This is a genomic window from Erythrobacter sp. (genome assembly GCF_024305245.1).
Lineage (GTDB): Bacteria > Pseudomonadota > Alphaproteobacteria > Sphingomonadales > Sphingomonadaceae > Erythrobacter.
Window position 1 is genome coordinate 55,409 of the sequence record NZ_JAMWYX010000007.1, and the last position, 56,470, is coordinate 111,878.

A 56,470-nucleotide genomic window follows, 5' to 3' on the forward strand; every position below is an offset into this window, starting at 1 on the left:
GCGCATTTCTGGCACAGACGCCCGACACCGTCGGCGAAGTGCCCGGCGTGCTCGATTTCGCCGCATCGCTGGTTTCCCCGAACATCATCGCCGCCGCTGCCGAAACCGCGATGCTGCCGCTGACGCTGTTCTTCGTGATGTTCGCGGTGGCGATCACGCGCCTGCCCGCCGATCAGGGCGACCGGCTGCTGGGGTTCTTCCACGCGCTCGGCAATGTCATGCTGCTGATCATCGGCTGGGTGCTGGCGATTGCGCCAGTCGGCGTGTTTGCGCTGGCATTCGGTGTCGGAGTGCAGAGCGGGGGCGGGGCGTTCGCGGCGCTGGGCCATTACGTGCTGACCGTGACTGCGATGGGCACGTTCGTCCTCGCGCTCGCCTATGTCATCGCTGTGCTGCTGGGCCGCACGGGCGCGCGTTTTGCCACTGCGGTGCTGCCCGCGCAGGCGGTGGCATTGTCCACCCAAAGCTCGCTCGCCAGCCTGCCCGCGATGCTCGACAGCGCCGGACGGCTGGGGCTGAAAGCCTCGACCGCGGAATTCGTGCTGCCGCTGGCGGTGGTGATTTTCCGGGCGACCAGCGCGGCGATGAACCTTGCAGTGGTGTATTACATCGCGGCGCTGGCCGGGATCGAGGTGCCATTCGCCATTGCCGTCGCCGGCGTGCTGATCGCCGCCGTCATCAGCCTCAGCGCCGTCAGCCTGCCCGGATCGATCAGCTTCGTCGTGTCGATCGGGCCGATTGCGCTGGCGATGGGCGTGCCGGTGGAGCCATTGGCGTTGCTAGTCGCAGTCGAGATGCTGCCCGATCTGATGCGCACGCTCGGCAACGTGACCATGAACGTGGCGGTGACCAGCGCGGTTGACCGTTCGTCGCGGGCCGCTAGTGCCTCGTCGTAACGCTGCAACTCTTCGCCTGCATGTGCGTTGTTGCTAAGAACGTTCCAGTTTCACCCCTATGCCTACGGAGGATACCATGGCTTTCCAACTTTCCCCGCTGCCCTATCCCGCTGACGCACTCGACCCCGCAATCTCGGCCGAGACGCTGTCGTTCCACCACGGCAAGCATCACCAGGCCTATGTCGACAAGACCAATGCCGCGATCGAAGGCACCGATCACGCCGATGCATCGCTCGAAGCGATCATCGCCGCATCGCGAGGCAGCAACCAAGGCCTGTTCAACAACTCGGCGCAGACTTGGAACCACGGTTTCTACTGGCACAGCCTCGCACCGCAGGCGACCGACCCTTCGGCCGATCTTTCCGCCAAGATCGACGAGGTCTTCGGTTCGATGGATGCGCTGAAGCAGAAGCTCAAGGATCGCGGCGCAGGCCACTTCGCCAGCGGCTGGGTGTGGCTGGCCGAAAAGGGCGGCAAGCTGTCGATCGAAGAATCGCACGATGCCGATACGCTCGCCGACAGTGGCTTCAATCCGCTGCTGACGGTCGATGTGTGGGAGCACGCCTATTATCTCGATCACCAGAACAAGCGTCCGAGCTATCTCGACGCGGTGATCGACAACAAGCTCAACTGGGCCTTCGCCAGCGAGAACCTCGCGCGCGGCACGGTGTGGACTTACGCGTAAGTCGCCGCAGCCGTCATTCGGTTATCAGAAGGCCTGCCCGCAGCGATGCAGGCGGGCCTTTTGTTTGGTCAGGCCGGAATTCCGGTCAGATCCGTGTGCTGGCGAGGTTGCCTGCGGCGACCTCGTCCAGTTCCTCCAGAATCGCGCGGTGCGCGGCGTCATCATTGGTCGAGCGGCGCGGAATATCGCCGTTGGCGAGCATTTCGGTCAGTGTGGCACGCGCCCGGCCGACGCGGCTTTTGATGGTGCCGACCGCGCAGCCGCAGATTTCGGCGGCTTCCTCGTAGGAAAATCCGCCCGCACCGACCAGCAGCAGCGCCTCGCGCCGTTCAGGCTGGAGCGTCAGCAGCGCGCGGTGCAAATCGGAAAGATGAATCGGTTCTTCCTGCCCGGCGGGCGCGGTGAGGATGCGTTCGGCCACGCCTTCGTCATATTCCCCGCGAAACCGGTTGCGGCGCATATCGGTCAGATAGGCGTTGCGCAGGATCACAAAGGTCCATGCGCGCATCGAAGTGCCGGGTTCGAACCGTTCCTGCGCGGCCCACGCCTTCAGCATGGTTTCCTGCACCAGATCGTCCGCCATGTCCGGGCGGCCGCAAAGCCCGCGGGCAAACGCGCGCAGGTGCGGGACGACTTCGGTCAGTTCACGCTTGAAATCGGCCTTGTCCGCAGCCGAACGCGGGGCCGGACTGGCAGGTTCGGCATCGCTCACGCGCGCGCGCCCCGACCACCCGGGCATTGCGACCCGCCGTCGTTCTGTCCGCCGCCGTGCCGCGGGTCGGCATCGTCAAGCCGGGCGAGCAGATCCTTGAAACTGTCGGGCAGGTCTTCCTGAACCACCGAATCATATAACTGCTTGAGACCATCGGCCCATTCCGGCGCGCGTTGGGGCGAGCCTGAACCGGCGTGGGGTGATTTGCGATCTGAAGCCATGGTGCCTGACGTTATCCCTGATCCCGGTACGCCGCGCCTGTGGTGTGCCCATAAGGTCTGCGGCGTGTCGCTGATGCCCTGAGGTTCGGCATAAGGCCACACCAAACCTACAACGCAAACGCGCTTGGACTGTTCGGGAACGATGCGCCATAAGTTTGGTTCCGTCGCCGGACATATCAAACCGCCCTTACCGCAGGACCACAAGCCATCGATAGCGTCACATCTACCCCTGTTCGCGATGCCGCTGCTGCGCCTGCAGGCGCGCGCGCGCGCCGCTGGCTGGTGCTCTATCCGCGCGCGATCCCGCTGGCGATCTTCCTTGCCATCGCCGCGATCACCGCGCTCAGCGTGTTCGCGATCGAAAGCAACGCGCGTGCGCGCGAACGCGCCATGATGCGTGAATATGCGCAAAGCGTGGCGGCATCGCTGGATCGCAGCAGCAACAGCTTTTCGTCCTATCTGCGGGCGGGCGCGGCACTGTTTGCGAGCAGCGCCGATGTCAGCCCGGAGACTTTCGACAATTTCGTGCGGGCGCTGCGGCTCGACATGGATTACCCGGGGGCAGAAGGGATCGGCTGGCTGCCGGTGATCGAAACGCCCGATGTGCCCGACTTCATGGCGCAGGTGCGGACAAGCCAGCCCGGTTTCCCCGATATCTACCCCAAGCCGGTCGCCACCACCGGGCGGATCGCGCCGGTCACGATGTTCGCGCCCGAAAGCGCGCGCAACCGGCGGGCGCTGGGATATGACATGTATTCCGACCCCGCCCGCGCCGCCGCCATGGCCGAAGCCGAACTGGCCCGCCGCCCGACCGCATCGGGGCGGATCGTGCTGGAACAGGAACAATCGGGCAATCTTCCGGCCTTTGCGATCTATATGCCGGTGTTCCGCACCTTCGGCCCGGGCGACCGGCGGCTGATCGGGTTCGTCTACACCCCGTTCCGTGCAGGCGAATTCCTCGATTCGGCCATGATCGGCAGCAGTCCGGAGGATTTCGGCGTCCGGCTATACGATGGCGAAGCGAGCACCGGGCACCTGCTGGTCGCCCATTCGATCAGTGATGCCGCGACCGAGCGGGTCGAACAGCAGGTGACGATAGGCAACCGCAATCTGCTGCTGGTGGTCGAATCCGCCAATCAGCACATGCTCGCCCCGCTATCGATGGTCACGCTGGCGTTCGGGCTGGCACTGGCGAGCCTGCTGATGCTGCTGGCGCGGCTGCTGACCCAGCAGGCCTACGAGGATCAGTCGCGGCTCGCCTTTTTCGAGGAACAGCATTCGATCCGCAATTCGCTCACCCGCGAACTCAATCACCGGGTCAAGAATACGCTCGCCAACGTGCTGTCGATCCTGTCGCTGACCCGGCGGCGGACGCGCGATCTCGATGAATTCGCCGACAGTCTCGAAGGCCGTATCCGTGCGCTGTCGGCCACGCATGATCTGCTGACCGTGACCGATTGGGGCGCAACCCCGATCCGTTCGGTGATCGAGGCGGAATTGCAGCATTTCCGGCTCGCGATCGACGATACGATCCTGCTCGACGGACCGCCGCTGGAACTGGCGCCCAATGATGCGCTGTCGTTTGGCCTTGCCGTGCACGAACTGGCAACCAATGCCGCCAAATACGGCGCGCTGAGCGTGGCGGATGGTCAGGTGACGATCCGCTGGCAGACGGCGGGCGATCACCTCGCCGAAGTCGAATGGCGCGAGACCGGCGGGCCGAAGGTGGCGACCGAGCGCCGCCGCGGCTTCGGCACCGAGTTGATCGAGAAGATCGTGGCCCACGAATTGCGCCAGCCGGTCGCGCTCGATTTCAGGCCCGAAGGCGTGGTCTGCACCATGCGCGTGCCAGTCCGGCGCCCGGCCGATTTCCGGATCAGGGAAGCGGGGTAGGGCGTAGTCCCCTAGCGTCCTAATCCAGCGGCTTGCTCGAACGGAAGAACAGCGCCTGACTGATTGCCGCGCGCACGGTGGCTTCCTGAAACGGTTTGGTGACCAGATAGGTCGGTTCGGGCCGGTCGCCGGTCAGCAGGCGTTCGGGATAGGCGGTGATGAAGATCACCGGCACGCTGCCCAGCGCAAGAATGTCCTCCACCGCATCCAGCCCCGATGAACCATCGGCCAGTTGAATATCGGCGAGCACCAGTCCGGGCATTTTCCCGGAGACGACTTCGCGCGCCTGGGTGCGGGTGGCGGCGGTGCCGCTGATGGTGTGGCCCATTGCGCCGACCAGATCTTCCAGCTGCATCGCGATCAGCGGTTCGTCCTCGATGATCAGCACGTCGGTCTTCTGTTCGCGCTCGATCCCGGCGACCGCCTCGGCCACCAGCGCCTGGATTTCGGCAAGATCGCGTTCGAGGATCGCCGCGGCTTCGGCCATGGTGAAATCCTCCAGCGTGGTCAGCAGCAGCGCCTGCCGGCCCGGCGGCGTGATCGCGCCCAAGCGGTGCTGCGCGCCCGCCTCGTGCTCGCCCGCGCCGCCAGCCGTTGCCAGGTTTTCCGGCTGCGCGCTCGTCCAGATCTTGCTGAACGCGCGGTAGAGCGGCACCCGCCCGCCTTCCATGGCGGCCATGAGTTCGGGGTCCGCCAGCACCGCTTCGAGCATGGTGCGCACGAATGCGTCGCCTGCGTTCTGCGATCCGGTGAGCGCCCGGGCATAGCGCCTCAGGTAAGGGAGGTGCGCGGCGATCTGGTTTCCGAGAGACATCAAGCGGCTCCGCTGGTTGGGTCGGCAGCAAGGCTGCAAAGTGGGTAATCGATTCGTGATCGTAGCGGTTCCGGCCCGCATCGTCGTATGTCCTGCATTTCCCCGCACAACGCAGTTTTCGCAAGCCGCAAAAGGCATGACGAAAAAAAATTCAGGCAGCCGGGAACCGCATGCAGGGCCGGTCATTTAGGCCTTGTCACCGCCGAGACCCCCCTCCCGTCCAAGCGGCTGGTGATACGATCCCGAAAGGCCTCCACTCAACTGAGTGGAGGCCTTTTTTCTTTCGCGGCCACCTTCGGTGGTCTGCATCGCATAAAGGCGCAACAGCTTCTCAACCGAGCGACCTTTCGTAGATCGCGTATTCGCGGTTCACCTCGCTCGCGATCGTGTCGGCGATGGCGACCATGCCCTGATTGTCCTCCAGCACCCAGCCCAGCTCACCGCGGGTGGACTGGAACTTGCCGGTGGCCTGCTGCCGGATTTCCTCGATCATCATGAAGGCGAGCTGGCTGGCCATGCGGCTGTTGTGCAGTTCCTTCAGCACCCCCATCAGCGGCACTCGCATTCCTGCGCCTTTCGGGTGGCGCAGCCAGCGCAGCATGGTGATCCAGCCGAACGGGAACAGCTTGCCCCTGATCTTGCCCAATGCATCATTCACGTCGGGGAAGGTCAGCATGAATGCCACCGGGCGGCCATCGACTTCGGCGATCATGTTGAGTTCTTCGTGGATGATCGGGCGCAGCTTCTTGCCCGCATAGGCGACTTCGGCGGGGCTGAAGGGCACGAAACCCCAGTTGTCCGACCATGCATCGTTGAGGATCGCCAGAATGATCGCGACCTCATCGTCCCAGCGGCTTTTGTCGACCCGGCGGACATTGATGCGCTCGTTGCGCTGACCGGACTTGATGATGCGCTGGATCAGCGGGTTGAAACCGCGCGTGATGTCGAGATCATAGGTGTAAAGCGTCTTGGCCCGGACAAACCCTGCCGCTTCGATCCAGCCGGCGTAATGCGCGGGATGGTGGCCCATCATGATCATCGGCGGATGACCCTGCCCGCTGACCAGCAGGCCCGGCTCTTCCCAGATCGATAGGGAGATCGGCCCGACCACGCGGTGCATGCCCTGCTGCACCAGCCACGCTTCGGCTGTGGCCAGCAAGGCGTGCGCCACGCCTTCGTCCTCGGCGTCGAAATAGCCGAAGAAGCCGGTGCCGGGGCCAAAGCCCTGATCCGCCGGCATCGCAAGCGCAAGTTCATCAATATGCGCAGATATCCGCCCGACCGGCTGGCTTGCCCGCGTTGCGATGAACAGTTGCACCCGCGCATGACCGAAAAAGGGGTTCTTCGCCGGATCGACCAGTTCGATCTGTTCCGAGCGGATCTGCGGGACGAAATTGTCCAGCCGATCCGAAAACGCGCGCCCGCAATCGACGAAAGCGGCCCGTCCGCGCTTGTCGACGACCGGCTCGATCCTTATCTCCGACCGGTAAGTGATTGCATCTGACATGCGAGTTGCCCCGTATTTGCTTAAGATCAAGGTGTCTGTGTCGCGCTCACGCCATAGACGCAAGACAATCGATCACACTCACCGACAGGACAGGTTTGGCTTGCCCCCCGATTTCGAGTAGGGCGGGCCTTAAGAGATTGCCAGATATGACCATGCACCAGACCATCGATCCTGCCCGCCCCGATGCGCTTGCGCCCGCGCCCGTGCGGGCGAGCCGTGTCCAGTTCATGGCCGAGGATGACAAGGCAATGCTGCGCGCCGCGCGTGACCTGACCAGAGGGCTGGGTGAGGCCAAGCCTGCGATTTACTGGACAGACATGCTGATATCGGCGGGTGTGGGCTATGCCGGGATTGCGGTCGCGATCCTGTCTGCCAGCCTTCCGCTGCAGATCGCGGCCGGTCTGATCGCTGCGCTGGCGATGTACCGCGCGCTGATGTTCATCCACGAACTCACCCACATTCACCGCGATGCACTGCCCGGTTTTCGCACCGGCTGGAACCTGCTGGTGGGCATTCCGCTGCTGACGCCCAGCTTCATGTATGAAGGCGTGCACACCATCCACCACAAGCGCACGCAATACGGCACGCCGGAAGATCCGGAATACCTGCCCCTAGCGCTGATGAAGCCGTGGAGCCTGCCGCTGTTCGTGCTTGTGGCGCTGCTGGCGCCGGTGGCGCTGCTGGTGCGGTTCGGGGTGCTTTATCCGGTCGGCCTGATTGTCCCTGCGGTGCGGCGCTTCACGTGGGAACGGTTTTCGACGCTCTCGATCAATCCCGATTTCCGCCGCAAGGCTCCCGAAGGCGACTTTGCGGGGCGCGTGCGTTGGCAGCAAGCGGGCGCGAGCCTGTGGGCGATCGCGCTGATCGCCAGCACCTTCGTGATCGGTTGGAAGCCGCTTGCCATTGCGCTGGCGGTGCTTTCGCTCACCGCGCTGCTCAACCAGCTGCGCACACTGGTCGCGCATCTGTGGGAGAACGAGGGCGAGGCGATGACCGTGACGGCGCAGTTCCTCGACAGCGTCAACGTACCCCCGCCGGGTCTGGTAGCGGAAATCTGGGCGCCGGTGGGCTTGCGCTATCACGCGTTGCACCACCTGATGCCGTCGATGCCGTATCACGACCTGCCAGAGGCGCACCGGCGGCTGGCGCGCGAGCTGGGGACGGGTTCGACCTACGAAGCCGCGAACCATCCGGGCATGCTGGTGCTGGTGGCGCGGATTGCGCGCAGCACCATGGTACGGCGGGCCTAAGCACCAACCTCAATCGAGGAAAAATATCATCGCGCAGCGCCGCTCGGCGGGCAGTCCGTCATCGGCCTCATTGGCCAGTTCGCCCGCCAGCCGCGGGTGCGCGTCGAGCGCGGTGACTTCCTCGAAACCCAGCCGCGCATAGAACGGCGCGTTCCACGTCAGATCGCGGAAGGTGGTGAGAGTCAGCGCCTTGAAGCCGGTGTTGCGCGCATCGATCTGTTCGGCGCGCACCAGCCCAGCGCCGATCCCGCGGCGTTGATAGGCGGGCAGAACGTCCATCTCCCAGATGTGCAATTCGCGGCTGAAGGGTTCGGCCACCAGAAACCCCGCCATCGCCTCACCGACATGGGCGACAAGGCAGTGGCCCTTGCGGATCAGGCGGGCAAAGTCCGGTTCCGACCGGGTGTGGGAGAAGTCGAAATCCTGTTCGGCGGCAAAGGCGCTGGCGGCGGCGAGTTCGATCCCGGGCATCATCGCGGCATCGGCGGGCCGCGCCAGCCGCAGCGACCAGTCACCCCGGCTTTTGGGAGAGTTCATTCTTCCGTCCGGATCAGCACTGTTTCGCCCAGCAGCAGGAACAGGAAGAACGGCGCCCACGCGGCGAGGATCGGCGGATAGCCGCCGAAACTGCCCATCGCGAGCGCAGCATTATCGACCACGAAATAGGCAAAGCCGAGCGCCATGCCGATGATCGCGCGCACGAACAACTGGCCCGACCGCGCCAGTCCGAAGGCGGCGATCGATCCCAGCAGCGGCATCAGCAGCGCCGAGAGCGGCCCCGAAATGCGGTGCCACCACTTGGAGCGCATCTCGTTTGTATTGCGACCCGCAGCCTCGAAAGCGTCGATGGTCCGCGACAATTCCCAGAAACTGAGCGAATCCTGATCGACCGATTGCAGACTGATCCGTGCCGGGCTGAGACCTTCGCCCACCACCATCGCGCCGGTCTTTTCAGTGGTGGCCCCTGCCACGTCGAAGCGCTCCGGATCCTCCAGCCGCCAGCCGGGCGCGGCATAGGTCGCGCGCGGGCTGCGCACCTGTTCGCGGATGATCCCTGATGGCGCGCGTTCGTACCAGGTGACGTTGGTGAGCACGATATCCTCGCCCTGACCGCTCAGGGTGGCAGCCGAAAGAATATTGCGACCATCGGTGAGATACACGTTGGAGCGCAAGCCGCCGGCCGAATTGTCGGCGACGGGGATCGGGCCGTACTCGGCCGCTTCCCATGCCTTCAGCGTAGCATTGGCGCGGGTGACGACCCGTTCGTTGAAGCCGAAGCTGAGCGCTGCCACCAATGCCGCCGTCAGCAGCAGCGGGGCCAGCACCTGATGCGCGGAGAGGCCAGCCGCCTTCATCGCCACCACCTCGCTGTTCTGGTTCAGCGTCACCAGCGTGATCAGCGTCGCCAGCAACACCGAATAGGGCAGGAACCGCGATGCCAGCTGCGGCGCGCGCAGGCCGGCATATTGCAGGATCTCCGCCTGCCCGTTGCCCGGCGCGGCCAGAATGTCGCCCGTTGCCGCCAGCAGATCGAGCGCCAGCAGCACCAGCACCAGCATCACCAGCACCGCAAGGATGCGCACCACGAACATCTTCGCAAGATACAGCGTCAGCGTGCGCGAGGGGAAAAAGTCGAATTGCATCGCCGCCTATTCCGCCGTCGAAAGATTGGGCGCAGCAAGATCAGGCGGTGCAGGATTGCCACGCGGGCGGCGGCGGCCGAACAGGCGGGCGACCTGTTTCGACAGCTTGGCGAACCCGGTTTCCAGCACGCCGATCGCCTGGCCGCCCGGAACATAGGCGACACGGTAATACATCCACAGGATCAGCACGGCAAAGATCACGAACGGCACCCACAATGCAAGGATCGGGTCGAGCCGGCCCAGCGCCGCCACATCTTCGCCGTACTGGTTGATCTTGTGATAGGCGACCACCATCACGATCGACACGAACACCCCTAGCGCACTGGTCGATCGCTTCGGCGGGATTGCCAGCGCCACCGCAAGCAGCGGCATCAGGAACATCATCACGATTTCGACCAGCCGGAAATTGAAGCTGGCGACGCTGGCATTGCGTTCGTTGGGGGCGCTGTCGCCGCTCCAGCCGATGCTGAGCAGTTCGGGCAGGATATATTCGCGGGTGGCATCGCCGCGGGCGCGGAATTGCTCGATCGCGGGCAAATCGATCGGCAGGTCGTGGCGGCTGAAACTGAGCACGCGCGGGGTCTCGCCGCCGTCCTCCTCCATTCCGGTATCCTGAATGATCGTGCCTTCGGTCAGGCGCAGGATGATGGTGTCGGGATTGTCGCGGGTGGCCAGGAACGCCCCCTCGCGCGCGCTGATCGACAGCACTTGACCTCTGGCATTGGCGACCCGCGCAAATATGCCGATGAGCCGCCGGCCATCATCTTCGCTTTCCTCGATCCTCAGCGCCATGCGATCCGCTAGCGTGGTGAATTCGCCGACCTTGATCGACGCGCCCAACGCGCCCGATCGCAGTTCGTATTCCATCTGCTCGTAATAATAGCGGCTGACGGGTTGGACATAGAACACCAGCGCAACATTCACCGCCACCAGCAGCAGCGTGATGATATAGGGCATCCGTAGCAGGCGGTTATACGACAGGCCGACCGCGCGCAGCGTGTCGAGTTCGCTGGTGGTCGCCAGCTTGCGGAACGCCAGTAGCACGCCCAGCAGCAGACCCAGCGGGATCGCCAAGCTGGCATATTCCGGGATCAGCGCGCCCAGCATCTTGAATACAACCGCCACCGGCCCGCCTTCGACCGCGACGAAATCGAACAGGCGCAGCATTTTGTCGAGCGTCAGCAGCGACGCGGCGAGCGCGAACACCCCCAGCATCGGCACCAGCGTCAGCCGTAAGATGTAGCGATCGATGCTGGGTAGAAAGTTGAGCACCTGTTATCCCGCCTGATCCGCACCGCGTTTCGCAGGTGCCCTAGCGGCCAAAGCGGACCGCGTCATGCCCCAATTGGTTACTGGCGGCCTCCGGTGATGCCAAGCCAGTAGTGAGCGGCGGATTTACCAGAACCGGCTGCCCGGCACGCCCTTGAACGGCCCGGCTTCGTAGCGGCTGATCCAGCCGCCGTAAAACCCGCCGGGCTGGGGCGTCACCTGCTCGCCATCGATCAGGCATTGATCGAACGGAGCAGCGTAAAACGCGATGTAATCGGCAATACCGGCAAATAACGGGGTGGGGGAGGGATAGCACCAGCCCGCCCCGGAGATCAGATCGTCGCCGATCCGGACATCCCAGTACCGCGCCTGCCCCTTCCATTCGCACAGGCTTCGCGCAGGGTTGGGCGACAGGTGCACCGTCGCGATGTCGGCCTGCGGGATGTAATAGGTGGGTGGGTGGCTGGTTTCGAGCGTGCGCCACGCCGCAGTGCTATCGGCCAGCACCACACCGCCATGAACGATGCGGATATGGCGCGCGGTCGGCTCGGCGATGGCGGGGCGGGGATAGTCCCACACGCTTTCCTGACCGGGCATGACGGCATCGGGTTCGGGATGATGGGGCTGGCGCATATCAGTGCGGGCCTTCTGGTCGTGAACGCTTCACGCCTTTTCGAGCGTGCATTGCAGCGGGTGCTGGTTCTGCTTGGCGAAATCCATCACCTGGTTGACCTTGGTCTCGGCGATTTCATAGGGGAAAATGCCGCACACGCCGACGCCGCGCTGATGGACGTGGAGCATCACCCGCGTCGCCTGCTCCAGATCCATGCTGAAGAAACGCTTCAACACCAGCACCACGAATTCCATCGGGGTGTAATCGTCGTTGAGCATCAGCACTTTGTACTGGCTGGGCTTCTTCGGCTTGGCGCGGGTCTTGGTGGCGATGCCGATCTGGCTGCCGCCTCCATCTCCGCCGTCTTCATCCTTTCCGCCATCGTCGCCAGCCGCACGCGAAAGGTCGGCCAGCCGCAAGAGCGGCACGGCAAGTGCGGGCAGAACAGGCTCGGGTTGGATCGGCATGAGCCTCCATTATGGGATTTGACGTCCCAATCGCAAGCGGTTGGTGCGATTCTCTTGCGCGTTGTGACACGCGGGGCTGCCGTCTGGCCTTGTCGCCGCGGGGCAGGCGTGCGCCGCGCAGAAAACAAAAGGGCCGGACAAACCCGTCGGGGTCTGTCCGGCCCGGCGCTTTTCAGCGCGCTTTCGTGAACCGGGATTCGGAGAGAGAGGAGAGGCCCGGTTCAGAAACTTGTGTGCTTACGCAGCCTTCGAGATCTTCTCGGCGGCGACGCTGACGCGGTTCGAGATCGGAGCGAAGGCTTCGTTGTAGAGCTTCACCCACGCTTCGGTGCGCTTCGAGCCGTAGGACACGAGAGCGTCGAAGTTGCGACGGGTGATTTCGCCCTGAAGCTGCATCAGTTCGGTCGGCGACTTCACGGCTGCGACCTTCTTGGCGTCTGCAGTGACGGTTTCAATCACGGTCTTGCCGGTTTCGACGTTGTCCTTGAGCAGTTCCTGCGCGCCGGTGAAGAAGATCTTGCCGCTTTCGACGACGGCTTCGACATTGGCCTTGCCGAATTCGGTGGCTTCGCTCGCCAGCACGGTGGTCTGGGCATAGGCGGTCTTGGCGCGGGTCTGGACGTCGGCAAGGGCTTCCTTGGCGGTGGCGGTGATGTCGGTGTTCTTGGCGGTGGCCATGATGGTATCCTTCAGCTTGATGATGGGATTGGTCGAGGGGGCCGCGACGACCTTGGCGGCCTTCTTCGCGGCAGCCGGCTTCTTCGGCGCGGCAGTTTTCTTGGCAGCGATTTTCTTTGCCGGAGTCTTGCGGACGGCAGACTTCTTGACCGCGACCTTCTTGGCAGCGGGCTTGGCGGCCGACGTCTTCGGCGCAGCGACCTTCTTGACGGTTGCTGCTGCAACCGCAGTCTCGGAAACCTTCGGCGCTTCGGCGGCGTTCAGCGCGGCGTCGGCATAGGCCTTTTCGGCAGCGACATCGATCTTGGCGACGGCTGGCTTCGGGGCGGCTGTAACTTCGGCAGCAGTGTTATCGACTTCGGACATGATGACCTCGCTTCATGTTGCACTGCACAAAATAGTGAGTGCAGATGCGAAGTCAAGTCATTTTGTGCAGTGCACAATAGATATTCAAACTGTTGAAGATGCGCTGTTTTGCAGGCGCGGCTGGTCCTCAGCGAGTTTTCACATAGCGGCCCGGCGCGTCCTCGATGACGGTGTCTCCCTTGCCGCCGGGCACACGTTTGCCCTTGGCGGGAACGCGGGTGTCGGACTGCTTGTGCAGCCATTCGAGCCAATGCGGCCACCAGCTGCCCGGATGCTCCTCGGCGCTCTCGACGAAGGCTTTGAGCGAGGGCGCTTTGCTGTCGCCCAGCCAGTACTGGTACTTGTTGGCGGCGGGTGGATTCACGACCCCCGCGATGTGGCCCGATCCGGCCAGCAGGAATTCCACCGGCCCGCTGAGATGCCCGGTAATGCGCCACACGCTTTCGGCAGGCGCGATATGATCCTCGCGGCCCGCCTGCACGAAGGCGGGCGTGGTGACGCGGGTCAGATCGATCGGCGTGCCGTCAGCTTCCAGCGCATCGGGGACGACCAGCTTGTTGTCGCGGTACAGGTCGCGCAGATAGGCACCGTGCCATTTGGATGGCAGGTTGGTGACGTCGCCGTTCCAGTGCAGCAGGTCGAACGCCGGGTAGTCTTCTCCCAGCAGGTAATTGTTGACGACGTAGTTCCAGATCAGGTCCTTGCCCCGCAGCGCATTGAAGGTCGCCGCGAGATAGCGCCCGTCAAGATAGCCGTCGGGACAGAGTTTTCCGATCATATCCAGCTGACCGTCGTCGATGAAATGCTTGAGCTCGCCGCCCTTTTCGAAATCGACCTGCGCGGTGAAGAACGTGGCGCTCTTGACCTTGTCGGCCTCGCCGCGCCGGGCCAGCACCGCCAGCGACGCGGCCAGCGTCGTGCCCGCGACGCAATAGCCAATGGTGTGGACATGGGGCACATCAAGCCGCGCGCGGACATGATCCACGCTTTCGATTTGGGCGCGGATGTAATCGTCCCACACCACGTCGGCCATGGTTTCATCCGCCGATTTCCAGCTGACCACGAACACGCTGATGCCCTGATCGACCGCCCATTTGATGAAGCTTTTCTTCGGCGTCAGATCGAGAATGTAGAACCGGTTGATCCACGGCGGGAAGATGATCAGCGGCACCTCCAGCACGGTTTCGGTCGAAGGGCTGTACTGGATCAGCTGATACAGCGGCGTTTCGTGCACCACCTTGCCGGGCGTTGCGGCCAGATTCTCTCCCAGCCGGAAGGCATCGGGATCGGTATGGGTCAGCTGCCCGCGCTTCATGTCGTTGATCAGGTGCTGCATCCCGCGCACCAGATTGGCCCCGCGGCTTTCCACCGTGCGTTTCATCACGACCGGATTGAGCAGCAGGAAGTTGTCGGGGCTCATCGCCTCGGCCAGCGCACCGACCGCGAATTCGAGCTGCTGGCGCTTGACCGGATCGAGCCCCTTCAAGCCGAGCACGCTGGTGCGGAAATATTCGGTCAGCATCAGGTAGGTTTGGTGCAGCAGCAGGAAAGCCGGGTGTTCGCGCCAGGCCGGGTCGGCAAAGCGGCGGTCGTTCTTCGGCAGGGCGGCAGGATCGGGCGCGGCGCTCGCAGCGCCGGTGGCTGCCCCGGCCAGAAACTGCTGCGCGACTCCTTGCCACAATTGCAGCGAATCCTGCGTCAGCTTGGCCTGCGCGGCGAGCAGTCCCTGCGGCATCTGGCCGAGCATCGACTGCGAGATCACCAGCCACTGCGCCGGATCGAGCGGATTTGTGCCTTTTGTCGCCTTTTCGGCGGCGGCCTGCGCCTGATGCGCAGCAAAATCGAGCCACAGCTGCTGCAATTGCGCGCTCGAATTGGCCCAGTCGCCCAGTTCAGCGGGGTTGATCCCCTGCGGCAGGAAGGCGCGAACCCCGTCCTCGGGCGCCGCTCCGCCCATCGCGCCCGCGAACATTTCGCGCATCGCGTCGCTCTGAAGGTCGAAAAAGCTGCGGATGCTGTCAGCTGCTGCGTCGGTCGTCTGCTTGTCGTCAGCCATGGCCGGGTCCGTCCTGTTTTCCGCTCATGCAGGGTCTCGATGGCGGCTGCCGACCCTGCGTACCAGCTGCTATCTAGCGAAAACGCCTTCCCACTGCGACCGCTATTGGCCTAGGATAGGAATTATCGCACCGGCGCCCCCCGATCGCGCGCGAAGCAGGATGAAGATAAAGCCATGAATGACCAGTTCTACCGCATGAAGCGGATGCCCCCGTACGTGATCGCAGAGGTCAATGCGATGCGGCACGCGGCGCGGCTGGGAGGGCAGGACATTATCGATCTGGGCATGGGCAATCCCGACCAGCCCCCGCCGCAGCACGTTATCGACAAGCTGTGCGAAGTCGCGGCGAAGCCCGATGCGCACGGCTATTCCCAGTCCAAGGGCATTCCCGGTCTCCGCCGCGCGCAGGCGGGTTATTACGCCCGCCGGTTCGAGGTGGAGCTCGATCCCGAAACCGAAGTGGTGGTGACGATGGGTTCGAAGGAGGGGCTTTCCAGCCTCGCCACCGCAATCATCGCACCGGGCGATGTGGTGCTGGCGCCTAACCCTTCCTACCCGATCCACACCTTCGGCTTCATCATTGCAGGCGCCACCATCCGTTCGGTGCCGACGACGCCGGACGATGAATATTGGCAGTCGCTCGACCGGGCGATGAATTTCACCGTCCCGCGTCCCAGTGTGCTGGTGGTGAGCTACCCCTCCAATCCGACGGCGGAGGTGGTCGATCTCGCCTTCTACGAAAGGCTGGTGGCATGGGCGAAGGAAAATCAGGTCTGGGTGGTGTCGGACCTCGCCTATTCCGAACTCTACTTCGATGGCAAGCCGACCCCGTCGATCATGCAGGTCGAAGGTGCGAAGGAGATCGCGATCGAATTCACCAGCATGAGCAAGACCTATTCGATGGCCGGCTGGCGCATGGGCTTTGCGGTCGGCAATCGTCAGTTGATCGCGGCGCTGACGCGAGTGAAGTCCTATCTCGATTACGGTGCCTTCACTCCGGTTCAGGCCGCTGCGTGCGCGGCATTGAACGGCCCGCAGGATATCATCGAAAGCAATCGCCAGCTTTATCACAAGCGCCGCGACGTCATGGTCGAAGCGTTCGGCCGCGCCGGCTGGGATATTCCGCCGCCGCCCGCCTCGATGTTCGCCTGGGCACCCTTGCCCCCGGCACTGAAAAGCATGGGCAGCCTCGAATTCTCAAAGCAGTTGCTCACCCAGGCGCAGGTCGCGGTCGCTCCGGGCGTGGGTTATGGCGAGAATGGCGAAGGCTATGTGCGGATCGCGATGGTCGAGAACGAGCAGCGGCTTCGGCAGGCGGCGCGCAACGTCAAACGGTATCTTCAGTCGCTCGGGGTCAACAGCTCGGCGGCGTGATTCGCGAAGATTGCTCCGAATCCGGTGCATTCGTTAGCCGTTTGGGTTAGGCTTAGGGTAACTCGGGGTCACATCTGAAGGAGAGGTCCATGTCGTCCGGAGCCGCACGCCGGCTGACCGACAGGCAGCAAGCTGTGATGGAACGTATCGACCGGCGCGTCCCCATAAAGGTCATCGCGCTGGAGCTTGGCGTGTCCGAGACGCGCATCAATCAGCATATCCGTGCGCTCAAGGACATCTATCAGGCGTCCAGCCTCGGCGATCTGGTCGAGAATTATCGCCTTACTCTTCCGCAACCGGCGGACGACGAAGGAAACGACGAAAACCGTCAGGATGAAGCCCCTGAGGATCTTACGGATACATCTTCTCTCAAGGTCTTGAGCGAAGATGCATACACGAAAAAGCAGATTACCCGCCCCGACAGTTTGACCGATCCGTCGTTCCGGGACGACCCCGGCAGACTCGTCATGAGCGACTCCATGCCGCTGCTCGATCAGGCGCCCTGGCTCCGGCCGGGCGAGCCGAGGGTCGTCCCCGGAGTGCTCGACGGTGAGCATGCCGTGCTGTTCCGGCTGGGGGCGATTGTGGCAATCGCATCGGGTATTCTGGCAGCGGTGGTGCTGACTATCACCGCTGCCGTCACTCTCAGTGAGGCGACAGATGGCAAGGTGACCGCCTCCGTGCAGCAATAGCAAGGTACCGGATGAGCACCGGAGCCAGTGGAAGAACCGAGATGAACCAGCTTGCCATGTCCGACGCCCACAACCTCAAGAAGTTGATCCGCGAAGCCGAGGCACTCGCCGACGAAGCGATTATCGCCATGGCGCGGCTCAAACAGGCGATGCTGAGCGCGCGCCAGAATCCCGAAATCGAGGTTCATACCCGTCAGCGCGCGCTGATGCGACTGACCGAGGCCGAGGCTCAGGCGCTGTCGATGTCGACCAACCTATTGCGCGTTCATGACGAACTCTCCAAGGTCGCCCGCATCCACGCTGGCTCCGATCCGTCCATTCCCACCGACGTTCCGGCAATCGCTGTTGCCGCCACGCCAGGGCCGCGCGCCATGATCGAGGTCTGACCGAACGCCGCATGCTGCTCTATCTATTCAACGAGCACCGCGCGGATGTGCAGCATATCGCCAGCGTCCTTCTGGCGCTGGCGATTTGGCGTTGGGGGCGTGGCCCCGAACGTTGGCTGATCGGTCTGTTCATCGTGACGATGGTGATGCCGCCCTACGTGTTCAAGCTGTTCGACCTCGGCAATGTTGCCTTCGGACCCTATGCTTGGATCTGGATAGGCATCGATGTGTTCGCAACCGTGGCATTCACTGCAATCGCGGTGAATGCCAATCGCAACTACCCGCTGTGGATCGCCGGTTTCCAGCTGGTCGCGATGGGTGCCCATGTCGTCCGCGGATTGGTCGATACGGTATCGGTCTTCGCCTATGTGGTGCTCTCTGCCGGCCCCGCCTATTGCCAGTTGGTGCTGATTTTCGCCGGCTTCTTGCGGCATGTCGGGCGCGAGCGGCGGTTCGGCGCCTACCGCGAATGGCGTATCGCGAGAGACCGGTTCGCGCTGTTCCAACACTGACCTGTTGGCGGGAGCTTCATCATGCCCCATAATTTTGTTCGCTTCACAGCCGGAACCGTTTCGTGGTGATTGCAACGTTGCAATTGCGCCCGGCGGCTTCTTGCATCACGCCTGAGGATCGGCTTGCCGGGCTGATCGCGCATCTGCGCGCTCTGCTGCTCCCGCCCGGAGCGGAACGCGAATGCTGCCATGTCATTTTCCTTGACGAAAGCAGGCGATACCTCGGCGATGCCAATGTCGGATTGGGCAGCCTGACGACCTTGTCGCTGCGAATGCGCGAGATTTTCGCCGAAGCCATGCGGCTCGATGCGCGCGGCATTATCCTCGCGCATAACCACCCATCGGGCCACTGCCACCCAAGCGGCTGCGACATCGCCGCAACGCGGCGGCTTGCCGAGGTATCCAGGGCGCTAGAGGTGGAACTTATCGACCACCTGATCTTTGCCGATGACGCGGTTTATTCGATGCGCGCGGGGGGGTTGCTGTGAACTCCATCCCGGTCAACGGTCTGTTTCCAGCCAGCGATACCCTGATCCCGCGTTTTCGCGATGCTGGGGACGTGACGCTCGATCTGTTCCATCGCGATGGCCGGGTCGAGGACCGCTGGCTCGGCTTGCATCCGCGAGAATTCGAGCTGCTGTGGCGGCTGGCGGAACAGCCCGGCGAACGTCTGACCCGACGGCAGCTGCTGGCGGATGTCTGGCGGATCACGTTCGACCCCGAGACGAACAGCGTCGCGGTGCATGTGGCAAGGGTGCGGGCAAAGCTCCAGCCCTTCGGCCTTGCACGGATGCTCGCCACGCACCCGGACGGCGGCTATTTCCTCGATGCGCCGCCGGGGCCGGCACACTTTGGCTTGGCACCCGTCGTTGACGCGTAACAACGCGCGACCACTGGACTTGAGGCGGCGAATCGGCAAGGCTCCGCCTGCCATTGCCGCAAAGTGAGGGAACCGGATTTCGCCATGACAGCCGCCACCAGCATGACCACCAACGACAGGATCGCGATCGAACTGGGCGAGGACGGCGTCGCCGAAGTGCGCTTCACCCGCGGCGACAAGATGAACGCGCTCGATCCGGAAATGTTCGTCCGCATCATTGAAGCGGGCAGTGTGCTGCAGCGGATGAAAGGGCTGCGCGTGGTGGTGCTTTCTGGCGAGGGGCGGGCGTTCTGCGCCGGACTGGACACCGCCAGCTTCACCCGCCAGCCCGGCCAGGACGAGCCGCCGCTGACCGAGCGGACTTACGGCAACGCCAACAAGTTCCAGCAGGTGTCGATGCAATGGCGGAAGCTGCCGGTGCCGGTGATCGCGGCGGTGCACGGCGTGTGCTTCGGCGGCGGCCTCGCCATTGCCAGCGGCGCGGATATCCGCATCGTCCACCCGGCGACGCGGATGTCGATCATGGAGTTGAAATGGGGGCTGGTGCCCGACATGGGCGGCTATGCGCTGTGGCGCGGGCTGGTGCGCGACGATGTGCTGCGCGAGCTGATCTACACCAACCGCGAATTCACCGGCGCAGAGGCGCAAGGGCTCGGCCTTGCGACCCATGTCGATGAAAACCCGCTCGACCGTGCCCGTGCGATCGCCCGTGAAATCGCCAACCGAAACCCGCAGGCGATCCGCGCGGCCAAGCGGCTGCAGGCGGGAATGCTGGAACGCGAGACCGATGCGATCCTGCTGGAGGAAAGCATCGAACAGCACGCCATCATGCGCAGCCCCAATCAGGTCGAGGCCGTGATGGCCGCGATGCAGAAGCGCAGGGCTAATTTTCAGGACGTCTGACGCCGCACTCGGCCGCAGTGCGGATCAGCCGAACACCGCCACGCACTGTATGCCGTCGAGCACCTGTTTGCCGTCCGCATCCCACAGCCGCAACCGTTCCGAAGAATAGCCTTCGGCGGCGTGCTGGCTGGCGTTTTCGGCCAGATACCAGCCACCGGGCGAACGGCTTTCGGTATCGAGCACGTTGAACGACCAGTTGATCGAGCTGATCGGGCCCAATCGCTGCATCACCCGCATGGCACCCGGCGGCATGACATCGCCCATCAGCACCAGCTTCGACACCGGATCGAGCGTGTGCTCTTCGGTCAGCCGCGCCCAGCGCCGCACTGTCGCGCCGCGCTCGGCATCCTGCGTCTGTCCGTAACGCAGTTCGAAATTGTTCTGGATGAAGCTCGGCCCCTGGCCCTGCTTTATCGGGGCATTGTCTTCCGGCGGTCCGGGCCAGTCGGCAAGCCGATCGGCCGCATGAACAGCATTGGCTTCGCGCCCGGCGGCGAACAGCCAGAATGCGGACAGCGCGATTTTCCCTTCGCTCCGGATTTCGCTGCGCACCTGCGTCACGTTGCGCCCTTGCCGGATGATCTCGGCAGTCAGCGAAATTTCCTCGCCCACCGGCGCAACGAAGGCCACTTGCCCCGCGCGCAGCGGCGGCAGGCCGGGGAAGGCGCGCGTTGCCATGGTGTAGGCGACCAGCGCCGACGCTCCGCCGTAAAGCGTGCGCCCCTGCATCCAGTCATACGCGTGTTCGAGGCGGGCCGGGCCGGGCTGGCCGGTGACGGGTTCAAGCAGGCTGGCAATGGTCATGGCAATGCGCTTTGCCGATTTGCGCGGTCGCGGTCCAGACTGACGTTGCGTAAAGCCCGCCCGCCAAACACAGATTGCCAAGCGCCCGGCGAATCGCTAGTGCGCCCCCTCTGTCCGGAGCCTCGCGCCCCCGGATGGCTCGGCCCGATGGCGGAGTGGTTACGCAGAGGACTGCAAATCCTCGCACGCCGGTTCGATTCCGGCTCGGGCCTCCACCTTTTTTGCGATTGCGCACTTTCGCCCCAAGGCTTAGGTCGCGCTGACGGGAATGCCGCTTTAGCTCAGTTGGTAGAGCACATCATTCGTAATGATGGGGTCACAGGTTCGAGTCCTGTAAGCGGCACCACCTACTTTAAGGCACTTTCCCTAGGAAAATCATTGGCTCCCTGTGAAGGGCCGCTAGCCTTTAACGGGTGGTTTTGTCTGCCCAAAGATCCAAACCCAAGCTATACCCGGTGATCAAACCAGAGCGCGCCTGCTTTGCTGTTGCAAAACATGCTTTTAAAGGCGCTTCCGGCTGGTCGCCGACGGAGGAGAAGGGTTAAGTTACTTCTGCCCGAACCAGCTGTCCAGATGGGTCGTGCTTGGGTCAAACTTGGTTCCACGCGTAGACCGGACTCAACCGTCTTACGGGCTGAGCAGGTCGATTTGGCTATCTGACACAGCCAAGAAACGTCATCACGATCCTGTATGCCGGTTCATAGCAAGCGAGGACGAGCGGGTCGGGATCGACCTCACCGTGCAGGAGTGCATTGCGCATAGTGTAAATGGTTTCAACCAGCCCGGCGAGGAGGTCGGCAGGGGTGCATTGCAAAACAACGCTGCCTGCTTCCAGCTGCGGACCGCCGCCTAGCACCAGATCGGTCATAGGGCGCGGGTTGCACCCGTCATAGAACTGCCGAAGGTTTAGCTGCTGGGCATCCGAAAGGTTCGCGACAAAGGCAGGCAAGGCATAGACTTCGGCAGGATTATAGTCGGGCTGGGTATGCTGGAAACGGACAAGCCCAGACGCTTGCGCGGTCACCGTGATCTCGATCGCGCCGCCAACGATCTTACGCGCGCGATATTCTTGGCGATTGCGATCCCGGCATTCGTTCTGGAGATTAAACGGGCGCAGGCAAACCTCCCGCAAGGAAACCCGCTCAGCCAGACCGTTCTTGCGCGTAACCTCAAGGTGGATGGCATCGAGCCGGATATGCAGATCCCCGATAGCCTGCTTTAGTGTGATGGATTCCACCGTGTTGTTGTCTGCTCGGAACAGGGGCAAGCCCCGCCGCCGAAGCTGGCTGTTTGCGTTGGATACCACATAGTTCAGCATCGCGCGTTCCTGCGCTTCGCCGCTGGCCTGCCGATACCAGGCGTTGAAAGCGGCCCATGCCTTAACGAAGGGGCCGATGTAATCGATTTCGGCCCGGTTCATCCAATCCTGGGCGTGCGGGGGGAGGGCCATCAGTTTGCCCCTTCCACACTGGCAAGATAGGCCAGCGCGGCGTCCTCGCTGTCTTCGATAGCGAGTTCGACGGCGCGCTTGGCAGCGTCAAGTAACGACTTTGCGCGATGCTCGGCGTCAAAAGCCGAGAGCACAGAATTGCGGACTGATTGCTGAACATCATCCGGCGCATCCCACACCACAATCTGCGCGATGTCATGCGGGTACAACTCGATTTGGCCAGATGAGCCTTTGATATACCGTTCAATCTGCCGCTGCCCAAGCGGACTGTTAAGGAAAACCGAAAGGAAAACCGGGTCAATCTTATCGGTACGCAATACCGTGACGTGGTTGTCAGGCAATGCTGGTTCGTCATGTAGATAGACTGCCGCCCGCCCAATAGTGCCAACGCCTGTCCCATTAACAAGAACGTCGCCGCTACAAATTTGGACAGGGGAGCCCGCTTCAATAGCCGTCCGGTTGTTATCCAAAATCACCCGGTTGGTTCGGACGTGTTTCGAGTTGATCACTGACAGGCCGAAATCATCGTACTGGGGCTGACGCCCCCTAGCATTGACGGTAACGATGTGTCTGAGAGCTACGGCTCCGCCTGTTGCCTGCAATCTCTGCTCCACCTCCTGAAAGAGCGGACGGAAATACTGAGCATCTAGACGCCCGGCAGCGACCGCATCGCTGGCCCTGGCCCCGTAGGTCAGCGGTTCGGGTGGGGCCCAATCACCAAGCCCTAGGACGTCGAGCAATTTGTCTTCGGCTTTAGTCCAAGACGCTACCGAATTTCGCCGCTCTTCAAGCGCACGATCAACACACTCGGCTATCGCTGCCTGAAGATTTGCAGCTAGAACAGGTATCGGCACTTTCCGCACTTTTGCCAGTGACAGGCCCTGCTGGACCATCCCGGAAGCGTGGCGGGCTATGTGATCCTGACCAAATTTGCTGTTCAAATAAGCGACCGTATACTTTGGTCGAATATCGCTGTCAGCGCGGAGAGAAATTCGGGCTACATCTTGGTCCAGATTAGCGGGCAATGCTTCTCGAGTAACAAGAGCACAATTCCCGACCGTTCCGCGTGTGGACAGGATCAGGTCGTCAACTTGAAGGGAAGAACGCTTGTTGGCGTCGTCCACCCATTTGGCGATGGTATCCGCTCCAGTACGTTCGGCAAACCAGTCGGACGCACAGCTGGCTGTTAGCATCGCGATTGGCGATTTTTCGTCGACAACGTGATATCCGTGTGGGCCATCGGTCACGAATGCGATATCGCCAATTTCCCTGAGATTTAGACGATGTAAGGCTTGGTGTTCGGCCAGGTATCGTTTGAAGAAAAACTGAGAGTCGAACCGGGAATCGTCTTCCAGTTCGCTGTTTGGCACGATCGAGATTTCCAGCCCCTCCAAAAGACCGTTCAAACGGTCCTCATTGAAGGGGCTCACTGAAAAAAAGGCAGGCCCTCGCGCCTAGCGAACTCTTCGAAGGCTTCGGCAATGCCCTCCTGCGTCAGCCCATCGTGGTTGAACAGATCATGCTCGACGATCAGATGGTTGTGGCTGTCGCGCATATAGCTGCCGTCTGGATTCCTACGATAAACTTTGCGGCCTGAGTTATCGACGCTTTCCACCTGCTGCGTCGCGAAGAAGATGTTATAGTCCTCCTGCCGTGGACACAGCGGGCCAGATTCCTCGTCATCATTCCATTTTTGCACAAACAACACACTGGTCTTGGTGCCGGTGTGCGGCTTGAACGTGTTGGGGTGTAGGCCGACCACCGCCAGAATGCGGCACCGTTCCATAATGAACTCGCGCAGGCGCTGGTCAGATGAGTTGTTGAACCGCCCTTGCGGCAGCACCACCGCCATGCGTCCGCCCGGACGCAGGAAGTCGATGTTGCGTTCAATAAACAGGAGATCGCGGGCTACTTTGCTTTCAAGCTTGCCACCCTTCTTGTGCGCCACCTCGTAGGGGCTGAGCATATCGGACTGCTTGATGTCCCCTGCGAACGGCGGGTTGGCCATCAGCACATCGAAATTGAACTGGCGGTATTCGCCTGGCTTCTTGATCGCCCTGAGGCGTTTCAGGCCGTTCCAGCCATTGGCATAGGTTTCTTGCCACTCTGGCTGGCTGGTGGTTTCATCCCACTTCGTCCAGTCGAGCGTGTTAAGGTGTAGAACGTTGGTTTCGCCGTCGCCCGCGATGAGGTTGAGGCAGCGGGACACGCGGACGCTCTTTTCGTCAAAATCCACCGCAAACACATTGCGCCGGACATATTCCACTGCGCGCGGCTCCTTCGCCTCCATGGTGAAAAGGTCGCCTTCCGACTTGCCCAGCTCCGCGTAAATCTGCTTCCAGACGTGGAACATGGTGTGGACGGTGAAGCCTGCCGATCCGCAGGCCGTATCGATCACCGTTTCATGTTCCTGTGGGTTCATCATCCGCACACACATGTCGATCACCCAGCGCGGGGTGAAATACTGACCCTTTTCGCCCTTAGACGATTTCGACACGAGATACTCGAAGGCATCGTCCACCACATCGAGATTGGAGTTGAACAGCTTCCACTCTTCCAGCGAGCCCACGCAGACTTGCAGGTGATCGGGCGACAGGCGGATCCGCTCATCATCCAGAAACACACCCGGCCATTTCTGCTTGGCTTCATCGAACAGGGCCTGGATCGAGGCCTTGAGCTGCGCCGCCGTGTTCTGGTTCCGGAAGCGCAGATTGCGATGCATTTGGTACGACGTCATCTCGTCATACAGCTTCGTGAAGATCAGTTTGAAGACCTCTTCGAACACATCGACACCGGCATTCGCCAGCACTTCATCTTCCATTTCCTGAATGAGGCCGCGTAGGGAGCGGGCCGACTTTCCTTCCCGCGCGCGCGCATCTTCAAGATCAATCAGGGTCTGGATACGCCAAGGCTCATCCACAATCTGCTCGATCGTCTGGTCTGCTCGGGGCAGCTCATGGATCGGCATGAAGTAGTTGGGATTCTTGCGGTGCCACACCTCGGCGAGGGTGCCGTTGCTCCACACTGCCAAAGGTGCACCGGTGGCGTGAGCGTATGATCGAAGCTGCTCTTTCCCGTCCTTTAGCCTCTGCTGCTTCACCTCGATGATAATGTAGGGAACAGTCTTTCTGTCTGCGTCGAATACGACAATATCTGCACGCTTCGATGTGTCGCGCCCAAATGTGATGGGATATTCGACGGCAATACGAGACGGGGCATAACCCAGCGTATTTATCAGCCGCGCCAACCAAAGCTGACGGACCCGCTCTTCCGGCTTCAGCTGCACCTCTTTGCCACGAACTAGGCAGGGTACGTAGGCCGTTTCCTTCCCGCGGTTGTCGCGCTGGACGCAGCGATCCTCCAGTGCGCGGACTTCCTCCTCTGAGAAAAGCACGTAATCACTGAATTCCTTGGTCATCACATTCATTTTGGTTACCCGTCTAAGCGCACAGCGTCTCTCGATATACGCCGGATACAACAAGAGGTTGTTTCTGGCGATGGCCTGCCTCGGCTCAATCCTCAGCCGCATGAGGGAAGCGCACGGGAGAGCAGCCGCTCAACGCCAAGAAAATTCTAGAATTGTATGCGTTCGCCATATTGGCAGATAGAAGCTCGGTGAGGGGTGTCGAATGATAGCGAGGTTCAGTCTAGAGCTAGGTGGCTGGTACGCCATGACGATGCTGCCCGGGTATGGAACCGTCCCCTATGTGACGCCGATCAGGGTTGATGCGCTTTCCCCGCTAGGTAATCGCCGGTTCGAACTCGTTTTCTTGAACCTTGGCTACGCGGCCGGGGTACAGGGCTTTCAATCAACATTTCGGACCCTCAAGAGAGGCCCCGGCTTCCTCATGGCTGAGCAAGAGAGCATGCCTGAGCGAGGCTATCTTTTTCAAAACTTAACGCGAGATTGGCTGGATAAAAATATAGGTTCCGGCTCAGGCGACCGCTATCTGCATGACGATGAAAGCCCCAATGAACAGCGCCTTCTCGAAGCTGCTGCGACAGCTTGTTAGCCGCATCCCGGCGAGTAACTAATATGAGGTGGCCAATCTGCCGCCCATTCCACGACTAAGCCCGCGGATGACCTCCATTGGCAATTTGCCTACCCGCCTTTAAAGGCAAACAGCACGGCTGAGGGATCTGATTAAATGAAAACCGATTCAATTGAAGTTGGGCGCGTTCTGCAAGATAGCCGCAGGTTCACAGTTCCGATTTATCAGCGGCAATATGCATGGAAAGAGGACCGGCTTAATCCGCTCTGGGATGATCTCGTTTCGAAAGCCAACGAACTTCTAGATGGGCCGCCAAAGTTTCAGCATTACATGGGCGCGCTCATCCTTGCGCCCGGTGCCGATGGCTACAGCGTAGGTCGAATTTCCAGCGTGCAAGTCGTGGATGGCCAGCAGCGGCTTTCGACGTTTCAGCTCTTTCTGGCGGCTCTACGACATGTCGCCACGGAATGGGGGCAAGAAGGCATCGTCAAGGCTTTGGACGTTTACATTTTCAATGATGAACGCAGCGCGGAAGCGGATGCCACGCCCGCGGATCGCCTGAAGCTGGTTCCAACTCCCGCCGATCGATCCATTTTCCGCGACCTAATGACGGAAACCTTTTCAACAGTCCGGTCGCGCCACTCGCACGCATTTTACAAGAACGGCAACATCATCAAGGGGCAGGCCCCGCGCGCTCTACTCGCCTATCTGTATTTTCGCGAAAAGATTGACCACTACGCCGCTTGGGGAAGCGACGAGAAAGACGATGACGATTTCGACCTTGCGCGAATGGCCGCTGCGATATCGAAGGATGATCCGGCGGCTGGGACAAGGTTGCAGGCACTTGCGGACGCCCTGCTGATCCAATTCAAGTTGGTGATTATCAATCTCGAAGAGGGGGATGACGCGCAAGTTATTTTCGAGACACTGAATAGCCGGGGCGAACCGCTGCTGGCTATGGACCTTGTGCGGAACAACATTTTCCACCGGGCCGAAGCGCAAGGCGAACACGCCGAAGGACTTTTTGAAACGCGATGGAAGCCGTTCGATCAGCTTTTCTGGAAAGCGGATGCGCCCCGCGCCAAACCCAAGCGGCCCCGTATTGACCATTTCCTGAGCTATGCCCTGACTGCCCAAACCGGCGAAGAAACATCGCTGCGTGAGCTTTACGCCGAATACCGGGCCTATGCACGGCCCAAGGGCAAAGCGCGCTTTGCGACTGTGGGCGAAGAGCTGGATGCGCTGTTGCGCTTCAATCCTGTTTATGAAGCGCTAGAACAGGGCAAAGGTGACGCTGATGTAGCGTGGCTTGGGCGCAAGCTGGCGACTTGGGAAGTTGCAACCGTCTATCCCCTCGTTTTCGCAACGGCAGTTACTAAAATGGACGAAGCTGAAAAGCGGACGATCTATCGGCTGATCTATTCCTACATCGTTCGGCGAGCAATCTGCAATTTGACAGCCAAGAACATGAACAAGAATTTCACTCGCATTGTCGCGATTTTCAACGAGAGAGGGGCTTCGCTTCAAACGTTCCGGGAGTCGTTTGCGGGACAGTCCGGCCCCGCTGTTCGTTTCCCCGATGATGCGGAACTTCAGGCCGCAATCACAAGCCAACCGATCTATGACAACATCCTGCGTGCGGAACGCAAAATCGATATTCTTTGGGAGTTGGAAAAGGCCGTTCGGTCAAAGTTTCAGGTGGACGACAGTCGGCCAAGTTTCCTGTCGGTTGAACACGTTCTCCCTCAAACCTGGACCACACATTGGCCATTGCCCGATGGCAGGTTCGTTCCGGGCACGCGGATTCCGGCGGACGAAGAAATGGCAGTCGCCATGCGGCACAGGGATGCGCATCGGCACCGGCTCGGCAACCTTACACTGGTGACAGCACCACTTAATTCATCGATGCAAAATCAGGCTTTCGATGCGAAGCGCGAACGGCTTGGCAAATCGCTTATGGCCCTAAACACGGCCATTGCCGAACTGCCTATGTGGGATGAAGCTACAATCGTGCAACGTGGGGACAACTTGGGCAAACTTGCAGTTGATATCTGGCCCCATCCAGCTTCAGTTTAGGGGGCCATTCTCAAAATTCTAGAGATGCGTGCAATGCTCACCCCGAAGAGTAGGGCACCTTCGCCAGTGCTCTTGCGGAAATTGAGAGGTCGTTTTGTTCGCTTACGTTGATGAAACCGGGAACACTGGCGCTCGGATGCTGGACGAGGATCAGCCGGTGTTCGTCACGGCAGCATTCATGACACGCTCCGATTTCGAACATCGCTTTGGAAGCGAAGTGCGCGATATCGCGAAATCGTTCGGTCTTGATGAACTTCATGCCGCTCAGCTCGGCGTGGGGCGGCTGGAGAATATCGCACCTGCCTTGCTCCGGGTGATCCGCAAGGCAGGACCGGCGTTCGCATTAGCGCGAGTTGAGAAGGCGTATGTGCTGGCGGCCAAGGTGTTTGACACGCTCTTCGACTCCTTTGAGAACAAGGCGGTCCCGTGGCACGTCTACAATGTCCCGGCGCTGCGCATGACCATGTTGTTCAAGGTTACATATCTTCTTGATGAGCAAATCGCTGAGGCTTTTCTCGACGCCCTCCTCGATGCCATCGACAAGCGTGCACTCGAAAAGATGGCTGGCGTTTGTCGGCAGATTGCAGCGAACGTCGATCTACTGCCTGACCAGAGGTCAAAAGAGATCATTGGTGAGGCAATGACGTGGGCCGCCGAGCACCCCGAATGCTTGCACTTCGTACATTCCGACAAGGTCGGCAGGAAAAGCCATCTGCCTAACATGGTGGGCTTCGGCAATCTGCTTGCCGGCATCGAGAAGCAGTCAGTCGTTTGGCAGCGGCCGGTCGATCGCATTGTTCATGATCGCCAGCACGAGTTTGCTTCCGCGATTGAGTTTTGGCACAAAATGTACTCGAACGCTCGCCCAGAAGCCGTGACCGTCCCGTTCAGTGGGAAGATGGTACTGCGGAAGGTATTTGGGAGCAAACTTGAGATTACCTCGGCGAAGGAAAGTGCCGGTATCCAAGTCATCGACGTCATTCTTTGGCTGTTTTCACGCTCCCTGAAGCAAGAGTTGCCGCCCAATTGCCAAAAGCTCTTGAATTATGTACATAGTAGGGCGCATAGTGATGACTTTTCGTTCGCAGGTGCCGAAGCTATTGCTGCCGCATCAGTCGAGCGCGCCAATTCAGTTACTATGACACCGGAAGCGATCGAAGGTGCTCGCGCGTTCCGCGCAGAGATGGAGCAGGGAAGGCTCCAAGCTATGAGCGATTTCGAGAACGAAGAAGAAGCACGGTAGCGACGCTTCGCGGGCGCGGGCGCGGCTGGGGTGGCACTTGGGGCCGATCCCATGGCCCTTGCGGCGTCTAGGGGTCGTCGTCAGCGTCCTTGCTTCCCAATAACCCAACGAAACCCTCAGAGCGTGAAGCAGAGCACCATCAAGGTAGATGCAGTTATCTTTGACTTCCTGCAAAAAACGCTGGAATAACAATATCTTATAAGAGAGCGCACATGAACAGTTGAGATGTTCTCAGAACAGTCCGGCAGTTCTCCTGCCCCTCCCCCCACCAAGCCCTCGGATGACCTCCGGGGGCTTTTTTTATGGAGCGATTCTGATGATCATTCTGACCACGGCGCAGGCAATCCGCCATGTCGCCGCCTTCTACCCCCAGAGCCTGCCTGTGGGCCGCCTCTCGCACTACGCGACCCTGCTGGTAGCCGACCCCATCGCGTGGCTGTTTGTGTTCCAGCCGGGCGACACCCTGGCCCTGCTCGCGGCGCTGCGGGGACGGCCCTTCGCTGACCCGGAGTTCATCACCTGCGAGGGTGGCTGGTACGAAGCCGTGTTCGTTCTCAGCGACGACGGTTTTGGCCATGTCGTGTTCGTGCCGGACCAGCCGGACATAGACGGCGACCTACTGGCGATCTGCAGCAGCTAGCTCAACCACCATCACAACCCATCCGACCAGCGTCCAGGCATCCCGCCTCGGGCGCATTTTTTTATGCCCAAAGGAAACACACATGCACAACCTACCCATGATCGAAAGCATCCGAGCGGTTCTTGACCAGCCGCTCGGCGAGGAACTGAGGGTGCTGCTGCAGGACCGTCTTGCCGATACAATCCGGTGCGGCTTGCAGGATTTAACCCACATCCTGGTCGTCGAGGCTGGCGACACGGAACAGCAGATTATTGAGGCCGTCGGCTTCAGTCCGTTCGTGTCTCGGATCGACGGTGTCAGAAATTCTGTCGATTGGGACTGGATCGAGCGGCACGACGGCTGGTGGGAGCTCCTGTACTGCGTCGGCGACAGCGGATTTGCCTTCGTCCTGCTGGTCGAGGATGCGGACGGGTCCCCGTTTGCCCAGCTCTGTCGGCGGGAAGGGGCAGGGTGATGAGGGTGATGACGGTACTGGGCTGGATCCTGCTCGCCTGCCTGATCCTTACTGCCTTGCGCTGGGCCGTGCTGCTGATCGCCGCCGTCTTGATGATCGGGTTGGCGGTCTCGCTGGTCCGCGCCCCGGGGCAAACGCTGTCGGTGCTGTTCGGGGTGATCCTGCTCAACGCTTTTGCCGCGCACCCGGGGCTCGGGCTTATCCTCTTCATCCTGATCGTTCTGGCTGGGAGGCTGGGCCGAAAGTAAGGCGCAAGACTGCGATCGAGAGCCAACCTTGGCAACGCTAGCCAAGCGCCTCAATCTTCATCCGGCAGATTTTCAGAGTAGGCCGTCCTTCGTCGTTTGCGAATTTCTGTGCTGCTGGCGCCAGCGTCGTTGATCGCACGCAAGAAGGCTTGGTCGTCACGGTTCCGGCGGCAGAGCTTAGCCAGCAAAAGTATCTCTGCTTCAGTTAAGGTCAAATGGCCTCGGTCCATTTCGTTCAAGGCACAAGCAAAGTCGATGACGACTAGCCGCCCGGTCTTCGAAATCTTGATGCGGTCTTGGCGCTGACCCTTCGCCATAGGGCTAGCATGGCGATTTATGATCTTCTCGTTGAAGATTTGCCGTCCCTTTCTCGGCAATCCGGGCGCTGAGAAAGCTATCTTCATACTAATCTCGATAATAAAAAAATGAGAACAAAAAGTGATCGGGGTAATTCAGATAAAGAGCGTAATACCAGATACATGTAAATCTGGTAGATTAGCCCATTCCATGGGTCGGGAGCCTTGAGCAAGCGTGCCGGTAACCACACCGCTCATAACCGCATAAAAAACTACCTCGATACCGAACTCTAAATCTACCGGCAGATTTGCCGAACCAAAACCAGTTGCTGGGCGAGAGATCAGAGGTGGTCTCTCGCCTTTCACGTTTGTTAGGACGAAAAAATGACACATACACCTACCCCTCAGCATGGCTTCAACATGCTGCGCAGAATGCAGGAACTGAAACTCGACTTCGATGCAGCGGGTCCAAATGGGCACGTCAGCTTTGCCAAGGCCTGCATCTGGTCCGGCCTCATGCGGAAAGAAGAGATAACCGCGGAAGCCTGTGCGATCGCCGGGGAACACCTTGAGGGCGTGTTCATGACGCTCCTCGATGAAGGCGAGAACATCCACTGGCGCAGATGCGAAAATGATACCCTCGATCTGATCACAGAAGCGTAATGGCAGACGGAATTAACGTTGGCGGATCGGGAGGTCCGCCAACAACCCCCAACCCCTCAGCCCAAGTGGGCAGAATTGATCGGGCCGGTTATCCAGACCAGCCGAAGTCCGCGCAAGCATCGATCCCGCCGACCCTGGAAAACTTCCGGTATCTGGTTGAAGCATCCAACATCAAGGTGCGCTTCAACGTGGTCAAGAAGCGTGCTGAGATCGATGTTCCCGGCCTTCGGATCGACAGGCAAAATCGCGATGCGGTCATCCTGTCCCACCTGGAAAGCCTGCTCATCCGCAACGACATGTCACCGGGGCCAGCTCGCCAGTACGTTCTTGTTCTGGCGGATGCCAATCCCCTCGATCCGTTTGCCGACTGGGTGAACAGCAAGCCATGGGATGGCGAAAGTCGGCTTCGGGACATCTGCGACACCATCGTCGCCACAGACGAATACCCGGTGGCATTCCGGGACGTTCTGGTGCGAAAGTGGTTGCTCAGCATCGTCGCCGCCACGTTCAAGCCGCAAGGGTTCCGGGCTCGCGGGGTGCTGACCCTGCAAGGTGCGCAGGGGCTCGGCAAAACGAGCTGGATTGCCCGGCTGGTCACGCCGCCGGAACTTTGCGAGGACGTCGTCAAACTCGGGCACAGCTGGGACGGCGGTAGTAAAGATGCCCGCCTCGCTGCCCTGCGCCACCGGATTGTCGAGCTGGGCGAGCTAGAGGGGTCGTTTCGCCGCGAGATGGCGGGCCTGAAAGCGTTCATCACCGAGACCGACGACAAGATCAGGCCACCCTATGCGAGGGTGGAGGCAGAATACCGCCGTTCCACCATCTTCGCTGCCTCCGTTAATGACAGGCAGTTCCTTCTGGATACGACCGGCAACAGTCGTTTCTGGACGATCCCGGTTCAGCGGATCGATTACCAGCACGGCATCGACATGCAGCAGGTCTTCGCCGAACTGAAAGCCGCATATGAACGCGGCGACCAATGGTGGCTGACCGGCTCCGAGGAAGAACAGCTCGCCAAGGTCAATCAGGAACACCGCCTGATGAGCGCGATCGAAGCCAAAATTACCGAAGCGCTCGATCTCGATCGGATCGGTCAGGACGGGCTGCCTCGCCTCACCGCCACCGAGGTGCTCAAGCTCTTGGGTGTCGAGAGGCCGACGAACGGGCAATCGAAGGAAGCCAACGTCGCACTGCGGGCTGCGCTTGGTGAGCCCAAAAAGGTGAAAGGTTACTACCGCTGGCGAGTGCCGTGGCGCCGGGAGGAACCTTCCGCCCAAGCCTACAATCCCGCGCAAGACATTTACTAAAACGCCGCCCCCTCCTTCCCCCCTGATGCAAGCCGTTGCACCGCAAGGGCAACCCGGTGGGGAGGGAGGGGGCTCCAGCCTGCACGAAACTTCGCCGTGACCACCAGCCGTCCCGGCCCACCCGGTGCAGGGGGCGGCAAACCGGCCAACAACGCTGCTGTCGCCACCAGCCGCCGTCACGGCCCACCCGACCCAGGGAGGAATCACCCCCCCAAACTGGCCCGACGTGCCGCCTCTGAGGCCCGCTCGGCACGAACTCGGCTGCGCCCGGGCCATCCCCATCAAATGCACTCCCACCGTCCAGCGGGCGCAACCCAAACCACTTAAATCAAGGAAAAACCACCATGCCTATTGTACCCCTCGATGCGGCCTATTGCGCGGCCGCTACCTGCCCAAGCCGCAAAAAGAAGGTCGACTACTATGACAAGGAGTTGAAAGGCTTCGTGTTGGAAGTCCGCGCGTCCGGCGGGAAAAGCTACTACCTCCGCTACGCGGAACCCAACGGCCGACAACGGCAACTTCTCATTGGCGGCTGGCAGGATGTCACCTTCGCGGCCGCCAAGAAGAAAGCCCAGCGCCTGCGTTCCGAGGTTGTTCTCGGCGGTGACCCGCTAGGTGACCGGAAGCGCACGCGGCTGGTGCCGACCTATGCCGAACTTGCGCGCCAGCACATTGATCACGCCAAAACCTATCAGAAACGACCTGAGAACACCGCGTCGGTCATCACAATCCATCTGGTGCCTCGCTGGGGCAAGCACCGGCTCGATGAGATTAAGCCGCAGGACATCTCGAAGTGGCTAGGCCAAAAGCGAGAGACTTTGGCTCCGGCGACCGTGGAAAAGCTGCGCGTGACTTTGGGCCGGACGTTCGAGCTGGCACGGCAGTGGAACCTGCCCGGTGCCGAAATCAACCCGGTTCGATCTGTGCCCCGTTTCCAGTTCGACAATGCGCGGGACCATTATCTGACGGCCACAGAGGTCGAGCGGCTACTTTATCATGCCGACCGGTCCTTAAACCCGCGCTTGGGCGCCATCGTTCGTCTTCTGCTTCTGACCGGCGCCCGAAAGTCGGAACTGCTAACCGCTGAGTGGCGCCACGTCGATCTAGAGCGCCGAGCGTGGCTGATTCCGGACAGCAAGACCGGGAAAGCTCGCTATGTTCCGCTCTCCGGCGAGGCTGTCAAAGTAATAGAAGGATTACCAAGACTAAAGGACTGCGCTTACATGCTAGCGAACCCAAATACCAAAAAGCCATATACGGGTTTAAAAAACCCATGGGATACAGTCAGAACAAAAGCGAATCTGAATAATCTGCGTATTCATGATTTGCGCCATAGCGCAGCTTCGTTCCTAATTAATTCAAATGTGGAGCTTTTTACTGTGGGTAAGATACTTGGTCACGCGGACTTTAAGTCAACAATGCGTTATAGTCACCTTGCAAATGACACGCTCATGGCCGCTGTGGAGGCCGGGGCGGCGAAGATGGGAGGGACGGCATCATGACAGGTGGATTGCCAACCCCACCGGGCGTTCTCGACCGGCTGGCGCTTATGAATGGCGGGCTGGATCCCGGCCTGAATAAGCACGATCGTGTCAGCGTGTTGATCCCGGTGTGCATCATAGAAGGGATCACCGAGGGCACGCTGATCCGACAGGCGCTGACAGAGGTGGGATATGATGCCCGGCACGTAGGCCTGACCCTCAGCAAAGGAAGTGCGAGCATGCCGCCCGATCAGCGCTGGTACAAGGATGCGGACGGATACTACCGCCTGCCCTGACTTAATCCCCCCGGTCCTGCATGGCTTCGCGCTGTGCGGGGCCGGGGTTCATTTTATTTTTTTGCGGCTGCCTACATTGGCTACCCTCAAACACCTACGCAATGGCGGCTTTCGGGGCGGTTTCGGGAACTGCTGTATGTCGCAAACTGGGTGGATTCCGGCCAAGCGAGCTAACGCTGTTTGACCTTCTAAATTGTTAGCTATCTGGCATATCAGGGGGTGGGCGATATGATTCGCTGTTCGACCAGCATGAGAGGGATCGGCAGCGCCCCCGAGCTGAGACTGATCGCAAGCTCGTTGGCGCTGTCAGGGGTGAAGCTGCCAGAGATTTGAACTCTTCCGCCGCGAATAGCCTCCTGAATGGTGGGCGCCGCCAAAACCTCGCCATCGAGAACGATCGCCATCGACTTTCCGACATTGGCACCTGTAAAGTCAGCGAAGGCCTGCTTTCCCTCCTCGTCGAATTGCAACCAGACGACGGATTCGTCCGTGTCAGCGTCGATGCCGGCCAATGCGCCCGTCAGATTGTCTCCCGATATGCCGCCGTCCAGCCGCACGACTATCGCCGGGTCTCCGTTCGCCATCGGATAGATTGCGCTTCCGGGCCGGGCGATGCCTCGCGCGATATCTGCGGGCGTGGTGTCGAAATCAATTAGCAGAAAATCGAGATCGGCCTTGATGCCGAACACAACGCGGGCGATGCGCGGTGCATCGGAATGGGTGATTTGCACGACAAGGCGGCCTTCGCCTTCGTGGGTGAGCGTATATGACCCTTCAAGCTCGTTGAGGCGCGGTTTGGCGACCGCGATGACCGATTGCATCGCTGTGTCGAAGTCCACCGGCCCATCGATTTGCTTGGCCAGCCTGTCGCGGTCAGGTTCGAAAACGAATTGGTAGGTGGGTGCGGCTTCAGCGAGCAGCGGCCCGGCCGTAAAAAGGCTCGCCATGAACAGCAGGCACGCGACAAAGAGCATGCTAACCAATGATTTCCTGATCATTGCTTACCCCGCACATCGAAACCGTTATCGCTCCTACAACCCTCCGCTGGAGAGCGCACGGCTATTTCACGCAAATACCCCCTCGGCGAACTGACCGAAAAGCGAACTCATGAGTTAGCGTAGGCTGTGACAGCACGATTCCCCCCGCCAACCGGGCTACTATAAACATCTTCAAACAAGTTGCAGGTGGAATTAATCGCTAGCGACCGCTTCGGGGTCGGAACCTGAATGGCAGATTTTTCTCGACGAAGGCAGCTTCCTGACGTTCGGCTTATGGTGACGGAACCTGCCAGTCAGCTTCTGCGCGTTTCTCGCCAGCAGCCGACCTTCAGAAATCGACCCCATTGCGGGCATAGCTTGCCAATCCTTGCCCTTGGCTTCAAATTACGGCCAATGTGGGAACGAGCGATGCGTCTGGCTTGGGCATTGGTGGGTGTCGGGATTTTATTGGCCGTCCCGCTGTCCTATTTCGGCTATGAAGTGTGGGCGGGCGGAGCTTTCATCGCAGGGATGGTGCTGGCATGGATCGCTTCCGCTGTGATCTTCGCTCGAAAGCTTTGGTCGCAAACCTGACCTTCAGCAATCCACCCACGAACGGTCGTGAGCGGGGGCGATGCACGATCCCGAAAGCGACATGGCAGCTTAAACGGGTTCTTCGCCAGCGGCCGGCATTCTGAAACAGTCCCCGTTGTGGAAATCTTGTAACACGCCTGCAAAACTACCGGGCGTGTTTGGCAAGCGATTATGTAAAAGGGGAGATGTCCAAACGTTCAATTTTCGCTCTAGTGTCCCAAGTTGGGGCATCCGTCCCGCTCTTATGCGTCTTTACAGTTGTCTAAAATTTAATTAACCGCTTTCAACAGCCGTCGCGTGGTGGCAAAATATTCAAGGGGGAATGCAATGAAAGCTTTAGCCGCCAGTTTTGGTCTTGCAGCAGCAGGTCTGACCCTTGGGGTCGCTCCCGCATCGGCGGCCACGTTCGTGTATGAGGGTTCAGGCGGAAGCTTGCCCGACCTCGTAGACTTTCGAAGCACTATTAACGTCTCGGACAACTTTATCATCGAAGACGTAAATCTCACGCTAAACAATTTAACTCACACATTCTGGAACGATCTCTTCGTGACCTTGACGAACGGTTCAACCACGGTGCTGATAGCCAATAATAACGGCGGCGGCAGCGACCCAAGAGGAACTTTTACTTTCGATGATGAGGCTTTGACGTCCGTCACTGCTGTGAACACAACCGGTGGATCGTTTCGGCCTCTGGGATCGCTTTCCGCGTTTGACGGAGGCAACGCCTCGGGAAGTTGGCAGCTACGCATCCTTGATGAAGCTCGCGCGGACGTTGGAAATTTGGGGAGCTGGACCTTAACGTTGACCGGCACACAGGCTGGAGCGGTTCCAGAACCTGCGACTTGGGCGATGATGATCCTTGGATTCGGGTTTGTTGGGGGTGGGATGCGGACAGCCAGGCGTCGGCAAAAAGTTGTCTTATCTTACGCATAGTCGCTCATCGAAGTAGTCAAAGCGCCGCTAGTGAGAACACTGGCGGCGCTTTGCATTAAGAAGAATGGCAGAATTCCACCCACTTGTTGCCGGTTCGGTGATCGTCGAACCTCGACAAAAGCGGCCATCGGGGCTTGCCCGACGGCCGCCGGCAGTGTCAGATCTCAATGCGCTCCGCTAGGATCAGAGCATCCTCCACGTCGACCCCAAGATACCGGACCGTGTTCTCGATCTTGGAGTGGCCGAGCAAAATTTGGACCGCGCGCAGATTTCCGGTTGTGCGGTAGATCATGGCCGCTTTGGTGCGCCGCATGGAATGAGTGCCGTAGTCTTCACGCCGCAGCCCAATCGCGGTGACCCATTCATCGACGAGCCGGGCATACTGCCGCGTGCTCATCGGTTGGCCGGAACGGATCCTGCTTGGGAACACGAAATCATCGATGGTGCCGCCCCGTCGCAGAAGCCATGTCGTCAGGCTCGATCGGGCGTCAGCGGTGATTTCAAATTGCACCGGCCGCCCGGTCTTCCGCTGAATGATCATTGCGCGGTCGCGAACTTCGGATCCGGCCACGAGGTCGCCGATCTTAAGCTTCACCAGATCGCAGCCCCGCAACTTGCTGTCGATCGCCAGGTCGAACAGGGCGCGGTCTCGGAGCCGTTCCTCGCGATCGAGGAAGAACCGGATCGCCCAAATCTGCTTTTGGGTGAGCGGCCGCTTGGTGCCGACGGTTCTGCCAGCATTCCACGAGACCCGATTTTGCATGGCTGGGTCGAGGTGAGAGTAGGTCATCATCTTTCTCCATGGCCTTGATTGGCCAATCAGAAAGAACGAGCGTCGGCTCGGCGACATCGCCATTGCCCTGCATAGATAGCCTGAGAACGGTCTCCGACGCCTCAGACATTCACACGCAAAACGGCAGCTTTCGGCATAAGCCGACATCTGGCGACGCCGGTGCGAACGACGGCTTCGTCCCATCCCCGGCAGTTCGGCAAGTCTCGTAGTCTCGTCCGCTTTCAAGCATTCGGCAGACGAGAAGGAATGAAGGGGATGAGGGCGCAAACCTGCCACCATTGCGGTGAGCAAATCGCACCGCTCATGCCGCTACATCAGGAAAAGCCTTCGCCTTGAACCTCGTGGAGCGAGGTCGGTAGGAGAAGGGAAAAGGCCCTTCGGCCGGCCTCGTTACAAACGAGGTAGATTATGAATGACGTGAACCAGAATAGCGCTGCGCCGGAGACGGACCCGGGCGGCAGCAAAGAAATACGCGATCAGCAAGAACAGCGCGTGCTCACCCCGGTGCGGCAGCGCGAAGACTGGCCGCGGGAGGCGGTCGGCGATCTGCCGCTGCGGCGCATCGCCGTCATCGATACCGAAACCACAGGCCTCGACTGGACCAGGCACTCGGTCATCGAGATCTGCGCGGCCATCCTGCTCGTTGATGCGAACGGAAGGATTGCAGCGATCGAAGGAATGGGCTCGGGCGTTGAGGATCCCGGCCATCCTCTGCCTCCGGAGATCGTCGAGCTGACCGGCCTCACCGACGCTATGGTGCAGGGCAAGGAGATCATGCGGGAGAAACTCACCGCGTTCATCGCTGACTGCGAGGGGGTGATCGCATTTAATAGCGGCTTCGATCGGCCATTTACGGAGGCGCTGCTGCGCGGCCTGCCGCTGATGCCGTGGGGGTGCGCTATGGTTGATGTCCCGTGGCGCAAACTTGGGTTCGAGCCGGGGCCGCAGAACTACCTGCTCATGCAGATGGGCCGCTTCAACGCCGAAGCTCACCGGGCACGGGACGACGTGCTTTCGCTCATCGAATTACTGGATCATGTGTGCCGCGACGGCGAAAGCGTCATGGCAAAAGTGCTGGCCGCGATGAACGGCGAGGCATGGCGTTTCGAAGCTACCTATGCGCCCTATCACCTCAGACATCTGCTCAAGGATAAACGCTATCGCTTCCGGTCCGAAGGGCGAAGCGGCGTCTGGCACAAGCATGTGCGCGAGGCTGACTTCGATGCCGAAATCCAGTGGTATGTCGACACCTTCGGCGAGAAGCCGACGGTCGTCGAGCTGCCGGCAACCGAGCGATATCGATACGAGCGCAGCTGGAAGCCGGTCGAACGCAAGGCGAGATATTTGGCTGAAGTCCAGTGAAGTGAGCCTCCTTTAGAGAAGGAAAAAAGGGCTTGGGTCCGCCCGGCAATCGGCGGGCCGTCACTCCAATAAGGAAATACGAATGATTGATTTGAACCTCGGCGGGGCCTGCCCCCGGCGACCACTGACCTATGCCCTCGCTAGGGCGATGAAATACCCCAATGCACCGATCGACGTGCCGCTTGGCGACTGCGACCTCGGCGTGGTCGCCAGCAACGGCTCAATGGCAGAGGGAATCGAGGTGCTTGGCGATGTTGCCCTGCGCTCCGGCCGAAGCTGGCTGATGGCGCGCTTCGCGGACGACATCACCACAGAGTGCCGCGATCTCGTTTTACTTCGTCCTGTCGACGAGGGAATCCTGATCGGCACGGTTGAACCCTGCCTGCTCCGGCCTGGGGCACCGATGATCCTGGTAAGCACCGATCGCACGCGTGCTTTCGAAATGACCGCCGCTGGCCAGCTTGTCGATCGTCCAGTGCCCCGCCCTGCACAGGTGAGCGGAGGCACCGCGCGCGCCTGGGACGAACTCATCCGCCGCATGCGTTTGCTCACAACTGCCAGCGGCCAGTTTCCACACCAAAGCTGGGAGATCCACCTCATGCCGTTGGACGCTAACGCCCACTGACCAAGCGGCCATCCATCATTGCCTCACCACCAGACGGGCGGTGCTCCCCAGCGGAGTGCCGCCCGGCTGCTTTTGCCCAAAGGAAATTTCATGCACCACCATGGCTCAGGCCATCCGCCAATTCTGTCATCGCTAATCATCATCAGGACGCGTCCGGAATACGAATCGCGTTCGCTGATTTCCAGCCTCGCACTCTTCACGGTTATCAGGACGGGGCGGAGAGAGGCCACGTTCGATCTGATCCATGCCCGGTTTGATCCGACCGATACGCGTGCGGCCATCATCGAAGGTCTGGTCGAACGCATCCCACCCGGTGCGCAGCTATTGGTGCGCCAGCCGGTGCTTCCGGCAAACAAACTGCTGGAGACGGTAGCGCGTCATGACATCATGCCGCCGCTGGACAACACAATCCTGGCCAAGCGGTTACCGGGCGTAACGCTCCTACCGGTGACGCTGACGGACGAGCAGTTGACCACCGCAGGCAAGGCCCTCGAATTGGAAATGCCAGATCCCAACGCAGCGCCGATCATGCGCAACCGCCGCGCCCCGGAAGCGGCAATGACTTTATGGTCGATCTACACGACCGCGTTCTGCCGCAGCCCTGAAGCACGATCACTGATCGCCGCGTTCCAGGCTTGGCGGGTCCTAGAGCAGGCTCGGCCCCTACGATTCTGAAATTCGCCATCGGCTCTCGCCTCTTGGACCAGCCTGCATCTTCGCAGCCTGGCCATCAGTCGCGGGCCGATCCCATCAACCTCTCTGACCTTCACCACCGAACCAGGCATGGCCTGCTAAACTCAAAAGGACATTCCAATGGATACGCAACGCACCCTCTCCTACACCTTCGTTGATACTGAGAGCAGCTGGGATTCTGATCTGATCGCAGCCAACAAGATGATCCACCCGGATTGCCAGCACAACCGGATCGGATCGCGCATCATCAGCGCCGCTGCCCTGTTTGATGTCGACATCGCGGGCGACGGCACCCTTTCATTCGGCGCCCTCAAATCTTGGAACGAACACACGCACCGTTCCGACCGGGCGGTGACCAAGGCACTGTTCGACAATCTTGCCGAACGCGCCTCCCGCACCGTGGTCACATGGGGCGGAGTGCCTACCGACCAGCAAATCCTGACGCTCACCGCCATGGAATACGGACTGGTATTGCCCATTCAATTTCAGGAGCGCACCTACGCCAACCGTCAACGCACGCACCTTGACCTGTCCCTTGCCATGAAGGCTGGCGGTCAGACTTGGCACCACCTCAGCGAGGTTGCCTATCGGATTGGCGTGCCGCTCTCTTTGCTGCGGGACAAGGCTCGCTATTTTCAGACACGCAGCCCGGCTGACTGGCGGTTGTTGACCGGTCATTGCGAGCTGGACACCTTGGTCACGGCGATCGTGATGATTGCATGGCGAATTGCACAGGGGGCGCCTGGCCTACGTTTTGAGCCGGCAGTGATCGCCACGATCGGCGCCTTCCTGCGCCAGCGTCCTGACCAACCGCATGCAATTGAACTCAAGGCCTACAGCACTGACTTGGAGCAGCTGATCGGGGAGATTAGACAGTCTGGATAGCAGACCCGATGGTGCCATCTTCCCATCTCAAATCGGCCAAGTGAATAACTCCTCGGTCTCTTTCTGCGAGCTTTGAACGGTCCGGTGACAGGCACAAAGACGATCCAAGTCAAGGTGCCCGCAAGCGCCTAAGTCCTCTCCACGTGGTCTCCTTGCGGGGCGACCACGTAGTAGTACCCGTTAGCCTCTGCGCGATAGATGACCAGCTCTGCTGCCAAATCGTCCGGTCCCGCAATGGAGAGCCAGACTGGCTCACTTGGGCAGATACTTGTGAAATCAGGTGAAGTACGCAGTTGTTCGAGCATTGAAGCAGGCATTAGCGCCAAGCGGACTTCGCTTACTGGGAGCATCTGACTTAGAAACGGAAGCACCTCATGCTGTCGTCTGAGGCGGTGGAGCACCGTAGTCAGCTCTGCCGAGAGAGGATCTTTCATCAGCTGCCAACCGGCAGCAGGCGGACATCGCCAATAAAGCTTTCAAGTGTCTGGAGATGCGGCTGCACTGTCTTTGGGTATTTCTCAATCAGACCCGAGGGAATTACGAGCTGTACGCCGCCGTGCGTCATCTCCCGGAACTGCGCTTCGGACACCCCTTCCTGAAGTGTCAGAAGGTGTTTCGCCGGAATCCGGTCGGCCTCGTTGAGGATCTGGCGCCACCGGTCACGGCAGGTTGTTTTAACCGCGAGCATTCGCAGGCGCTCCGCCGGAAAGCTGTGATCATGATAGGCCGCAGCCGACGGAAACAGGAAGTCCGGGCGCTTGCCAGGCTCTGACTCGGGTTGGTGAGCGAAATGCGTCCCTTCTGCCAGCCGTTCCTCGACGAAGATCGCCTTAGCATGCAACTCGAGTGAGTGGCCGGACCGCGCCTTGCGACGCTGCAGAATGGTTTGCGCACGCGAAATGAAGTCGTCGATCGTCTCAAAACCGGCAGTGATATGCGGCATCTCGATGGCCTGCTCTACGCTGCGGAATATCTCGAACTCGCATTCGCGCCGGCGCATGAGGCGGCGATCAGGATCAAGCCCGTCATCGGGGCGCAGCTCGACCGCACGCCGGATGATATCCGCGCCGCTCGGGAACTTCCTAAGCCATTCTAAAGGGATTTCGTCGTCGGTGAGCCAGCAGGTGGCCCGGACCGGCGGCGGGTTGAGGAAGGCGAACAATCCCTGCTGAGCCGGCGGCCAGATCAGATACTTGCCCGGCTCGACCGGTCCCACCCTGTCCTCGACCAGATCCTCCTCGGTCTCGTGTCGGCAGACCCAGACGTGACAGTCTGCGGTCTCACCTTCGGCTACCTTTCTGAATGCAAAGACCGTCAGCGCGCCGGTACTCTCGGGATCGAGCAGCGCGGACGCACCGCCACCAAAGCCTGTGACGCGGGTCTCGTCCCGGCCCCTGGCAGCCGAGGTGTCATGGAAGCGATTGTTGTACCAGATCGCCCGGACCTGGCGCGCATCGGCATTGGAATCGATATAGAGGTCGAACCACACATCCGGATTCTTGATCTCTCGCCGATTGAGCGCCGGGAACACCGCGAACAAAAAGTCACGCGGGATGTAGGGTCCGGCCTGATGACTGCCATTAGCGAGCGTGTCGTTGCCGGAGAGGCGCTTCACATACCAAGTGAAGTGCGGCGCGCCGTGCTCTTCCATCCACTCGACAAGATCACCGACTGGCACCGTCTGTCCCCCTGACCTCTCCCGTGCTCTCATCTGACCGCAGCCATTCAGCGACACGGGTGACTGCCGCCTCAGCACCGATACGGCCCGGCCCCTTCAGCGCGCATTCCCAGACTGTGAGCACGCGCCAGCCCGCGCGGTCAAGTGCAACGTCAACTTCCCGATCCCGCTCGACATTTCGCCCAATCTTGGCGCGCCAGAATTCCTGCCGTGTCTGCGGCCAACGGAACAGCGGGCAGGCGTGGCCGTGCCAGAAGCAGCCATGGATCTGGATAACGGCGCGCCAGCGCAGGAGCACAAGGTCGGGTTTGCCCGGTAATCTGTAATCATGCAGCCGGTAACGGAAGCCAAGGGCATGAAGTCCGCGCCTGATGACGAGCTCGGGCTTCGTATTTTTTCCCTTGATGCCGGACATTATGCGGCTTCGCGTTGCCGCATCGACGATGTCACCCGGCAAGCGCAAGCTTCCGTTGCAGGCGCTCGGGGGCGAGCTCTGCCCGATCTACCAGCCAAGGCAGCATGTGTTCGGCGACCGCCTGCACTACGGGCACCACGACGGAGTTCCCGAACTGCCTGTAGGCCTGGGTATCGGACACTGGGATAACGAACTCCCGTCCCTTCGGTCCGTCGAAGCCCATCAGCCGGGCGCATTCGCGCGGTGTGAGGCGTCGCGGATTGCGGCCGGGCTGCGCGACGAGGATTTCCGAGCCATCCTTGTAGTATCGGGCTGACAGCGTGCGGGCGACATCATCCGGGCCGACAAGCCCGAACCCGAAGCCGTTCCCTGCCAGCCGGTGCTTCTCGGCATAGCCCTGCAGGTACTCCCACAGGTGGTCGGTCAGTGTGTACTTGGCGGATACCGTTCCGATATTGCCCCGCGTAAAGGGCGCCTCAATTTCCTCGGTGCCGTCCTCGGGATGCAGGATGGAGCCAAGCTTCGGACCGTTCAGCGGGTTGGGCAGGTCGATGTCGTCGAAGGTGAAGTCGTTGGCTTCGCGAAAGCCCACAATAAAGATTCGCTCGCGCTGCTGCGGCACGAAGGACTTGGAGTTGATGACCTTCCAGTGGACCTGGTAGCCAAGCTCCTCGGTCAGGGTGCGATGGATGACCTCGAAGGTCCGGCCCTTGTCATGGTTTACGAGGTTCTTGACGTTCTCAAGCAGAAAGGCTCGCGGCCGGTGATGCCTGATGATCTGGGCAACATTGAAGAAAAGCGTACCCTGCGTCTCATCGGCGAAGCCGTGGGGACGGTTCAGCGCGTTCTTTTTCGAGACCCCCGCGATCGAGAAGGGCTGGCACGGAAATCCGGCAAGCAGCAGGTCATGCGGCGGGATCGTCTCCACCGGCACCTGCGTGATGTCACCCACCACCTCATGATCGCAGGCAAAGTTCGCGAGATAGGTCTGCTGCGAGTACTTGTCCCACTCGCTAGTGAACACGCATTTCCCCCCAAGATCCTCGAAGCCGCGGCGCAGGCCGCCTATCCCTGCAAAGAGATCGATGAAGCTGAAGCGGGTCTCGGCGTGCGCTGGCAAGGGCCGTGAAAATGTCTGAAGCAACTTTACTGCCGCTTCCCGCGGCTTGCCATTACCAGCCTCCCACCGCTGCAACTGACGGACGCTGTAGCCCGTCCGGTTCGCCGCCTCGTCGAGAGAAAGACCGGCGCGGACACGAAGTGCTGCGAATTCGTTGAGCATGAAACCTCTGGGACAATTTGCGACATGATGTCGGATTGAATCCGAGATAGCAAGCGCCGTTGCCTTGATGTTCATGTTTTGTCCAGAAAATAGTGCGCTGTCCGACCGCTGTATCAGAGGGCCGCAGCCCGGTTCCGATTCCTCGGAGGTTCGTGCGTACTGACCCACGGCCGCGGGAGGGCCGCTCCGATCGCAATCTGCACTCACAGTTGCCCGATATCAGTCGTCCTGTACCCCCCTCGACAGCCATCTCGCCTCGCCTTCCGACGACACCACACAAAGGCAAGCCCGCGCCCGCGAGAAGGCGACATAGGCCAGCTCGCGCCGGTCAAGCTCGTCCCCGCCTGCTATCAGGATGATCACCGGGCGCTCGAGGCCCTTGAAGCGGCGCACGGTGTCCACCACCACATCCTCAAGGGCCAGTGCATCGGCGTCCGTCAGCGCGATGCTGGTTCCGCTACCTTTCTCGATGAACTGCGCGCGGATGACAGGATCGTTTGCCAGAACAGCGATGTCGCCGGGAGCGACCTCCTCGATGAACACGAGCCGTCGCAGTTCCCGATAGGCTTCTTCCACCTTCCGGGCGGCGTTGTCCGCCGCAATCCATGCCACATCGATGCCGTCAGGTCCGTCCGGAATGATTTCCGGGCCGGAGTAATGAACGGATGCTGCCTCGTGGATTTTCCGTGTGTTGCGCAAATTCCGGGAGAGGCGGACCGGCACAACCTCAAGGTCCTGCACGCCGCCCGCCGCATTGCCATAGACCTTCTGGTTACTGTCCATGCAGACGCGGAGATGCCCGCCCGGCCTGAGGCACGCATCGATGGCAATCCACCAGTCCGCATGGAAGTCCTGGCCCTCATCGACGATGATGGTGTCCCATCGAAAGTCCGGAATGGTGGCCATTGCCTCGCATAATGCGTTCGGCAGAGCAAACTCGTAGAGATCGCGCTCTCTGGTCCCGGAAGGCACCGCAACCGCCGCCTTGCTCGACATCCTGCCGCACAGGCCATGGAAACCTGCGACGGTCAGGTTGTCGACATCCTTCAGTTTCCGCTCGAGATGCAGCGCCAAGGGGCGACTGTGGCAGGTGAGAAGTGTCCTGCGTCCGGACCTTGCGGAGCGCAGTGCGGCCTCGATGGCCACCACGGTTTTCCCAGTCCCGGCGCCGCCCCGGATCAGCGCGCGGGGGATGTCGGCGATCATCTCGAGAATGTGATACTGGGAGGGCTCGAGCGCGCGGAACTCGTCCTCGGCCTCCGCAAGCGCTGCTCCGATCCGGAAGCTCAGCGTGAAGGGAAAGGCCAGCAGTCGTTCGAGGGCAGCAATGCCGTCATGTCCCAGCGCCTCGCAATTGTCCGGTCGCTTTCCTGCTCTCAGTCTTTCCCCGACCCAGTCCCGGAAACTCTCACGCAGCTGACGCGAACAACAGAAGATGTGGGCGGGGCGATCAGCGCCGAGATTGGCGGGAGGCGATCCTGTACCCGGGAAGATGACCGCATGAGCCACATGGATGCGGCGCGTGCGCCATTTCGGCGATGCGTTCAGCCGCTTCAGGATCTCGTGCTTCGCGCTTCGCGCCTGCGCCACGGGGTCTTTGATCCTGTGCACGAAGCCGTGGGCATCGGTGCTGCGCCACTGGCCGTCCGACGGGTCGAAGGCAATTTCCCGGCCGCCCTTCACCTCAATCGCAAGAATTCCGTGTTCAGGATGTGCGATCAGGAAATCGCATTCCCCGTCCTTCTCGTTGCCCAGCCTGTCCATTCCCAGCCAAGGGCTTGAGTAGAATACATGGTAGCTGTCGTCGAGAACACCGGCGAGCCGTTCATAAACCCGCACTTCAGCACGGCGTCGCGGATCGTCGCGGACCGCGCGGGGCAAGATCCCTGGCCAGAGAACTGCCATCAGTGCCGCCGCAGCATGTCTTCGAAGAACCCGAGGCCCGAACCGCTACCGTCCCCGATCAGCAGCGCCCGGTCGAGGAAGCTGTTGAAGGTCTCACACGACGTCTCTGGTGCAAGGCAGCAGGCATGGCACACCGAGTGCGAATAGCTGCTGATCGCGCCCATCATATCAGTGATACACAGCGGGTCGGACGAGCACCATTCGATCGCCTCGATCGCGCGCTGAAGGATGCCCTCGATCCTTCCTGTCTTGCCCTGGCGCTCGAGTCCGCCGAGCGTCCCGTCCGAATCCGGTGTGGCGGTGTAGATCAGAAGCCCCGCCATCGGCTCCTCGCCGATGCCCGCATAGATCCGTTCCTGCAGGGAAGCAGACGAATAGCCGCATTCGAGGGTCAGCTGGCGCATGAGCGTATGGGCGAGGGTGTGACAGAGCATGTAACGGGGGGTGGTCGAGCGCGGAGGGCTGGCGTCCTCGCCATAGCGTTCCTTCCAGTCTGCCAGATGCGCGCCCTCACAGGACGAGACCCGCGCGATCACATCCGGCCGGCTCTCCCATTGCGCGAGTCGCTCCCCGTTCAGCGCAAGGAATATACCCTCGCCGCGAACCTCGATCGCGGGCAACCAGTCGAGCGGTGTTTTCGACAGCCGCGCGACCTCCGGCGATTCCGGATCCCCCGGGGGATCAATCCGGGTAAAGCCGGTGATAGCGCGCACCTCGCGCAGTCGCACGGCTCGCACCACCCGGCTGATCCATGGCGCAATGCCCGCCGTGACCGGTTCGCGCCGGGTCTCGAATTCGCTGTCAGGGATACTGCTGCGGCCCGCTTCCGTCACAAATTGCCGGTACTCGGCAGGGCGCAGATCATCGGTCTGCATCATCCCGAACGAGTCAAGCCGCAACCGGACCGCCTCAGCGAGCTCGGCCGCCGACATCCCGAGTTCCCTGAGGGTGCTTTCAAGATCGCCCCTCGCAAGCAGGTCTATGTAATCCTCAAGCCTCGACATATCGTCGAGATTGGTCAGGCTGCTCCACCAGTCGCCGAGAGCCTCCTGAAGGTGATCCGACCATGGCGGAATGCTCAGCGCGGATTCCGTGACCGCGAAGTACAGGTTGGAGGCGCCACGCTGCACAGCATTTTGCTGCCTCCCGCAAGTCTCGTCCCCGTCAGCCAGCCATGGCCGGCGTCCGCGGCAACGGGGTCCGTGCTCCCATGTTTTCTTCGAGAAGACGCCATCCATGGACCGGCGTGCACCGCACTTTGGACAGCTGAGGATCAGGCCCGCAAGGCCCGGCTTTTCCGCGCGCAATGTCAGGCCGGGATGCCGGTCCGTAGTGTCGCGCTTCGCGACATTGCAATCCGGTTCGTGTCCCACCCACCAGTCCCAGGGGAATTCATCGAGGTGGCCATGCCGGCAGGCCATCACGAAACGGACAGGGATCACGAAGACCTTGCTGTCGCCGTGCGCCTTCTCCGTGCACGCCGCACAATAGCGGAAAGCCTTGCCAGGATCGCTTTTCCAACGCCGCTCCGGCTTGATGAGATCACATCCCGGGCACTGGAGCCATCTCGGGAAACGCACTGCCACAAGGCGCCTCGTATCCGGATCGTCATCCTTGCCGCGCTCCAGCAGCACCGGAGGCGTCCGGAAGCCCTTGACCCCCAGCTTCTTCTGCAGGCGTGGTTCGCGGATTACCTGGGGATGCGCAAGTCCGGCCGGAGGAAACGAGCGATCCCATTCCTCGAGGCCCGCAGCGATGCCGGACACCGCCCCGCCGCCCGCTCTGAAATCGATGACCGATCCCGGACCGAAGGTCGAGACAACGGCACTACGGCGCAGGTCCTGTAGGTCATTCTTCATGCGTATCATCCTTTGCCCTGAGAACCGGGGCCATCCGGAACGGCGTTCCGGCCTCGACAGTCCGCATCGAATTCAGGGTCGGCCATGCAGCGCCGACATCGCGGCCAGCCGCCCGCCGGGCCGCCGCCCGCTCCGCGCTCTGCAGAAGCGACTTGCCGCCCTTGAAATCGCTCCAGTAGACGCCCGGCGCTCTTGCCCGCCAGGTATCAAGGCGGCGCTCAAGCTCCCGGCGGACCGCGGTCTCCTCGGGATCGATCCGGGCAGCCCGCTCAACCAGCAAGTCTACGAGATCCATGGCAAGATCCTCGGCTTCGTCATCCATGTGCGGCGCATCGAGCATGTCCGGCACAAGGTGCCGGACGACAGTTACCAATGCCGCGTGCAGCGCCTTGTCGCGCGCCCGTGCGGCAAAGGGCGTGACGCTGGTTGCCTCGACATCGCGGTAAAGAGTGCGATGCCAGCTGCAGAAGGTCTCGAAATGCGAGCGGTCACGCGCCTTGGCATTGTTGAGGACCGAAACGACAAGTCCGCTGACCGCACCGCGCCCGACCCGGCTGGTCGACTGGATATACTCTGCAATCGTCTTGGGCTGACCGTTGACGAGCATCAGCCCCAGCCGTGAGATATCGACCCCGACGCTGACCATATTGGTCGCGAGCACCGCGTCGACGGCGCCGGGCTGCCCCACCCTGATATCGAGCAGGTCGAGCATTCCGCGGATCTCCTCCTGCGTCCTGCGCGAGGTCAGCTCCTCGACATTGCTGAGCGGCCTTGCCGGTTCTGACCGGGCACCGGCGTAAAGGGCGATGCTGTCGGTGACGTCGTCCTGCATCAGGACCAGCGCGCCGCCAAGTTCGCGCAGCGAATTGAAATAGCCCACAAGCGTCCAGTAGGCATCGCGCCGGACATCGTCGCTGAATGCCCCGAAAGCCGTCTGAAGCAGCGATCCGGCCACGGCCTGCAAGGTGAACTTGGCCGACCGGCCGGCCGTCGTCACCCCGAGATAGCGACGCCCCGTTGCCGCCGGCCGCCGGTCGCGAACAGCAAATCCGGAATCATCGTGATCAATGGCAGGGGGAGGAAACTGGAAAGCCTCGCGATCAAACAGCGCACGAACCTGCTCGGGCGCGCGCCGGATGGTAGCGGTCGATCCGATCACCTTGGCCCGGTGGCCACGCGATGCGAACAACAGGTCAAAGGCGGCCTCGTAGGTTCCGGCGACAGTTCCCAGAGGACCTGAGATGAGGTGGAGCTCGTCCTGGATCACGAGATCCGGAGGCGAGCCATGAGATGCCCCGAGCAGGGCATTGGTCCGTTTCTCGCGGACCACCTGGGCAAACTTGTCGGCAGTCCCGATCAGCAGAGTCGGGCGCCTGACATACACATCCTCATCGACAGTGAAGACCGGCAGAACCCCCTGAATCGTGCATCTTTTGTTGATGCACGCTGCATCGACCGATGATGAGGGATCGGCCATCGACCATTCGAGCTTTTCCTCGCATGCCGGACATCGCGCAAGCTGTTTCGGAGAGGACACCTCGGTGGAACCCCTGAGCGAGGCGAAGGCATCGGCGCGCCGGTTGGGCGTCGCGTCACCGCCAACCCAGAGACCGATCGAGAAGGGTTCTGTCCCCCTGAGTGCCATTCCGTCAGGAACCGCAACCCGGCCGGTCCTGATCGCCTCCAGCGCAAGGATCATGGCGGCGGAGCGGGCAAACTGCTGCGTGGTGAGAAGCCGCAGGGTGTAGCGCATCAGTGCGCAGACGCCGGTGTGATCGTCCGGATCGTCCGACAGGCGGCGGTAGACCGCAAGGCAGGCAATCAGCGCAAGATAGGCCTCGGTCTTGCCGCCCCCAGTCGGAAACCACAGGAGGTCCATGACGCCCCGGTCATCATGGTCGCGCAACACTGCGGACGGGGCGCTGAGAAGCAGGAACCCCAGCTGGAATGGCCGCCATCGCAAGGCTCCATGGCTTCCCTTGGCACTGTCCCACGCGTGCTGCTGGTGCATCGCGAGATTGGCCAGCTGGAATGCCCGGCGCAGGCGCGCGTCATGGCCGATGAGGTCAATCGCTGCGCGCATCCGCGTCAGCGCAATATCGCATTGCTCGAGATGGGCCTCTGCGACAGGCCTGAGTTCGGACGCAACATCGTCGGCATCATCCAGACGCCTTCGCTGCAGTTCCAGCCAGCTGGCATAGGCGTCGCAGAAGCGATGCAGACCGGCGATGAGTGTTTCGGGTCCGGCTTGCGCCAGTGCCAGCGCTGATAACGGGTCCAGACCATTGTCATCGCCGAGGCCGGAAAAGACCGGGTGACCGCCGGGGTCCACTCCGGCGACGATCGCGGAGGGTATCCACGTCGTTGCAACCCACTTCGCCGTGGGGCGCGTTCCTGCCGCGCTTTCCGACTCCTCCCATTCGGCCGAGCAGACATGTCCGACTGCGAATTCGGCAACGTTCCGGTACAGCAGCGCGCCGCCGTCCTCGTCGGTAAACGTCGCACTGCCTCCCTCACTGGCCCCGGACCGCGAAGTACCGCGCCGTGGCGGCTTGGGCACAAGCAAGGTTCCCTCGCAGGGCTCGACACGCATCCATGTCTGGAACAGCGAGGCGACCTCGCTCTCGTTGCGCCCTTTCTCCGCCGCTATTGAGTTGATGAGAGAGATCGTCACCAGAAACGATCCTGCTCCCCGGATGCAGCGAACACTCAGCGTTACGTTCGGCAGATCGTCACCATACTGTGCGAACGGGATCTCGCGCGCGGGCCCGGGAGGCAGATCAAGAACCGGAATTTCGACCCGATGCGGACGCCGGATCCAGATATCCCCCTCCTCCCGCTTCTCGAGACGGTAGGCGCCGAAGGTGCAGGTCACCGTCACACGCGGGCAATCGTCGGACGTGGCAGCGCTGAACGAGATGCCGGCGACCGAGGGTTTCTGGACCGACCCGGTCCTGACTGCCTCCGCCTCGCTGTCAGTCTCATCGCCCGCACCGCCAACCGCGGTTCCAAGGCGATCATCATCCTCGCCCCCCATCGCCGTTCGCTGCGGCCACAGAATGCCGGTCAGCCAGACATCCGAAGGACGTGCCGTGAGCTCCTCATGTTCCGTGCGCGGCCCAACGAGGTCGCCGGTGAGCCGGGAGGCGACAATGTCCCGCTCGGGTGATTGATCGGGCATGCGGGCTATTTCCTTCCTGAGAAGAAGAATGGCGGAAAGGCGGCGATCCTCGGCGCAAGAAGGAAACCTGATGATGCCCAGGGCTCATTCAGCGTGCCGAGTTCAGGATCGTCCGAACCCAGAACAATGGTAGCACAGCCAAGCCCCCTCACATGGTTCACATATCCGGGCGGCCTGTGACTGCTTCTCTGGTTCCTGTTCGCGAGGATATCCCAGAGATCATATGTGAGGTTGCGTGACATGACACCAACGCATGGCCCGTCGCAGTCGCCGGCACGGATCCTGTAGCGCCAGTCGAGATCAGGGTCAGCTTCCAGCCTGTAGGTTGTAACGACGTCGGCAACCCTCGCGAGATAGTCCTGGGCTGTCCGGACATCGGCTTGGGCGTGCTCGCTGCGACCCGCGAGACCACGCGCGGTGATATCGCCGCTGCGACCAAGCTCGATCATGGTCGATTTGCCGTTCCTCGTCGTACGAAAAATCCGCCCAGATGGTGCTGTCGATGCCCTGAATGCGCTGCTCTCGCCGACCAGCAGGGATGTCCGGGCGCGCGTCGCCCCCACGAACAGGACGCGGGTCTCCTCGATCTCGTCCTCGGTCGTCTCAAACTCGGCTCCATTTGGCAGAAGCAAGATGACCTTGCTGGCCTCACGGCCCTTGCTCGCGTGGATGGTTCCGACGATCGGTCCCTGAAGTCCGAACTCGGGAAGAGCCAGCTCTATGGGCGGTCGCGACTGGCTCAGTCTCTGGCGGAGCTTGCGCATGTCGACAGCGCCGTCCCTGCGCCCGGCGATGCGAAGGAGCCGCCCCCAGGCTTCGAGTGGACCATACTGCGCCACCACCCTGTTCTCGATCCGATCGGTCCACAGATCGAGGAACTCGCGTTCGGCGAGGAAGGGCGCAAGGAAGTCCCGGAAGCAGATCGCCAGCCACGCCGGCAGTGTCATGCCATACCCGGAGAGGCGGAGCCTGTGGGGAAGGCTGCAGAACTGCGAGGCCATAAGGACTTCGCCGCGGGTCCTGAATAGCAGAAGATCCTCGCTGGTGAAGTCAGCAACCTTCATCTGCGTCCATTTCAGGCCCTGCTCATCGGCAAGCTCCCGGATTCTCTGCGCTGTCGTGGCATGGATGCCATCCTTGTGGTTCTGGCTGTCAAGAACATTGCTGCGCAGTCCGGAGAATATCTCCCGGAGGCCCGGGGATGATGTGCGGTAGATCTGCTTCAGGGCTAGGGTGGAGAAATGCCCCGATTGTCCTTGCCGCAAGCGTCCGAGCAAAGGTTCGCATCGCTCACCGGCCGCGGGTCTTCCGCCTCCGATCCTGTCGTCTGAGAAACCGTAGATAGCCTGCGCCTCGTCAGCAAATACAGTGACACCGCATTCTTGGGGCAGTCTCGAGACGAGTGCTTCGACAAGTTCTGCCCGTTGCCCAACCAGATCTTGCGCTTCGTCAATGACGACGTGTTCGACCTGTTCGAGCTCATCGGCCACGTCCTGATCGGCCTGCAGCAGCTCGATGACACGGGCGATATTCTCCTCGTACGACCCAGACAGCCTCGCATCCGGGTCATGCCCTGAGTGGATGGACCATGCATGCGAATCGACGGTCGCGATCCGAATTGCAAAGGACGCTTCGCCGACATAGGTATGCAGGCGTGCGCGGATCTCGGCGACGGCTGTCCTTGTGAAGCTGATCATCCAAGCATTGGAAGGCTCGATGCCTTCCTCATTGATCAGCCATGCCAACCGGGCACAGGCTACAGCGGTTTTCCCGGTTCCGGGACCTGCCTCGACGATCAGCCGGGCATCCGCTCCTGCCTCGATCACCCTGAGCTGGTCATCATCCCAGTTGCCCGCGCGAACCGGCATTGCAGCAGCATTCATTGCGCCCGCAAGTCCAATGCGAACCCGTTTAACTTTGGTCTGCCCATAAATTTCCACCCACCCCATTGCCGTGCACACGATGCGGGCGATCCGACCCAGCATCCGAAAATAGCACTCGTTCAAGATACTGCAATTCAGATACTTCTTGTGGGTTTAAACTTGGCTAACCTGATTTAGCTGGGGTCCTCTTGGCCAAGGGCCGATCGCGCTGACTGGCGTTTGTTAACCGGTCACTGCGAGCTGGAAACCCTGATCACGGTGATCGTAATGATTGCATGGCGAATTGCACAGGGGGCACCTGGCCTACGTCTTGAGCCGGCAGTGATCGCCACGATCGGCGCCTTCCTGCGCCAGCGTCCTGACCAACCGCATGCAATTGAACTCAAGGCCTACAGCACTGACTTGGAGCAGCTGATCGGGGAGATTAGACAGTCTGCATAGCAGCGCCAATGAGGCCAAATGTCCAACTGATCGGTCTCTGTTGCGGGCCTCGAACCTTCAGGTGACGGGCACATCGACGCTGCAATTTCATATTGACCTATACGTAAAGTGTGCCGGATTTCGGCAACTCCGGCACACTTTTCCGAAAAGCCCTATCGGGCTTTTGGTGGGCTAAAAGCGGGTTCGCCGCCATTCCCACGCCGCGCTCGATCCGCCCCACAGTGCGGCGTCTCCCGCGGTCCCCGCGCTTATCGGGTCCGGGTCCCCATTATGCCGCCTGCTGCAACTCTGTGATCTTCTGAAATTCTGCCAACAGCTGAGGATGGTGCTGGGCCAGATACCGAACAATCGGTGCGCTTCTAAGCAGGCTGCCAAGGTATCCAGTCGCCAGAACCAGATCGAGGTGGTCAGCCCCATAGCTCTGCTCTATCAGCTTGAAATCGCGGTCGAGCTGTGCGCTCTCGCGGCTCATTAACTCGATTTGCGCCTCAGTCAGACCCCGCACTGCCTTGCGCTTCTGCTCGACTAGATCTTCTTCCGCCGTGGCCGCGACAATCGATTTGACATAGCCGGTTGAATAACGGTTCATCGCCACCATCATCTCTGCAGCCGCAATCTGGCGCATTGGCTTCATCTTGCGGAGCTCGGTGAAAACGTTGATCGGCACGTGCTTGTCGCGGAGCAATTCAACGGCCTCAGGACAGATTCCGGTGAGCAGGTTCCGCTTGGTGCGGATGCTAGCGATGTTGACGTTAAGCGCGCGGGCAAGCCTTTCTTCCGACACACCCTTCTTGACCGCGTTGAGGATCATCCGGTGTTCCTGGATTATCGCTATCCGGCTCACGCGGCGATTGTATGTGAATGCCTCGTCCTCCACCGCGATGAGGCAGACCACTTCAGTCTCGCCCTGCTCGAGCAGGATGGCGAGGCGCAGATGTCCGTCGAGCAGGTGATAGCGAGCCGAGCCCTCACGATCCGGCACCACAACAGGCGGCTCAATGATGCCGACCTCGGCGATTGACGCGGCGATCTGCTTGTACTTCACCGATTTGCGGACGGAACTGGGCACCTCGCGCAGGGGCATGATCTCACTGATTGGGATGCGCAGCGTGGTGTGCTCAAAGCCAGCGGGTAGCGTGATGGGCTGCTTGTTTCTCATGCGTATGCCCCCGAAGCTGGGCGAAGACGTTCGGCAAGGCGCTCGGGCATGGTGGCGAGGCCCTCATCCTCCAGCACGGCAACGAAGCTTTCGTCAGCCGACAACCGCCGCATCGCTTCGGTAATCAGCATCAGCCTGTTCTGTGTGGTCTCTGCGCGAGCAATCAAGGCCCGCTTTCGTTCGGTTTCCTCCTGGTATGCCTTGACCAATGTCTCGGCGGAGACCCGTTCGCGAGAGCGGGATTCCGAAGTCCCCAATCCCTTTCCGCGGCGGCGCCGGGCCTCGATGAGCTTACGTGCCGCGAGAAGTTTGCGGCCCTTGAGCTGCCCACTTTCGTAGGCTCTGGATAGCGCTGCCTGCACATCGTGATCGGGAGCATCGGCTATCTCGACCGCGACACTGACTGGTATCGTACCGCTTTCCACCGACCGCAGTAGTCGCTGTTCGCCTTGCTGGATAAGCCGGCCAACTCCATTGACGTATTCAAGCGAGAGGCCAGTTTTGCGCGCAATGTCGGGATTGGAGTAGCCTCGCTCCTGCATGCCCCGGATGTCCTGCAGAAGGTCGATTGCTCGGTGCTGGCGCCGCGCGCAGTTTTCGACCAAGCTCGCGATCAGGCAATCTTCTGGTTCGGCCGAGACGACCAGCGCCGGGACTTCCGACTGTCCGAGAGCCTTGAAAGCCTCAAGACGCCCTTGGCCACACACCAGATCATAAAAAGGGCCCTCGGCTTCGATCCGTCGTGTGACGGTGATCGGCTTCTTGAGGCCAATCTTGGCGATGTTGTCGACAATGTCGCGAAACGACTTCTTGTTGCGCACCCGTGGATTGACGATGTTCACGCGGTCGATCAGGATCATCTCGATCCGCTGTGCAGGCTTGGCGGCGCTCATGCGACGGCCCTCAGCGGCACGCGCGCAGTCAGCCGGTAGAAGAAATCGAGCGTGTCGAAACGGTAGGCATCGAGCGACAGGCCATTATAGTCTGCAAGGCGCAGCGCTGCCTCTCGCATGTCGAGGGCCGGCAGAAGGTAGTAGT

55 protein-coding genes and 2 tRNA genes (2 of these 57 cut by a window edge) are annotated in these 56,470 nt (G+C 61.0%); 29 read left to right on the forward strand and 28 right to left on the reverse strand.

Features of this window, described 5'->3' with window-relative positions; genetic code table 11:
* Together Q0L48_RS11030 and Q0L48_RS11035 are read left to right on the forward strand one after the other, a co-directional pair.
* Positions 1-896, forward strand: the 3' portion of a protein-coding gene (locus Q0L48_RS11030) for a cation:dicarboxylase symporter family transporter (RefSeq protein WP_296720901.1). Its footprint begins 388 nt before the window's first position; only the last 896 of its 1,284 coding nucleotides appear in the window; its start codon lies off the left edge, out of view; the stop codon is at positions 894-896.
* A gap of 76 nt (positions 897-972) precedes the next feature.
* The gene (locus tag Q0L48_RS11035; protein ID WP_296720904.1) at positions 973-1,581 is read left to right on the forward strand and encodes a superoxide dismutase; all 609 of its coding nucleotides are present in this window, start codon (positions 973-975) and stop codon (positions 1,579-1,581) included.
* A gap of 85 nt (positions 1,582-1,666) precedes the next feature.
* On the opposite strand, the gene Q0L48_RS11040 is transcribed toward Q0L48_RS11035, so the two are convergent.
* On the reverse strand, positions 1,667-2,293 hold the full coding sequence (locus tag Q0L48_RS11040) for a sigma-70 family RNA polymerase sigma factor (protein WP_296720905.1): 627 nt from the start codon (positions 2,291-2,293) through the stop codon (positions 1,667-1,669).
* A complete protein-coding gene (locus Q0L48_RS11045) occupies positions 2,290-2,514 on the reverse strand; it encodes a NepR family anti-sigma factor (protein WP_296720908.1) in 225 nt (74 codons plus the stop codon). Before Q0L48_RS11045 ends, Q0L48_RS11040 begins: the two co-directional genes overlap by 4 nt.
* A gap of 282 nt (positions 2,515-2,796) precedes the next feature.
* Between Q0L48_RS11045 and Q0L48_RS11050 the strand changes: the two genes are divergently transcribed.
* Entirely contained in the window at positions 2,797-4,407 is a 1,611-nt protein-coding gene (locus tag Q0L48_RS11050) for a CHASE domain-containing protein (protein ID WP_296720909.1), read from the forward strand.
* A gap of 19 nt (positions 4,408-4,426) precedes the next feature.
* Here the strand turns inward: Q0L48_RS11050 and Q0L48_RS11055 are convergent, their stop codons facing one another.
* Positions 4,427-5,221 carry a response regulator gene (locus Q0L48_RS11055; RefSeq protein WP_296720911.1) on the reverse strand — a complete coding sequence of 265 codons (795 nt, stop codon included), beginning with the start codon at positions 5,219-5,221 and terminating at the stop codon, positions 4,427-4,429.
* A 331-nt stretch (positions 5,222-5,552) separates the two neighbouring features.
* Positions 5,553-6,728, reverse strand: coding sequence for an N-acetyltransferase (locus Q0L48_RS11060; protein ID WP_296720913.1), 1,176 nt, complete (start codon positions 6,726-6,728; stop codon positions 5,553-5,555).
* A gap of 146 nt (positions 6,729-6,874) precedes the next feature.
* Here Q0L48_RS11060 and Q0L48_RS11065 point away from each other — a divergent pair, with 146 nt between their 5' ends.
* A complete protein-coding gene (locus Q0L48_RS11065; RefSeq protein WP_296720916.1) occupies positions 6,875-7,978 on the forward strand; it encodes a fatty acid desaturase in 1,104 nt (367 codons plus the stop codon).
* Between the two features lie 9 nt (positions 7,979-7,987).
* Here the strand turns inward: Q0L48_RS11065 and Q0L48_RS11070 are convergent, their stop codons facing one another.
* From Q0L48_RS11070 to Q0L48_RS11100, 7 genes are all read right to left on the reverse strand, one after another.
* Positions 7,988-8,515, reverse strand: a complete 528-nt coding sequence (locus Q0L48_RS11070; RefSeq protein ID WP_296720918.1) for a GNAT family N-acetyltransferase — start codon at positions 8,513-8,515, stop codon at positions 7,988-7,990.
* On the reverse strand, positions 8,512-9,621 hold the full coding sequence (gene lptG / locus Q0L48_RS11075) for an LPS export ABC transporter permease LptG (RefSeq protein ID WP_296720920.1): 1,110 nt from the start codon (positions 9,619-9,621) through the stop codon (positions 8,512-8,514). Before lptG ends, Q0L48_RS11070 begins: the two co-directional genes overlap by 4 nt.
* Positions 9,622-9,627: 6 nt before the next feature.
* Positions 9,628-10,893, reverse strand: coding sequence for an LptF/LptG family permease (locus Q0L48_RS11080; protein WP_296720922.1), 1,266 nt, complete (start codon positions 10,891-10,893; stop codon positions 9,628-9,630).
* 123 nt (positions 10,894-11,016) lie between these two features.
* Entirely contained in the window at positions 11,017-11,523 is a 507-nt protein-coding gene (locus Q0L48_RS11085; protein ID WP_296720924.1) for a DUF427 domain-containing protein, read from the reverse strand.
* A 30-nt stretch (positions 11,524-11,553) separates the two neighbouring features.
* Positions 11,554-11,970 (reverse strand): ATP-dependent Clp protease adapter ClpS, encoded by a 417-nt coding sequence (clpS, locus tag Q0L48_RS11090; RefSeq protein ID WP_296720927.1) that lies wholly within the window; start codon positions 11,968-11,970, stop codon positions 11,554-11,556.
* 237 nt (positions 11,971-12,207) lie between these two features.
* Positions 12,208-13,014 carry a phasin family protein gene (locus Q0L48_RS11095; protein ID WP_296720929.1) on the reverse strand — a complete coding sequence of 269 codons (807 nt, stop codon included), beginning with the start codon at positions 13,012-13,014 and terminating at the stop codon, positions 12,208-12,210.
* A gap of 127 nt (positions 13,015-13,141) precedes the next feature.
* Positions 13,142-15,070 carry a class I poly(R)-hydroxyalkanoic acid synthase gene (locus tag Q0L48_RS11100; RefSeq protein ID WP_296720931.1) on the reverse strand — a complete coding sequence of 643 codons (1,929 nt, stop codon included), beginning with the start codon at positions 15,068-15,070 and terminating at the stop codon, positions 13,142-13,144.
* 174 nt (positions 15,071-15,244) lie between these two features.
* Between Q0L48_RS11100 and Q0L48_RS11105 the strand changes: the two genes are divergently transcribed.
* The 7 genes from Q0L48_RS11105 (at position 15,245) to Q0L48_RS11135 (ending at position 19,817) form a co-directional block, all read left to right on the forward strand.
* Positions 15,245-16,444: an LL-diaminopimelate aminotransferase gene (locus Q0L48_RS11105; protein ID WP_296720934.1), complete on the forward strand. Its 1,200-nt coding sequence runs from the start codon at positions 15,245-15,247 to the stop codon at positions 16,442-16,444.
* Positions 16,445-16,533: 89 nt separating this feature from the next.
* Positions 16,534-17,136, forward strand: coding sequence for a hypothetical protein (locus Q0L48_RS11110; RefSeq protein ID WP_296720936.1), 603 nt, complete (start codon positions 16,534-16,536; stop codon positions 17,134-17,136).
* 41 nt (positions 17,137-17,177) lie between these two features.
* Positions 17,178-17,522, forward strand: coding sequence for a hypothetical protein (locus tag Q0L48_RS11115; protein ID WP_296720938.1), 345 nt, complete (start codon positions 17,178-17,180; stop codon positions 17,520-17,522).
* Between the two features lie 11 nt (positions 17,523-17,533).
* Positions 17,534-18,034, forward strand: coding sequence for a hypothetical protein (locus Q0L48_RS11120; protein WP_296720940.1), 501 nt, complete (start codon positions 17,534-17,536; stop codon positions 18,032-18,034).
* A 62-nt stretch (positions 18,035-18,096) separates the two neighbouring features.
* On the forward strand, positions 18,097-18,522 hold the full coding sequence (locus Q0L48_RS11125) for a JAB domain-containing protein (protein WP_296720942.1): 426 nt from the start codon (positions 18,097-18,099) through the stop codon (positions 18,520-18,522).
* Complete coding sequence (locus Q0L48_RS11130) at positions 18,519-18,914, forward strand: winged helix-turn-helix domain-containing protein (RefSeq protein ID WP_296720944.1); 396 nt, start codon at positions 18,519-18,521, stop codon at positions 18,912-18,914. The genes Q0L48_RS11125 and Q0L48_RS11130 overlap by 4 nt, the downstream gene beginning before the upstream one ends.
* 84 nt (positions 18,915-18,998) lie before the next feature.
* The gene (locus Q0L48_RS11135) at positions 18,999-19,817 is read left to right on the forward strand and encodes a crotonase/enoyl-CoA hydratase family protein (protein ID WP_296720945.1); all 819 of its coding nucleotides are present in this window, start codon (positions 18,999-19,001) and stop codon (positions 19,815-19,817) included.
* 24 nt (positions 19,818-19,841) lie between these two features.
* Here the strand turns inward: Q0L48_RS11135 and Q0L48_RS11140 are convergent, their stop codons facing one another.
* Positions 19,842-20,621 carry a thioesterase family protein gene (locus Q0L48_RS11140; RefSeq protein ID WP_296720948.1) on the reverse strand — a complete coding sequence of 260 codons (780 nt, stop codon included), beginning with the start codon at positions 20,619-20,621 and terminating at the stop codon, positions 19,842-19,844.
* 141 nt (positions 20,622-20,762) lie between these two features.
* Between Q0L48_RS11140 and Q0L48_RS11145 the strand changes: the two genes are divergently transcribed.
* Together Q0L48_RS11145 and Q0L48_RS11150 are read left to right on the forward strand one after the other, a co-directional pair.
* Positions 20,763-20,836, forward strand: a tRNA-Cys gene (locus Q0L48_RS11145).
* A 55-nt stretch (positions 20,837-20,891) separates the two neighbouring features.
* A tRNA-Thr gene (locus Q0L48_RS11150) sits at positions 20,892-20,967 on the forward strand.
* A gap of 306 nt (positions 20,968-21,273) precedes the next feature.
* Here the strand turns inward: Q0L48_RS11150 and Q0L48_RS11155 are convergent.
* The 3 genes from Q0L48_RS11155 to Q0L48_RS11165 are packed head-to-tail and all read right to left on the reverse strand — an operon-like array spanning position 21,274 to position 25,498.
* Entirely contained in the window at positions 21,274-22,071 is a 798-nt protein-coding gene (locus Q0L48_RS11155) for a hypothetical protein (protein ID WP_296720949.1), read from the reverse strand.
* Entirely contained in the window at positions 22,071-23,477 is a 1,407-nt protein-coding gene (locus Q0L48_RS11160) for a restriction endonuclease subunit S (RefSeq protein WP_296720951.1), read from the reverse strand. The genes Q0L48_RS11155 and Q0L48_RS11160 overlap by 1 nt, the downstream gene beginning before the upstream one ends.
* A 20-nt stretch (positions 23,478-23,497) precedes the next feature.
* A complete protein-coding gene (locus Q0L48_RS11165) occupies positions 23,498-25,498 on the reverse strand; it encodes an N-6 DNA methylase (RefSeq protein ID WP_296720953.1) in 2,001 nt (666 codons plus the stop codon).
* A gap of 244 nt (positions 25,499-25,742) precedes the next feature.
* Between Q0L48_RS11165 and Q0L48_RS11170 the strand changes: the two genes are divergently transcribed.
* The 6 genes from Q0L48_RS11170 (at position 25,743) to Q0L48_RS11195 (ending at position 30,724) form a co-directional block, all read left to right on the forward strand.
* Positions 25,743-26,084: a hypothetical protein gene (locus Q0L48_RS11170; protein ID WP_296720955.1), complete on the forward strand. Its 342-nt coding sequence runs from the start codon at positions 25,743-25,745 to the stop codon at positions 26,082-26,084.
* Between the two features lie 135 nt (positions 26,085-26,219).
* The gene (locus Q0L48_RS11175) at positions 26,220-28,139 is read left to right on the forward strand and encodes a DUF262 domain-containing protein (protein ID WP_296720957.1); all 1,920 of its coding nucleotides are present in this window, start codon (positions 26,220-26,222) and stop codon (positions 28,137-28,139) included.
* A 94-nt stretch (positions 28,140-28,233) separates the two neighbouring features.
* A complete protein-coding gene (locus Q0L48_RS11180) occupies positions 28,234-29,382 on the forward strand; it encodes a DUF3800 domain-containing protein (RefSeq protein WP_296720958.1) in 1,149 nt (382 codons plus the stop codon).
* Positions 29,383-29,698: 316 nt separating this feature from the next.
* Positions 29,699-30,022 carry a hypothetical protein gene (locus tag Q0L48_RS11185; RefSeq protein WP_296720961.1) on the forward strand — a complete coding sequence of 108 codons (324 nt, stop codon included), beginning with the start codon at positions 29,699-29,701 and terminating at the stop codon, positions 30,020-30,022.
* An 82-nt stretch (positions 30,023-30,104) separates the two neighbouring features.
* Entirely contained in the window at positions 30,105-30,476 is a 372-nt protein-coding gene (locus Q0L48_RS11190; protein WP_296720963.1) for a hypothetical protein, read from the forward strand.
* Positions 30,477-30,484: 8 nt separating this feature from the next.
* Entirely contained in the window at positions 30,485-30,724 is a 240-nt protein-coding gene (locus Q0L48_RS11195) for a hypothetical protein (protein ID WP_296720966.1), read from the forward strand.
* 50 nt (positions 30,725-30,774) lie between these two features.
* On the opposite strand, the gene Q0L48_RS11200 is transcribed toward Q0L48_RS11195, so the two are convergent.
* Positions 30,775-31,128, reverse strand: a complete 354-nt coding sequence (locus tag Q0L48_RS11200; RefSeq protein WP_296720968.1) for a hypothetical protein — start codon at positions 31,126-31,128, stop codon at positions 30,775-30,777.
* A 276-nt stretch (positions 31,129-31,404) separates the two neighbouring features.
* Here Q0L48_RS11200 and Q0L48_RS11205 point away from each other — a divergent pair, with 276 nt between their 5' ends.
* The 4 genes from Q0L48_RS11205 to Q0L48_RS11220 all read left to right on the forward strand — a co-directional run bounded on the left by Q0L48_RS11205 (position 31,405) and on the right by Q0L48_RS11220 (position 34,767).
* Positions 31,405-31,683: a hypothetical protein gene (locus Q0L48_RS11205; RefSeq protein ID WP_296720971.1), complete on the forward strand. Its 279-nt coding sequence runs from the start codon at positions 31,405-31,407 to the stop codon at positions 31,681-31,683.
* Positions 31,683-32,990, forward strand: a complete 1,308-nt coding sequence (locus Q0L48_RS11210) for a VapE domain-containing protein (RefSeq protein ID WP_296720973.1) — start codon at positions 31,683-31,685, stop codon at positions 32,988-32,990. The genes Q0L48_RS11205 and Q0L48_RS11210 overlap by 1 nt, the downstream gene beginning before the upstream one ends.
* Before the next feature lie 344 nt (positions 32,991-33,334).
* The gene (locus Q0L48_RS11215; RefSeq protein WP_296720975.1) at positions 33,335-34,492 is read left to right on the forward strand and encodes a site-specific integrase; all 1,158 of its coding nucleotides are present in this window, start codon (positions 33,335-33,337) and stop codon (positions 34,490-34,492) included.
* Positions 34,489-34,767, forward strand: a complete 279-nt coding sequence (locus Q0L48_RS11220; RefSeq protein WP_296720977.1) for a hypothetical protein — start codon at positions 34,489-34,491, stop codon at positions 34,765-34,767. Before Q0L48_RS11215 ends, Q0L48_RS11220 begins: the two co-directional genes overlap by 4 nt.
* A 212-nt stretch (positions 34,768-34,979) precedes the next feature.
* On the opposite strand, the gene secD is transcribed toward Q0L48_RS11220, so the two are convergent.
* Positions 34,980-35,741 (reverse strand): hypothetical protein, encoded by a 762-nt coding sequence (secD, locus tag Q0L48_RS11225; RefSeq protein ID WP_296720979.1) that lies wholly within the window; start codon positions 35,739-35,741, stop codon positions 34,980-34,982.
* Positions 35,742-35,993: 252 nt separating this feature from the next.
* Between secD and Q0L48_RS11230 the strand changes: the two genes are divergently transcribed.
* Entirely contained in the window at positions 35,994-36,338 is a 345-nt protein-coding gene (locus Q0L48_RS11230; protein WP_296720981.1) for a hypothetical protein, read from the forward strand.
* 327 nt (positions 36,339-36,665) lie between these two features.
* Positions 36,666-37,271 (forward strand): PEPxxWA-CTERM sorting domain-containing protein, encoded by a 606-nt coding sequence (locus Q0L48_RS11235; RefSeq protein WP_296720982.1) that lies wholly within the window; start codon positions 36,666-36,668, stop codon positions 37,269-37,271.
* A 157-nt stretch (positions 37,272-37,428) separates the two neighbouring features.
* Here the strand turns inward: Q0L48_RS11235 and Q0L48_RS11240 are convergent, their stop codons facing one another.
* Positions 37,429-38,061 carry a tyrosine-type recombinase/integrase gene (locus Q0L48_RS11240; RefSeq protein WP_296720984.1) on the reverse strand — a complete coding sequence of 211 codons (633 nt, stop codon included), beginning with the start codon at positions 38,059-38,061 and terminating at the stop codon, positions 37,429-37,431.
* 411 nt (positions 38,062-38,472) lie between these two features.
* Between Q0L48_RS11240 and Q0L48_RS11245 the strand changes: the two genes are divergently transcribed.
* From Q0L48_RS11245 to Q0L48_RS11260, 4 genes are all read left to right on the forward strand, one after another.
* Positions 38,473-39,426: a 3'-5' exonuclease gene (locus Q0L48_RS11245; protein WP_296720986.1), complete on the forward strand. Its 954-nt coding sequence runs from the start codon at positions 38,473-38,475 to the stop codon at positions 39,424-39,426.
* A gap of 82 nt (positions 39,427-39,508) precedes the next feature.
* Positions 39,509-40,051: a hypothetical protein gene (locus tag Q0L48_RS11250; RefSeq protein ID WP_296720989.1), complete on the forward strand. Its 543-nt coding sequence runs from the start codon at positions 39,509-39,511 to the stop codon at positions 40,049-40,051.
* Positions 40,052-40,141: 90 nt separating this feature from the next.
* Positions 40,142-40,726: a hypothetical protein gene (locus Q0L48_RS11255; RefSeq protein WP_296720990.1), complete on the forward strand. Its 585-nt coding sequence runs from the start codon at positions 40,142-40,144 to the stop codon at positions 40,724-40,726.
* 138 nt (positions 40,727-40,864) lie between these two features.
* Positions 40,865-41,629 (forward strand): hypothetical protein, encoded by a 765-nt coding sequence (locus tag Q0L48_RS11260; RefSeq protein ID WP_296720993.1) that lies wholly within the window; start codon positions 40,865-40,867, stop codon positions 41,627-41,629.
* Positions 41,630-42,062: 433 nt separating this feature from the next.
* On the opposite strand, the gene Q0L48_RS11265 is transcribed toward Q0L48_RS11260, so the two are convergent.
* The 10 genes from Q0L48_RS11265 to Q0L48_RS11310 form a co-directional block, all read right to left on the reverse strand.
* Positions 42,063-43,307 (reverse strand): type II restriction endonuclease, encoded by a 1,245-nt coding sequence (locus Q0L48_RS11265; RefSeq protein ID WP_296720994.1) that lies wholly within the window; start codon positions 43,305-43,307, stop codon positions 42,063-42,065.
* Positions 43,294-43,770, reverse strand: a complete 477-nt coding sequence (locus tag Q0L48_RS11270; protein ID WP_367274036.1) for a very short patch repair endonuclease — start codon at positions 43,768-43,770, stop codon at positions 43,294-43,296. The genes Q0L48_RS11265 and Q0L48_RS11270 overlap by 14 nt, the downstream gene beginning before the upstream one ends.
* Positions 43,754-45,004, reverse strand: a complete 1,251-nt coding sequence (dcm, locus tag Q0L48_RS11275; RefSeq protein ID WP_296721001.1) for a DNA (cytosine-5-)-methyltransferase — start codon at positions 45,002-45,004, stop codon at positions 43,754-43,756. Before dcm ends, Q0L48_RS11270 begins: the two co-directional genes overlap by 17 nt.
* 219 nt (positions 45,005-45,223) lie before the next feature.
* Positions 45,224-46,909, reverse strand: coding sequence for a nuclease-related domain-containing DEAD/DEAH box helicase (locus Q0L48_RS11280; RefSeq protein ID WP_296721004.1), 1,686 nt, complete (start codon positions 46,907-46,909; stop codon positions 45,224-45,226).
* On the reverse strand, positions 46,909-48,768 hold the full coding sequence (drmB, locus tag Q0L48_RS11285) for a DUF1998 domain-containing protein (protein WP_296721006.1): 1,860 nt from the start codon (positions 48,766-48,768) through the stop codon (positions 46,909-46,911). The genes Q0L48_RS11280 and drmB overlap by 1 nt, the downstream gene beginning before the upstream one ends.
* Positions 48,758-51,949: a helicase-related protein gene (locus tag Q0L48_RS11290; RefSeq protein ID WP_296721008.1), complete on the reverse strand. Its 3,192-nt coding sequence runs from the start codon at positions 51,947-51,949 to the stop codon at positions 48,758-48,760. Before Q0L48_RS11290 ends, drmB begins: the two co-directional genes overlap by 11 nt.
* Positions 51,950-51,954: 5 nt before the next feature.
* On the reverse strand, positions 51,955-53,934 hold the full coding sequence (locus tag Q0L48_RS11295) for a UvrD family DEAD/DEAH box helicase (RefSeq protein WP_296721011.1): 1,980 nt from the start codon (positions 53,932-53,934) through the stop codon (positions 51,955-51,957).
* Positions 53,935-54,541: 607 nt separating this feature from the next.
* Positions 54,542-55,432, reverse strand: coding sequence for a plasmid partitioning protein RepB C-terminal domain-containing protein (locus Q0L48_RS11300; RefSeq protein ID WP_296721014.1), 891 nt, complete (start codon positions 55,430-55,432; stop codon positions 54,542-54,544).
* Positions 55,429-56,325, reverse strand: a complete 897-nt coding sequence (locus Q0L48_RS11305; RefSeq protein WP_296721017.1) for a plasmid partitioning protein RepB C-terminal domain-containing protein — start codon at positions 56,323-56,325, stop codon at positions 55,429-55,431. The genes Q0L48_RS11300 and Q0L48_RS11305 overlap by 4 nt, the downstream gene beginning before the upstream one ends.
* A protein-coding gene (locus tag Q0L48_RS11310) for a recombinase family protein (protein ID WP_296721018.1) crosses the window boundary here: on the reverse strand, positions 56,322-56,470 show its 3' end. Its footprint extends 1,423 nt past the window's final position; the window shows 149 of its 1,572 coding nt (coding positions 1,424-1,572); the start codon falls outside the window, past its right edge; the stop codon is at positions 56,322-56,324. Before Q0L48_RS11310 ends, Q0L48_RS11305 begins: the two co-directional genes overlap by 4 nt.

Bases quoted from the DNA above. Each gene is read 5' to 3' on its own strand.
- Q0L48_RS11035 (WP_296720904.1), top strand. From the start codon at position 973: ATGGCTTTCCAACTTTCCCCGCTGCCCTATCCCGCTGACGCACTCGAC.
- Q0L48_RS11045 (WP_296720908.1), bottom strand. From the start codon at position 2,514: ATGGCTTCAGATCGCAAATCACCCCACGCCGGTTCAGGCTCGCCCCAA.
- Q0L48_RS11055 (WP_296720911.1), bottom strand. From the start codon at position 5,221: ATGTCTCTCGGAAACCAGATCGCCGCGCACCTCCCTTACCTGAGGCGC.
- Q0L48_RS11060 (WP_296720913.1), bottom strand. From the start codon at position 6,728: ATGTCAGATGCAATCACTTACCGGTCGGAGATAAGGATCGAGCCGGTC.
- Q0L48_RS11065 (WP_296720916.1), top strand. From the start codon at position 6,875: ATGACCATGCACCAGACCATCGATCCTGCCCGCCCCGATGCGCTTGCG.
- Q0L48_RS11070 (WP_296720918.1), bottom strand. From the start codon at position 8,515: ATGAACTCTCCCAAAAGCCGGGGTGACTGGTCGCTGCGGCTGGCGCGG.
- lptG (WP_296720920.1), bottom strand. From the start codon at position 9,621: ATGCAATTCGACTTTTTCCCCTCGCGCACGCTGACGCTGTATCTTGCG.
- Q0L48_RS11085 (WP_296720924.1), bottom strand. From the start codon at position 11,523: ATGCGCCAGCCCCATCATCCCGAACCCGATGCCGTCATGCCCGGTCAG.
- clpS (WP_296720927.1), bottom strand. From the start codon at position 11,970: ATGCCGATCCAACCCGAGCCTGTTCTGCCCGCACTTGCCGTGCCGCTC.
- Q0L48_RS11095 (WP_296720929.1), bottom strand. From the start codon at position 13,014: ATGTCCGAAGTCGATAACACTGCTGCCGAAGTTACAGCCGCCCCGAAG.
- Q0L48_RS11100 (WP_296720931.1), bottom strand. From the start codon at position 15,070: ATGGCTGACGACAAGCAGACGACCGACGCAGCAGCTGACAGCATCCGC.
- Q0L48_RS11105 (WP_296720934.1), top strand. From the start codon at position 15,245: ATGAATGACCAGTTCTACCGCATGAAGCGGATGCCCCCGTACGTGATC.
- Q0L48_RS11110 (WP_296720936.1), top strand. From the start codon at position 16,534: ATGTCGTCCGGAGCCGCACGCCGGCTGACCGACAGGCAGCAAGCTGTG.
- Q0L48_RS11115 (WP_296720938.1), top strand. From the start codon at position 17,178: ATGAACCAGCTTGCCATGTCCGACGCCCACAACCTCAAGAAGTTGATC.
- Q0L48_RS11120 (WP_296720940.1), top strand. From the start codon at position 17,534: ATGCTGCTCTATCTATTCAACGAGCACCGCGCGGATGTGCAGCATATC.
- Q0L48_RS11135 (WP_296720945.1), top strand. From the start codon at position 18,999: ATGACAGCCGCCACCAGCATGACCACCAACGACAGGATCGCGATCGAA.
- Q0L48_RS11140 (WP_296720948.1), bottom strand. From the start codon at position 20,621: ATGACCATTGCCAGCCTGCTTGAACCCGTCACCGGCCAGCCCGGCCCG.
- Q0L48_RS11155 (WP_296720949.1), bottom strand. From the start codon at position 22,071: ATGGCCCTCCCCCCGCACGCCCAGGATTGGATGAACCGGGCCGAAATC.
- Q0L48_RS11165 (WP_296720953.1), bottom strand. From the start codon at position 25,498: ATGAATGTGATGACCAAGGAATTCAGTGATTACGTGCTTTTCTCAGAG.
- Q0L48_RS11170 (WP_296720955.1), top strand. From the start codon at position 25,743: ATGACGATGCTGCCCGGGTATGGAACCGTCCCCTATGTGACGCCGATC.
- Q0L48_RS11175 (WP_296720957.1), top strand. From the start codon at position 26,220: ATGAAAACCGATTCAATTGAAGTTGGGCGCGTTCTGCAAGATAGCCGC.
- Q0L48_RS11185 (WP_296720961.1), top strand. From the start codon at position 29,699: ATGATCATTCTGACCACGGCGCAGGCAATCCGCCATGTCGCCGCCTTC.
- Q0L48_RS11190 (WP_296720963.1), top strand. From the start codon at position 30,105: ATGCACAACCTACCCATGATCGAAAGCATCCGAGCGGTTCTTGACCAG.
- Q0L48_RS11195 (WP_296720966.1), top strand. From the start codon at position 30,485: ATGACGGTACTGGGCTGGATCCTGCTCGCCTGCCTGATCCTTACTGCC.
- Q0L48_RS11200 (WP_296720968.1), bottom strand. From the start codon at position 31,128: ATGAAGATAGCTTTCTCAGCGCCCGGATTGCCGAGAAAGGGACGGCAA.
- Q0L48_RS11205 (WP_296720971.1), top strand. From the start codon at position 31,405: ATGACACATACACCTACCCCTCAGCATGGCTTCAACATGCTGCGCAGA.
- Q0L48_RS11210 (WP_296720973.1), top strand. From the start codon at position 31,683: ATGGCAGACGGAATTAACGTTGGCGGATCGGGAGGTCCGCCAACAACC.
- Q0L48_RS11215 (WP_296720975.1), top strand. From the start codon at position 33,335: ATGCCTATTGTACCCCTCGATGCGGCCTATTGCGCGGCCGCTACCTGC.
- Q0L48_RS11220 (WP_296720977.1), top strand. From the start codon at position 34,489: ATGACAGGTGGATTGCCAACCCCACCGGGCGTTCTCGACCGGCTGGCG.
- secD (WP_296720979.1), bottom strand. From the start codon at position 35,741: ATGCTCTTTGTCGCGTGCCTGCTGTTCATGGCGAGCCTTTTTACGGCC.
- Q0L48_RS11230 (WP_296720981.1), top strand. From the start codon at position 35,994: ATGGCAGATTTTTCTCGACGAAGGCAGCTTCCTGACGTTCGGCTTATG.
- Q0L48_RS11235 (WP_296720982.1), top strand. From the start codon at position 36,666: ATGAAAGCTTTAGCCGCCAGTTTTGGTCTTGCAGCAGCAGGTCTGACC.
- Q0L48_RS11240 (WP_296720984.1), bottom strand. From the start codon at position 38,061: ATGACCTACTCTCACCTCGACCCAGCCATGCAAAATCGGGTCTCGTGG.
- Q0L48_RS11245 (WP_296720986.1), top strand. From the start codon at position 38,473: ATGAATGACGTGAACCAGAATAGCGCTGCGCCGGAGACGGACCCGGGC.
- Q0L48_RS11250 (WP_296720989.1), top strand. From the start codon at position 39,509: ATGATTGATTTGAACCTCGGCGGGGCCTGCCCCCGGCGACCACTGACC.
- Q0L48_RS11255 (WP_296720990.1), top strand. From the start codon at position 40,142: ATGCACCACCATGGCTCAGGCCATCCGCCAATTCTGTCATCGCTAATC.
- Q0L48_RS11260 (WP_296720993.1), top strand. From the start codon at position 40,865: ATGGATACGCAACGCACCCTCTCCTACACCTTCGTTGATACTGAGAGC.
- dcm (WP_296721001.1), bottom strand. From the start codon at position 45,004: ATGCTCAACGAATTCGCAGCACTTCGTGTCCGCGCCGGTCTTTCTCTC.
- Q0L48_RS11280 (WP_296721004.1), bottom strand. From the start codon at position 46,909: ATGGCAGTTCTCTGGCCAGGGATCTTGCCCCGCGCGGTCCGCGACGAT.
- drmB (WP_296721006.1), bottom strand. From the start codon at position 48,768: ATGAAGAATGACCTACAGGACCTGCGCCGTAGTGCCGTTGTCTCGACC.
- Q0L48_RS11290 (WP_296721008.1), bottom strand. From the start codon at position 51,949: ATGCCCGATCAATCACCCGAGCGGGACATTGTCGCCTCCCGGCTCACC.
- Q0L48_RS11295 (WP_296721011.1), bottom strand. From the start codon at position 53,934: ATGCTGGGTCGGATCGCCCGCATCGTGTGCACGGCAATGGGGTGGGTG.
- Q0L48_RS11300 (WP_296721014.1), bottom strand. From the start codon at position 55,432: ATGAGAAACAAGCAGCCCATCACGCTACCCGCTGGCTTTGAGCACACC.
- Q0L48_RS11305 (WP_296721017.1), bottom strand. From the start codon at position 56,325: ATGAGCGCCGCCAAGCCTGCACAGCGGATCGAGATGATCCTGATCGAC.